Origin of the sequence: Serratia grimesii NBRC 13537 (assembly GCF_001590905.1) — a bacterium.
Lineage (GTDB): Bacteria > Pseudomonadota > Gammaproteobacteria > Enterobacterales > Enterobacteriaceae > Serratia > Serratia grimesii.
The window spans coordinates 398,082-455,311 of the sequence record NZ_BCTT01000006.1; the positions used below are offsets into that span (position 1 = coordinate 398,082).

52 protein-coding genes and 1 pseudogene (1 of these 53 only partly in view) are annotated in these 57,230 nt (G+C 53.0%); 23 read left to right on the plus strand and 30 right to left on the minus strand.

All coding sequences use genetic code 11. From position 1 onward, the window contains the following. Positions 1 to 12 precede the first annotated feature (12 nt). Complete coding sequence (locus tag SGR01S_RS08495) at positions 13 to 1,218, plus strand: serine hydrolase (RefSeq protein WP_061807159.1); 1,206 nt, start codon at positions 13 to 15, stop codon at positions 1,216 to 1,218. 163 nt (positions 1,219 to 1,381) lie between these two features. On the opposite strand, the gene SGR01S_RS08500 is transcribed toward SGR01S_RS08495, so the two are convergent. The 4 genes from SGR01S_RS08500 to deoC all read right to left on the minus strand — a co-directional run bounded on the left by SGR01S_RS08500 (position 1,382) and on the right by deoC (position 6,841). Then, positions 1,382 to 2,749 (minus strand): L-serine ammonia-lyase, encoded by a 1,368-nt coding sequence (locus tag SGR01S_RS08500; RefSeq protein WP_061807160.1) that lies wholly within the window; start codon positions 2,747 to 2,749, stop codon positions 1,382 to 1,384. Between the two features lie 90 nt (positions 2,750 to 2,839). Continuing rightward, positions 2,840 to 4,135 (minus strand): HAAAP family serine/threonine permease, encoded by a 1,296-nt coding sequence (locus SGR01S_RS08505; RefSeq protein ID WP_037420066.1) that lies wholly within the window; start codon positions 4,133 to 4,135, stop codon positions 2,840 to 2,842. Between the two features lie 969 nt (positions 4,136 to 5,104). Next, a complete protein-coding gene (gene deoR, locus SGR01S_RS08510; protein WP_037420063.1) occupies positions 5,105 to 5,869 on the minus strand; it encodes a DNA-binding transcriptional repressor DeoR in 765 nt (254 codons plus the stop codon). Positions 5,870 to 6,160: 291 nt separating this feature from the next. Next, the gene (gene deoC / locus SGR01S_RS08515; protein WP_037420061.1) at positions 6,161 to 6,841 is read right to left on the minus strand and encodes a deoxyribose-phosphate aldolase; all 681 of its coding nucleotides are present in this window, start codon (positions 6,839 to 6,841) and stop codon (positions 6,161 to 6,163) included. A gap of 224 nt (positions 6,842 to 7,065) precedes the next feature. On the opposite strand from deoC, the gene SGR01S_RS08520 reads away from it, so the two are divergent. After that, complete coding sequence (locus SGR01S_RS08520; protein ID WP_082797616.1) at positions 7,066 to 7,899, plus strand: aldose epimerase family protein; 834 nt, start codon at positions 7,066 to 7,068, stop codon at positions 7,897 to 7,899. 40 nt (positions 7,900 to 7,939) lie between these two features. On the opposite strand, the gene ybjG is transcribed toward SGR01S_RS08520, so the two are convergent. Both ybjG and SGR01S_RS08530 read right to left on the minus strand, forming a co-directional pair. Beyond that, the gene (gene ybjG, locus SGR01S_RS08525; protein ID WP_061807163.1) at positions 7,940 to 8,545 is read right to left on the minus strand and encodes an undecaprenyl-diphosphate phosphatase; all 606 of its coding nucleotides are present in this window, start codon (positions 8,543 to 8,545) and stop codon (positions 7,940 to 7,942) included. A 5-nt stretch (positions 8,546 to 8,550) separates the two neighbouring features. Continuing rightward, positions 8,551 to 9,303, minus strand: a complete 753-nt coding sequence (locus SGR01S_RS08530) for a phosphatase PAP2 family protein (RefSeq protein WP_306303638.1) — start codon at positions 9,301 to 9,303, stop codon at positions 8,551 to 8,553. Between the two features lie 137 nt (positions 9,304 to 9,440). On the opposite strand from SGR01S_RS08530, the gene SGR01S_RS08535 reads away from it, so the two are divergent. From SGR01S_RS08535 to SGR01S_RS08545, 3 genes are all read left to right on the plus strand, one after another. Beyond that, positions 9,441 to 10,289 (plus strand): 5'-methylthioadenosine/S-adenosylhomocysteine nucleosidase, encoded by an 849-nt coding sequence (locus SGR01S_RS08535; RefSeq protein ID WP_061807164.1) that lies wholly within the window; start codon positions 9,441 to 9,443, stop codon positions 10,287 to 10,289. 140 nt (positions 10,290 to 10,429) lie between these two features. After that, complete coding sequence (gene eco / locus SGR01S_RS08540) at positions 10,430 to 10,942, plus strand: serine protease inhibitor ecotin (protein WP_061807165.1); 513 nt, start codon at positions 10,430 to 10,432, stop codon at positions 10,940 to 10,942. A 252-nt stretch (positions 10,943 to 11,194) separates the two neighbouring features. Then, on the plus strand, positions 11,195 to 12,163 hold the full coding sequence (locus tag SGR01S_RS08545) for a threonine ammonia-lyase (RefSeq protein WP_061807166.1): 969 nt from the start codon (positions 11,195 to 11,197) through the stop codon (positions 12,161 to 12,163). Between the two features lie 203 nt (positions 12,164 to 12,366). On the opposite strand, the gene SGR01S_RS08550 is transcribed toward SGR01S_RS08545, so the two are convergent. Continuing rightward, positions 12,367 to 14,055: an aspartate:alanine antiporter gene (locus tag SGR01S_RS08550; protein WP_061807167.1), complete on the minus strand. Its 1,689-nt coding sequence runs from the start codon at positions 14,053 to 14,055 to the stop codon at positions 12,367 to 12,369. A gap of 315 nt (positions 14,056 to 14,370) precedes the next feature. On the opposite strand from SGR01S_RS08550, the gene SGR01S_RS08555 reads away from it, so the two are divergent. Continuing rightward, positions 14,371 to 14,760, plus strand: a complete 390-nt coding sequence (locus SGR01S_RS08555; RefSeq protein ID WP_037420044.1) for an inner membrane protein YbjM — start codon at positions 14,371 to 14,373, stop codon at positions 14,758 to 14,760. Positions 14,761 to 14,802: 42 nt separating this feature from the next. On the opposite strand, the gene SGR01S_RS08560 is transcribed toward SGR01S_RS08555, so the two are convergent. Then, positions 14,803 to 15,066, minus strand: coding sequence for a GrxA family glutaredoxin (locus SGR01S_RS08560; RefSeq protein ID WP_012006074.1), 264 nt, complete (start codon positions 15,064 to 15,066; stop codon positions 14,803 to 14,805). A 242-nt stretch (positions 15,067 to 15,308) separates the two neighbouring features. Between SGR01S_RS08560 and SGR01S_RS08565 the strand changes: the two genes are divergently transcribed. The 9 genes and pseudogenes from SGR01S_RS08565 to rlmC all read left to right on the plus strand — a co-directional run bounded on the left by SGR01S_RS08565 (position 15,309) and on the right by rlmC (position 23,727). Continuing rightward, positions 15,309 to 15,623 (plus strand): YbjC family protein, encoded by a 315-nt coding sequence (locus tag SGR01S_RS08565; protein ID WP_037420041.1) that lies wholly within the window; start codon positions 15,309 to 15,311, stop codon positions 15,621 to 15,623. Positions 15,624 to 15,680: 57 nt separating this feature from the next. Beyond that, the gene (gene rimK, locus SGR01S_RS08570) at positions 15,681 to 16,583 is read left to right on the plus strand and encodes a 30S ribosomal protein S6--L-glutamate ligase (RefSeq protein ID WP_061807168.1); all 903 of its coding nucleotides are present in this window, start codon (positions 15,681 to 15,683) and stop codon (positions 16,581 to 16,583) included. 161 nt (positions 16,584 to 16,744) lie between these two features. Continuing rightward, entirely contained in the window at positions 16,745 to 17,224 is a 480-nt protein-coding gene (locus SGR01S_RS08575) for a type III secretion system chaperone family protein (protein ID WP_037420038.1), read from the plus strand. A 408-nt stretch (positions 17,225 to 17,632) separates the two neighbouring features. Beyond that, positions 17,633 to 18,742, plus strand: coding sequence for a spermidine/putrescine ABC transporter substrate-binding protein PotF (gene potF, locus SGR01S_RS08580; RefSeq protein ID WP_037420035.1), 1,110 nt, complete (start codon positions 17,633 to 17,635; stop codon positions 18,740 to 18,742). Between the two features lie 139 nt (positions 18,743 to 18,881). Then, positions 18,882 to 20,014: pseudogene (gene potG, locus SGR01S_RS08585) on the plus strand (putrescine ABC transporter ATP-binding subunit PotG). A 19-nt stretch (positions 20,015 to 20,033) separates the two neighbouring features. Next, positions 20,034 to 20,999: a putrescine ABC transporter permease PotH gene (gene potH, locus SGR01S_RS08590; protein ID WP_082797612.1), complete on the plus strand. Its 966-nt coding sequence runs from the start codon at positions 20,034 to 20,036 to the stop codon at positions 20,997 to 20,999. Next, positions 20,996 to 21,841, plus strand: coding sequence for a putrescine ABC transporter permease PotI (gene potI, locus SGR01S_RS08595; RefSeq protein ID WP_061807170.1), 846 nt, complete (start codon positions 20,996 to 20,998; stop codon positions 21,839 to 21,841). The genes potH and potI overlap by 4 nt, the downstream gene beginning before the upstream one ends. 161 nt (positions 21,842 to 22,002) lie before the next feature. After that, positions 22,003 to 22,473 carry a YbjO family protein gene (locus SGR01S_RS08600; protein ID WP_061807171.1) on the plus strand — a complete coding sequence of 157 codons (471 nt, stop codon included), beginning with the start codon at positions 22,003 to 22,005 and terminating at the stop codon, positions 22,471 to 22,473. Positions 22,474 to 22,599: 126 nt separating this feature from the next. Further along, the gene (gene rlmC / locus SGR01S_RS08605; protein ID WP_061807172.1) at positions 22,600 to 23,727 is read left to right on the plus strand and encodes a 23S rRNA (uracil(747)-C(5))-methyltransferase RlmC; all 1,128 of its coding nucleotides are present in this window, start codon (positions 22,600 to 22,602) and stop codon (positions 23,725 to 23,727) included. 50 nt (positions 23,728 to 23,777) lie between these two features. Here the strand turns inward: rlmC and SGR01S_RS08610 are convergent, their stop codons facing one another. The 6 genes from SGR01S_RS08610 to SGR01S_RS08635 form a co-directional block, all read right to left on the minus strand. Then, the gene (locus tag SGR01S_RS08610; RefSeq protein ID WP_061807174.1) at positions 23,778 to 24,512 is read right to left on the minus strand and encodes an arginine ABC transporter substrate-binding protein; all 735 of its coding nucleotides are present in this window, start codon (positions 24,510 to 24,512) and stop codon (positions 23,778 to 23,780) included. Positions 24,513 to 24,720: 208 nt separating this feature from the next. Continuing rightward, positions 24,721 to 25,389, minus strand: a complete 669-nt coding sequence (gene artM, locus SGR01S_RS08615) for an arginine ABC transporter permease ArtM (protein WP_037426533.1) — start codon at positions 25,387 to 25,389, stop codon at positions 24,721 to 24,723. Continuing rightward, entirely contained in the window at positions 25,389 to 26,105 is a 717-nt protein-coding gene (gene artQ, locus SGR01S_RS08620; RefSeq protein ID WP_061807176.1) for an arginine ABC transporter permease ArtQ, read from the minus strand. The genes artM and artQ overlap by 1 nt, the downstream gene beginning before the upstream one ends. Before the next feature lie 9 nt (positions 26,106 to 26,114). Then, entirely contained in the window at positions 26,115 to 26,846 is a 732-nt protein-coding gene (gene artJ / locus SGR01S_RS08625) for an arginine ABC transporter substrate-binding protein (protein ID WP_037426527.1), read from the minus strand. A 33-nt stretch (positions 26,847 to 26,879) separates the two neighbouring features. Continuing rightward, a complete protein-coding gene (gene artP, locus SGR01S_RS08630) occupies positions 26,880 to 27,608 on the minus strand; it encodes an arginine ABC transporter ATP-binding protein ArtP (RefSeq protein WP_037426524.1) in 729 nt (242 codons plus the stop codon). Between the two features lie 260 nt (positions 27,609 to 27,868). After that, positions 27,869 to 28,417 (minus strand): lipoprotein, encoded by a 549-nt coding sequence (locus SGR01S_RS08635; RefSeq protein ID WP_061807177.1) that lies wholly within the window; start codon positions 28,415 to 28,417, stop codon positions 27,869 to 27,871. A gap of 161 nt (positions 28,418 to 28,578) precedes the next feature. On the opposite strand from SGR01S_RS08635, the gene SGR01S_RS08640 reads away from it, so the two are divergent. Then, positions 28,579 to 28,902, plus strand: a complete 324-nt coding sequence (locus SGR01S_RS08640) for a heavy metal-binding domain-containing protein (protein WP_037426521.1) — start codon at positions 28,579 to 28,581, stop codon at positions 28,900 to 28,902. A gap of 43 nt (positions 28,903 to 28,945) precedes the next feature. On the opposite strand, the gene SGR01S_RS08645 is transcribed toward SGR01S_RS08640, so the two are convergent. Continuing rightward, on the minus strand, positions 28,946 to 30,532 hold the full coding sequence (locus SGR01S_RS08645; RefSeq protein WP_061807178.1) for a DUF3300 domain-containing protein: 1,587 nt from the start codon (positions 30,530 to 30,532) through the stop codon (positions 28,946 to 28,948). A 189-nt stretch (positions 30,533 to 30,721) separates the two neighbouring features. Between SGR01S_RS08645 and SGR01S_RS08650 the strand changes: the two genes are divergently transcribed. Further along, positions 30,722 to 31,558 (plus strand): N-acetylmuramoyl-L-alanine amidase, encoded by an 837-nt coding sequence (locus tag SGR01S_RS08650; protein WP_061807181.1) that lies wholly within the window; start codon positions 30,722 to 30,724, stop codon positions 31,556 to 31,558. Here SGR01S_RS08650 and SGR01S_RS08655 read toward each other — a convergent pair whose 3' ends face one another. Both SGR01S_RS08655 and SGR01S_RS08660 read right to left on the minus strand, forming a co-directional pair. Further along, positions 31,559 to 32,569, minus strand: coding sequence for a 3-beta-hydroxysteroid dehydrogenase (locus SGR01S_RS08655; protein WP_061807182.1), 1,011 nt, complete (start codon positions 32,567 to 32,569; stop codon positions 31,559 to 31,561). It abuts the gene before it with no gap. Between the two features lie 169 nt (positions 32,570 to 32,738). Further along, on the minus strand, positions 32,739 to 34,178 hold the full coding sequence (locus SGR01S_RS08660; RefSeq protein WP_061807183.1) for a DUF2867 domain-containing protein: 1,440 nt from the start codon (positions 34,176 to 34,178) through the stop codon (positions 32,739 to 32,741). Positions 34,179 to 34,324: 146 nt separating this feature from the next. Here SGR01S_RS08660 and SGR01S_RS08665 point away from each other — a divergent pair, with 146 nt between their 5' ends. After that, a complete protein-coding gene (locus tag SGR01S_RS08665) occupies positions 34,325 to 34,672 on the plus strand; it encodes a DUF1294 domain-containing protein (RefSeq protein ID WP_061807185.1) in 348 nt (115 codons plus the stop codon). Positions 34,673 to 34,707: 35 nt separating this feature from the next. Here the strand turns inward: SGR01S_RS08665 and ltaE are convergent, their stop codons facing one another. The 5 genes from ltaE to SGR01S_RS08690 all read right to left on the minus strand — a co-directional run bounded on the left by ltaE (position 34,708) and on the right by SGR01S_RS08690 (position 41,581). Then, positions 34,708 to 35,724, minus strand: coding sequence for a low-specificity L-threonine aldolase (gene ltaE, locus SGR01S_RS08670; RefSeq protein WP_061807186.1), 1,017 nt, complete (start codon positions 35,722 to 35,724; stop codon positions 34,708 to 34,710). A gap of 102 nt (positions 35,725 to 35,826) precedes the next feature. Further along, positions 35,827 to 37,548, minus strand: a complete 1,722-nt coding sequence (gene poxB, locus SGR01S_RS08675; RefSeq protein ID WP_061807302.1) for a ubiquinone-dependent pyruvate dehydrogenase — start codon at positions 37,546 to 37,548, stop codon at positions 35,827 to 35,829. A 180-nt stretch (positions 37,549 to 37,728) separates the two neighbouring features. Beyond that, positions 37,729 to 38,733 (minus strand): NADH oxidoreductase, encoded by a 1,005-nt coding sequence (hcr, locus tag SGR01S_RS08680; RefSeq protein WP_061807187.1) that lies wholly within the window; start codon positions 38,731 to 38,733, stop codon positions 37,729 to 37,731. Between the two features lie 129 nt (positions 38,734 to 38,862). Then, positions 38,863 to 40,512, minus strand: coding sequence for a hydroxylamine reductase (gene hcp / locus SGR01S_RS08685; protein WP_061807189.1), 1,650 nt, complete (start codon positions 40,510 to 40,512; stop codon positions 38,863 to 38,865). 172 nt (positions 40,513 to 40,684) lie between these two features. Beyond that, a complete protein-coding gene (locus tag SGR01S_RS08690) occupies positions 40,685 to 41,581 on the minus strand; it encodes a LysO family transporter (RefSeq protein WP_037421871.1) in 897 nt (298 codons plus the stop codon). A gap of 190 nt (positions 41,582 to 41,771) precedes the next feature. On the opposite strand from SGR01S_RS08690, the gene SGR01S_RS08695 reads away from it, so the two are divergent. Then, the gene (locus tag SGR01S_RS08695) at positions 41,772 to 43,436 is read left to right on the plus strand and encodes an ATP-dependent endonuclease (protein ID WP_037421873.1); all 1,665 of its coding nucleotides are present in this window, start codon (positions 41,772 to 41,774) and stop codon (positions 43,434 to 43,436) included. Here the strand turns inward: SGR01S_RS08695 and SGR01S_RS08700 are convergent. Then, positions 43,433 to 44,401, minus strand: coding sequence for a VirK/YbjX family protein (locus SGR01S_RS08700; protein ID WP_037421874.1), 969 nt, complete (start codon positions 44,399 to 44,401; stop codon positions 43,433 to 43,435). The genes SGR01S_RS08695 and SGR01S_RS08700 overlap by 4 nt on opposite strands. 191 nt (positions 44,402 to 44,592) lie before the next feature. On the opposite strand from SGR01S_RS08700, the gene macA reads away from it, so the two are divergent. Both macA and macB read left to right on the plus strand, forming a co-directional pair. Further along, entirely contained in the window at positions 44,593 to 45,708 is a 1,116-nt protein-coding gene (gene macA / locus SGR01S_RS08705) for a macrolide transporter subunit MacA (protein WP_370452783.1), read from the plus strand. Beyond that, positions 45,705 to 47,651 carry a macrolide ABC transporter ATP-binding protein/permease MacB gene (macB, locus tag SGR01S_RS08710; protein ID WP_061807192.1) on the plus strand — a complete coding sequence of 649 codons (1,947 nt, stop codon included), beginning with the start codon at positions 45,705 to 45,707 and terminating at the stop codon, positions 47,649 to 47,651. The genes macA and macB overlap by 4 nt, the downstream gene beginning before the upstream one ends. A 77-nt stretch (positions 47,652 to 47,728) precedes the next feature. Here the strand turns inward: macB and cspD are convergent, their stop codons facing one another. Continuing rightward, entirely contained in the window at positions 47,729 to 47,950 is a 222-nt protein-coding gene (gene cspD, locus SGR01S_RS08715) for a cold shock-like protein CspD (RefSeq protein ID WP_037421878.1), read from the minus strand. Between the two features lie 359 nt (positions 47,951 to 48,309). On the opposite strand from cspD, the gene clpS reads away from it, so the two are divergent. Both clpS and clpA read left to right on the plus strand, forming a co-directional pair. Next, positions 48,310 to 48,630 (plus strand): ATP-dependent Clp protease adapter ClpS, encoded by a 321-nt coding sequence (clpS, locus tag SGR01S_RS08720; RefSeq protein ID WP_004928347.1) that lies wholly within the window; start codon positions 48,310 to 48,312, stop codon positions 48,628 to 48,630. A 27-nt stretch (positions 48,631 to 48,657) separates the two neighbouring features. Further along, entirely contained in the window at positions 48,658 to 50,937 is a 2,280-nt protein-coding gene (clpA, locus tag SGR01S_RS08725; protein ID WP_037421883.1) for an ATP-dependent Clp protease ATP-binding subunit ClpA, read from the plus strand. 205 nt (positions 50,938 to 51,142) lie between these two features. Here clpA and infA read toward each other — a convergent pair whose 3' ends face one another. The 6 genes from infA to SGR01S_RS08755 all read right to left on the minus strand — a co-directional run. Then, positions 51,143 to 51,361, minus strand: coding sequence for a translation initiation factor IF-1 (gene infA, locus SGR01S_RS08730; RefSeq protein WP_002211347.1), 219 nt, complete (start codon positions 51,359 to 51,361; stop codon positions 51,143 to 51,145). A 106-nt stretch (positions 51,362 to 51,467) separates the two neighbouring features. Then, positions 51,468 to 52,193: a leucyl/phenylalanyl-tRNA--protein transferase gene (gene aat / locus SGR01S_RS08735; RefSeq protein WP_037421886.1), complete on the minus strand. Its 726-nt coding sequence runs from the start codon at positions 52,191 to 52,193 to the stop codon at positions 51,468 to 51,470. 30 nt (positions 52,194 to 52,223) lie between these two features. Further along, positions 52,224 to 53,960: a heme ABC transporter ATP-binding protein/permease CydC gene (gene cydC, locus SGR01S_RS08740; protein ID WP_061807194.1), complete on the minus strand. Its 1,737-nt coding sequence runs from the start codon at positions 53,958 to 53,960 to the stop codon at positions 52,224 to 52,226. 2 nt (positions 53,961 to 53,962) lie between these two features. Next, on the minus strand, positions 53,963 to 55,729 hold the full coding sequence (cydD, locus tag SGR01S_RS08745; RefSeq protein WP_061807303.1) for a heme ABC transporter permease/ATP-binding protein CydD: 1,767 nt from the start codon (positions 55,727 to 55,729) through the stop codon (positions 53,963 to 53,965). Positions 55,730 to 55,905: 176 nt separating this feature from the next. Continuing rightward, positions 55,906 to 56,523, minus strand: coding sequence for a glutathione transferase GstA (gene gstA / locus SGR01S_RS08750; protein ID WP_061807197.1), 618 nt, complete (start codon positions 56,521 to 56,523; stop codon positions 55,906 to 55,908). A gap of 96 nt (positions 56,524 to 56,619) precedes the next feature. Then, positions 56,620 to 57,230 carry the 3' portion of a LysR family transcriptional regulator gene (locus SGR01S_RS08755; RefSeq protein ID WP_061807199.1) on the minus strand. 277 nt of this gene lie beyond the right edge of the window, so 611 of the gene's 888 nt are visible here — the last part of the coding sequence; the start codon falls outside the window, past its right edge; it ends in the stop codon at positions 56,620 to 56,622.

Genomic DNA, 57,230 nt, shown 5'->3' on the forward strand with positions numbered 1-57,230 from the left:
TCTGGCGACGTCATGATGAAAAGAAACTTATCCACCACCCTGAAAAAATTAACGTTTAGCGTCAGCATACTGTTGTTGGCTGCTCCTGTTGTACAGGCGGCCGAAGCGCCGGCTGCTCCGCAGATTGATGCCAAGGCCTACGTGCTGATGGATTACAACAGCGGTAAAATCCTGACGGAGGGCAACGCCGATACTCGTTTAGATCCCGCCAGTCTGACCAAGATCATGTCCAGCTATGTGATTGGACAGGCGATCAAAGCCGGTAAGATCAAGCCGGAAGATATGGTGACAGTAGGCAAAGACGCATGGGCAACCGGTAATCCGGCGTTGCGTGGTTCTTCACTGATGTTTATCAAACCGGGCGATCAGGTGCCGGTGATGGAGCTGAACAAAGGCATTGTCATTCAGTCGGGTAACGACGCCAGTATTGCGCTGGCCGATTATGTCGCGGGTAGCCAGGATTCGTTTGTCGGGTTAATGAACAACTACGCCAAATTGCTGGGTCTTCAGAACACCCATTTCCTGACGGTACACGGACTGGATGCGGAAGGGCAGTACAGTACAGCACGTGACATGGCATTGCTGAGTCAGGCACTGATCCGCGATGTGCCGGATGAGTACGCGCTGCATAAAGAAAAAGAGTTCACCTTCAACAAAATCCGCCAGATTAACCGCAACCGTCTGCTGTGGAGTTCCAATCTGAACGTGGATGGCATTAAAACCGGTTATACCGGTGGTGCCGGTCACAACTTGGTCGCATCGGCTACTGACGGTCCGATGCGTTTGATCTCGGTAGTGCTGGGTGCACCGAGCGATCGTATCCGCTTTAGTGAAAGTGAAAAATTGCTGACCTGGGGTTTCCGCTTCTACGAAACGGCCACGCCGATCAAAACTGACAAGCCGTTTGTTACCCAGAAAGTGTGGTTTGGCGATGTCAGTGAAGTGCCGTTGGGTGTAGCGAAAGATGCAGCAGTGACTATCCCGAAAGGGCAGATGAAAAACCTGAAGGCCAGTTACAAACTGAACCAGGCGACACTGGAAGCACCACTGGCGAAAAACCAGGTCGTTGGCACCATTGATTTCCAGCTCGACGGTAAAACTATTGAGCAATACCCGCTGGTGGCGATGCAGGAAGTGAAAGAAGGTAACTTCTTCAGCCGTATCTGGGACATGGTGATGATGAAACTGACCCAGTGGTTTGGGAGCGTATTCGGTTAACTTCCCGGTTAATACCGGCAAATGAAAAGGGCGCATTTAACTGCGCCCTTTTTGATTTGTTATAGCCAAAATAATTGAATTTGCGGCAAGTGCGTGAGTCCCCAGAAGCTTACTCAGGTAAGTGACTGGGCAATACAGATGCTGCTTCAAGCATGAAGGGCATTCAGTTACAGGCCACCACTTTGATTGCCAACCCGCCTTGCGACGTTTCACGGTATTTGGCATTCATGTCTTTGCCCGTCTCATACATGGTTTCGATGACCTTATCCAGGCACACACGCGGCTCGCTGGTGCGACGCAATGCCATACGTGCGGCATTGACTGCCTTCACAGCAGAAATCGCGTTACGCTCGATACAGGGCACCTGAACCTGACCCGCCAGTGGATCGCAAGTTAGCCCCAGATGGTGTTCCATGGCGATCTCGGCCGCAATACAAACCTGCGCCGGACTAGCGCCCATTAATTCTGCCAATCCCGCTGCTGCCATAGAACAGGCAACGCCCACTTCCCCTTGGCAGCCCACTTCGGCACCGGAAATAGACGCGTTCATCTTATACAACGCGCCGATCACGCCGGATGTCAGGAAGTAACGGCTATATGAATTAGGGTTTACCGGGCGAATAAATTGGTCGTAATAGGCTAACACCGCAGGGATGATGCCGCAGGCACCGTTAGTTGGGGCGGTCACCACGCGGCCGCCGGCGGCGTTTTCTTCGTTAACGGCAAAGGCGAACATGTTGATCCAGTCAACCACATTCATTGGGTCGATATTGTTCTTATCGCCAGTGACCAGCATACGGCGCAGGGCGGCGGCGCGGCGCTGGACCTTCATCGGGCCAGGCAATAGGCCTTCGGTGTTCATGCCACGTTCGATACCGGCGCGCATCACCTGCCAGACGTCGGCGAAATGAGCGTCGATCTCGGCCTTGCTGTGCAATGCCAATTCGTTTTGCATCACCAGGCCGGACAGCGACAGACCGGCATCTTTGCAGTGTTGCTGTAAGTCACGTGCTGAGGTGAATGGGAAGGGGACCTGTACCGGGTTTGTCGCGGCCAGACCGAAATGCTCTTCATCGACGATAAAACCGCCGCCAGTCGAGTAATAGGTTTTACTGTGCAGCAGTTGCTCATCAGCGAATGCGCTGATACGCATGCCGTTTTCATGCAGCGGCAAATTATCGCCGTGGAAGTTCATGCTGGTTTCCAGCGGGAAATCCACTTCGTGGTGGCCATTGGCCAGCAACAGGCGACCACGTTGCCCAACATCGTGAATAAAACCGGCAATACCGTCGATATCCACGTCATGTGGCAGGTTGCCTGCCAACCCCATGATGATGGCGATATCGGTGTGGTGACCTTTGCCGGTTAACGACAATGAACCGTATACGTCCACCACTACGCGAGTGGTATCCATCAACTGCTGGTTGGCGATCAACTCATCGGTAAATAGCTTGCCGGCTTTCATCGGGCCGACGGTATGGGAGCTGGATGGGCCAATACCAATTTTGAAAATATCGAAAACGCTGACCATAGTCTCGCCTCCTTCTTCAGGTGTTAGGCGTTAATACAGGAAAGGGGGTCGTGCAGAGAAGCCGGCGCAGGGGGCGCCGGCTGGTCTTAATTAGAAGCTGTACAGGATTGCGGAGATGGCGATCAGGCCCATCACTACCACGAACACGTTACTGATATGGCCACTGTATTTGCGCATTGCAGGCACTTTACGGATAGCGTACATCGGCATCAGGAACAGCAGCATGGCGATGATTGGACCACCGAGGTTTTCGATCATGCCGAGAATGCTTGGGTTCAGGGTCGCAACAATCCAGGTAGTCACCAGCATAAAGATGGCAGTGATACGGTTCAGTTTGTTGGTGCTGATGGTTTTGCCACGGCTCTTCATCGACTTGGCAATCAGACCGTTAAAGCCTTCACGTGCACCCAGGTAGTGACCGAGGAACGACTTGGTGATGGCGATAAAGGCGATAACCGGCGCGATGTAAGCGATCATCGGGTTATTAAAGTGGTTAGCCAGGTAAGACAGGATAGAGATGTTTTGAGCCTTGGCTTCTGCCAGGTTTTCTGGTGACAGGCTCAGCACGCAGCTGAACACGAAGAACATCACGGTCAACACCATCATGATGTGGGCGAAACCCAGAATGCGGGAGCATTTCTTCTCGGCTTCTTCCTGGCCGTACTCTTCACGTTTGGCGACTGCAAAGGCGGAGATGATAGGTGAATGGTTAAAGGAGAACACCATTACCGGGATTGCCAGCCACAGGGTGATAACCAGGCCATGACCCATTCCAGTGCCCGCGCCAGACAGAGACACGTTGTCGAAGATGGCGGTGCTCCAGTTAGGGATCAGGTACAGTGCCAGCAACATCAGCACACCAACAAACGGGAATACCAGGATACTCATGGTCTTCACGATAGCTTGCTCACCGAAACGCACAATGGTCATCAGGCCGACAATCAGAATCAGCGACAGGATGGCACGTGGCGGCGAAGTCATACCCAATTGGTGGGTAATGAAGCTGTCAACGGTGTTAGTGATGGCGACGCTATACACCAACAGAATTGGGTAGATAGCAAAGAAGTAAAGCAGAGTGATCAGCTTGCCGGCGCTGATACCAAAGTGCTCTTCTACAACTTCGGTGATGTCTTCACCGGCATTTTTGCCTGAGAGAACGAAACGGCACAGGCCACGGTGAGCGAAGAAGGTCATCGGGAAAGCGATGATGGCCATGATGATCAAGGGAATCAGCCCGCCGATACCGGCGTTGATTGGCAGGAACAAAACGCCCGCGCCGATCGCGGTGCCGTACAGGCCCAACATCCACATGGTGTCGGTTTTACGCCAGGTACTGGTAGAGCCAGAAGCCGCAGAGGCAATGGTGCCGGTCTGTGTAGTGTCCATAAATATCTCCGAAGTGAACACGATAATTTAAAATTAAAGGCAAAACTTAAGGTTAAGACCGAATGACGCAATATGAGATCGCGGCATCGGTAAGAATCAGGTGCTGCTTGCGGGGATAACTGGCGTCCCCCTGGTTGTTAATTATGCTAATTACCGTGGACATATATGCCGGATAATTAATCAAATGATATTTAGCCTGTTGAGGGCATCCTATCGGTACCGCTGCCGGAAGGTCGTTGCCTGCCGATTTTCGTTGGCGGCAAGATAACGATTTACAGTAGAAACAACCGTGATCATGCTCTCAAATGCGTAATGTGTGCGGCTAACTGCTTTTTTATTGGTTTTTCATGCATATGTTGCGCGCTTGTGTAAAATTTCATGCTGAAAACGCTCTCATTAATGTTTCAGAGTTTATCTGGTATGGATAATCTGTAACCAGATAAAACACTGCCGTTGTCAGCAAGCCGAGCAATATATTTTAAGCGTGGGTTTGGATCTAGCTAAAAACCCGGATTAAACGGTTTTAGTGACGTAGATCACATTGTTATTTTAAATGAAATCACATTCAATGCATTGTTTTATATGTGTTTATTTAAAATATCCCGTTAATAACGTGGGTGAACTAGTTGAGTGACATTCGGAGGAAAATACGCACGTATTTATCATATAAATACGCTTTGCTGGTTATATTTAAAGCGAATTAGTTACGTAATTGTTGATATTTATCGTGTGGAGGTTATTGCGATTTATCATATAAACGCGTTGTAATGTAGAAGAAAGAAGTAATATTACGTCAGATTTATCTGTGCGTGAGGAATAAGCCTGCTGAACTGTTGCAATTTATTAACCTGATTTAGGTTAGGGATAATAAAACAATTGAATCAATTGCGCATTATTTGCACAGTATATTGCCGAAATAGAGGGGCGAGTGAAGGGCACCGCCGACCGGGGTCGACGGTAGGGTGCAGATTAAAAACGAATGGCTATCGCATTTTCGCTGAAAAATTCCGCAAACTGTGGGTCGGGCTGGCGATCGGTGATGACGCGGTCGAAATGGGTCAATGGGCCGATACAGGCAGGTTTGGTTTTGCCGAATTTGCTGTGATCGGCCACCAGGATCTTTTGTTGCGACATCTCAAGTGCCCGGTGCTTCATTTCTAACTCATCAAAGTTAAAACAAGTTGCACCATGCTGTAGGCTCAGGCCGGCGGCAGAAATGAAGGCGATATTGGGGCAGATATGATCCAGCTCGTTATGGCGACCGACCGCCGTGAAAATGTAGTTGTTCGGCCGAAATTCACCACCGCACAAGATCACTTTACAGTTAGGTTTGTCCTGTAACGCCAGGAAGGTATTCAGCGAGTGGCATACTGCGGTAAAGACCAATTCATCAGCAATGGCATCGATGATCGCTGGGGTGGTGGTGCCGCAGTCGAAAAATACCGTGTCATTCTCGCTGATCAGTGCTGCAGCAAGTAAACCGATGCGGCGTTTTTCGGTAACTTGTTTTGCCTTTTGATCGGAAACAAAGTAGTTAGTCACGCCGTTACTGCGGGGATCGGCCACCACATAGCCACCCAGTAATACCACGGCGGCCGGTTCCGAGCTGAGATCGCGGCGGATGGTCATTTCAGAAACGCCCAACAGCACGGCTGCTTCTTTTAGGTGGATCTTGTCAGAGCGCTTTAACGCTTGTACTAACCGGTTGATACGTTCTTCGCGCCGTGTTTCCATCTGTCTGTCTTCCCACAGGGTTAAGAGCCAATATATTAGGCTGTGTCCCATAATTGCCCGCAGCTCGAAGGATTTGGCCATTTGCAGGCATTTATACGTTTCGAGCGGCTTACTTGGCCATTACGCTTCACACCACGATCAGTACTCACATGCAATGACGGGATACAGCCTCGGTTTTCTCTAGGGCCGAACACACAAATGCGGGGTAATAGGTGACCAGCCATTGGCTGGACATATTACCCCGCATCAGATTATCACGGCGCGCGCCCGAAATTGGGACGCCTCAGGTTATCAGTAGCTGCCGGCGGCAGCCTGATCACCGGAAACGATTGCTACGCCAGAGCTGGTGCCGATACGCGTAGCACCTGCCTTAATCATCTTCTCGGCGGTTGCGCGATCGCGCACGGCGCCGGATGCTTTAACACCCATCTCACTGCCTACTGTCGCGCGCATCAATTTGACGTGCTCTTCACGAGCACCACCGGTGCTGAAGCCAGTAGAGGTTTTAACGAAAGCCACATCGAGTTCGCGACACATTTCACAAACCTGAACGATCTGTTCATCGCTGAGCAGGCAGGTTTCTAATATTACCTTCAACGGGATCGCCGCGCAAACCTCGCGCACTGCGGCGATGTCAGCTTTGACTTCTTCCAGCAAGCCGCTTTTCAACCAACCCACGTTGATCACCATGTCAATTTCCTGCGCGCCAGCTGCAATAGCTGCTTTGGCTTCGAAGACTTTTGCTACGGTCAGGCCGGCACCCAGAGGGAAGCCAATTACTGAGCAGATTTTCACTTCGCTTTCTTGCAGCAGATGTGCAGCCAACGGCACATAGCCTGAGTTTACGCAGACAGCATAGAAGTTGTGCTGTTGAGCTTCTTCACACAGTTTAGCGATTTGCGCTTCCGTGGCATCCATCGCCAGCAGGGTGTGGTCGACATAGCGGGCGTAGTCAATGTTTTCGGTAGTCATCTTGATTCCTTATTGAAGTTTAAACAAAGCATGATGTGAACGATGTTAGAATAGTAACATTGTAATGCCGCTAAACATAGCGGCATTTTAAAATTGAAGCACAAATCATCGTTTTTTGGCTGTTTGGTGTGTAACGTGGGGGGTGTTGAATGTTATTTAAATAACATTTCAATGCCGAGTAGAGGGTTACCCACGAGAAAAACCAGGGGGAAAGAATGAATATAATGATAAATCTGGCGCCAGAGCAGTTTAAGGCGCAACCGGATGAAATTTTCCGCAATGCGGATTTTGTTGTTACAGCGTTCAGCACTGAAGAAACAGGGGAAGTGCTGATGTTGGCCAACAGCCGCGGAGTGCTAAGAGTACTTCCTTTTCGGGACCTGACGATTTGGGATGCTGATTTTGACGGCTACTCATTGAAGTCAGGTCGTCGTAGCGCCAGATTTGTCAGGAGAAAACTGGAGGGCAGTTCTGCCTTTCATTCACCCTGGCCTTATCAGGACGGCTCAGTATTGAGTAAACAGAAAGTATGGCTACAGATAGAAGATAATACGATGTCGCTTTATGCGTCAGGAGAACCCGCTGATCAACGATGTCGGCTGCGTCCGGCCGTGCGCTTAACGGCTGACAGCGCACAGTTCACCCTTGAAATGCATATCACCAACCTTGCGGATGAACCGCTACCGTTACGTTATGTTTGCCAGCTTAACTATGGTTGTATTCCTACGGCGATCTTTCGACAGAATCTGCCTGCATCGGCTCTGGCACCTCTAGGCCATATTGCTGAAAAAGGGATATTGTGTTCAGACGATCTGTCACTGTATGTCGATCAGGCGGAGTTCTTTATGTTGGCTTCAAAAGGGAGGCGGTATGTCACGCGCTTTTCCACAGCGCAGTTCAACTATGGTTTGCGCCCTATAACGCAACAGGGGGGGCTTCACGCATTCAGGTTTATTCAACCGGCCACGTGCAGTCCGCATGGAGAGGGTCAATTGCCGGGAATGATGTTGGCAGCGGGAAAAACGCGTGAGTTTTGTGTAACGACCGGTGTGGTGTGATAGCAGGGGCTGAGTTGCCCCTGCTGTAATGCACAATGACTTACTCTTTCACCCAGCCCTTACGGATAGGGAAGGCGAACAGGAACCGGTACAGGCGTGCCAGTTTGGTGGCGATGACGTCGCCAAACAGATTCCATACCAGCTGGGCAAACAAGCAACCTACCAAGCCAAGCAGGAAGCCACCTACCATGTCCAACGGCCAGTGCACGCCAAGATAAACCCGTGACCAGGCAATGCCACCTGCGACGATCAGCAACAAAATACCCGACCAGACCCGATGCCAGAACAAGAAGGCCAGGGCGAAGGTAAAGATAGCGGTGCCGTGATCGCTAGGGAATGAGCTGTCCGGTGCATGCGCCAGGAAGGTATAGCCAATACCCGCAACGAATGGTCGATCATGTGGCAGCAGCATGCCGATAGTGGCGGCTGCAAGCATGGCAAATAACAGAGCTATCGTCGTTTTGGCAACCACTTCACGTTGTGATACCAGCTGGCTCTGCGGCCCCCATAGCCATAACCCGATGATCAGCGCTGGCACGATAATGATCAGATCGCGTGCCAAAAAAGTGGCAACATCAATTAACCATTCTGGGGACGCCGGGGTCGCATTGATCCAGGCGAAAAGTAGATGATTCAACTGCTCCATAATATTTACCTCGTCTTGCGGCGGATAAGACCGCTTACCGTCCAATAAACAGCCAATTGGCTGAACCAAACCCACCACCCCGCCCACAGGTTATGGGTAAGAAAATGTGCACCGCGCATCACCTGACCAAAGCCCATCAACATGCCGAGCGCAATGCCACCGAACCAGCACCAGTAAGCCAGGCGCGGGCGCTGTGGATAAAACAGGAAAAACAGTGCCATTACGGCAAAGCCACTGGAAGCGTGACCACCGGGGAAGCAGCGACCCGGTCCAGGCTCTACAGGTACTGTGCCGAAGAGCGGGAAGGACATCGCTTTGCCACCGTACTCGATCAAATCCCACGGGCAAGAATGCGCGCTGGTGGCTTTCAGGATCCCAACGACCAATGGCCCTATACCGATCAACACCATAGTGACGATCATGCGCGGGTTACGGCGGTAAATTCCCCAAAATAACGCCAATACTGCACCGGTAATGACACCAATCTTCAGCAAGCGGTGGTTAATCAAATCCAGCCAATGATTGTTCTGCCAAGGGAAATGCCCACTGACTGGGTCGAACCAGTAATTGCTGATTGCCCAGTCAAGTTGTTCGTTGCGTGAAAGCCAAAGGAACAACAACCCGGTGACCATCAATCCTAAAACCTGCCAACGGTAAAAGGATGCTGGTAGGGAGTAAAGGGCGTTAGTCTTAATTTGAGGTGTTGTTGAGGATTGATTTAATGAAGGTTTTGGGTTCACGCGCAGGCTCAGTGACATCAATAGATAGTCGTACTGTAATAATTCTGTCTTAAGAAAACCTTAATGCAGCTAAGCATTGGCGGTCAGAACGCGGTAGGCGGGCTTACGGCTTTACGCTAAGGTAATCGTTTGCTTTTTATTGGGATGATGTAGGGATGACAAGAAAATTAAATTTTGCGCTGTTGGTTGCCTGTAATACGTTTTTTTCACCGTTGGTCATGGCGCAGCAGAGCGTTGCTGCCGGGCCGATTGTGGTACAGGGGGCAATGCCGGTAGAAGCAGAACGCTTTGCCCAGCGCTTGGATAACCCACGTGAAACGCAGATTGGCGGCTGGCGCTTTTGGCACGGAACTGTAGATGGCTATCCTGTAGTGGTGTCAGAAACCCTGAAAGGCACGTCCAATGCCGCGGCGGCTACAGCGATTGCCGCTACTCAGTTTCATCCGGTGGCGATCATCAACCAGGGTACCGCAGGTGGACATGATCCGGCACTGAAGGTGTATGACATTGTATTGGGCAAGTATTCGCTCAGCCTGGGGGCGTTTAAAACACCGAAGAAAGCGGCCGGCGAAGGCAGTGACTCACGACAGTGGCAGCCGATGGATCTGTTGGCGTCGAAAGGTAGCGCGGGTGAAGATAAAAATGCCCACACGATCCGACAATTCCCTGCAGATGCCAAACTGCTGGCCGTCGCAGAGGGTGTTAAAGGCAGCTATACCCAGGGTAAGGTGGTTGAGGGCGTGATTGGGTCCGCTGATGTGTGGAACAGCGAGCTGGACCGGATCGATTATTTCCACACAAATTATCATACCTCGGTTGAAGAAATGGAGACGGCTTCTGCCGCACAGATTGCAGCCGCCTTTAACATCCCGTTTGTTGGTATTCGCGTGCTGTCTAACAATATGACTAATCAGGGTAAATACGACCCGCAGACGGGTCTTGCGTGCCAGGATTACGTCTATCAAGTGGTGAAGGCTTATATTGCCCAAAATGCACCCCGTTAATGATTTATCCTAATTAATGGCTGGTGTCGGGTTTTTGTCACTGATCATTGCTTATTGTAAAGAAGATTAAACTGCTGGCGAGCTAGTCAGTAGTGTATTAGCTTATGGGCGGTGAGTTTAATAAACTGTAGGGATAAAACATGAACAAGGTATCTGTTGTATTTTCCGGCCTGCTGATGGCCGTTTCTGCCAGCGCCATTGCTGCCACCTCTGCCGAAGACACTGATATCAGCAAACAACCGCTGGAGAAGGTCGCGCCATATCCGAAGGCCGAAAAAGGCATGAACCGTCAGGTAATTTACCTGCCGAAGCAGGAACATGAAGAAAATTTCAAAGTGGAATTGCTGATCGGCAAAACGCTGGAAGTGGACTGTAACCGCCATATGATCGGCGGCACGCTGGAAAGCAAAACTCTTTCTGGCTGGGGCTACGACTACCTGGTATTGGACAAGCTGTCTGAGCCGGCTTCTACAATGATGGCTTGCCCAGATAACACCAAGCAGCAGAAATTTATCGCCGCTAACCTCGGTGACGCTGCCATGCAACGTTACAACAGCCGCCTGCCAATCGTGGTCTACGTGCCGAAAGATGTCGAAGTGAAATACCGCGTGTGGAAAGCCGAAGACACCGTGAGCAAAGCTGAGCAGAAGTAATGCCAATGTGTGCTAACCATTAGCACGGTTAAATGATTTTCCGAAAATGAGACCGCCTGGAGAGTGAATTGCGTTGCCGGCAATCCTTCCCAGACGGTTTTTTTTTGCATCACATAATAGCTTTAACCAATAGAAAGCGACGGTGAAAATCTGTATTTTGAGGAGCGAGCAATTACCGATAAAGGCCGCAGGATTAAAAAGTTAGCTTTAATGTCATGCGTGCAATAACGAAATTCACCTGACTGGGCAAAAATGAAAAAATTAATTGAATTTAGCGCCATTACTGAAGCGGCTGAGCGGCTAGCCGGAAAGGTTATTCGAACTCCCACCATTCCTGGATCAAAATTAACGGAAAAGATTCAGAGACCGGTTTTTTTTAAACTTGAAAACACTCAGTTGGGGGGCTCCTTTAAAGCTCGGGGTGTGCTTAACAAGTTTTTGAGCTTGGCGGACGATGTTAAAAATAACCGGTTTGTGGCGGTGAGTGGCGGTAATTTTGGCATTGCGATAGCCGAGGCGGCGAAGATCTTTGGGGCTGAGGTCGCTATTATTATGCCGAAAAGTGCCCCGGCAACCGCCATCGACCGGGTGGGTGAACTGGGTAGCACCGTTATCGTGGAATCTGATGTTCACGCTGCGTTTGAGCGGGCTAAAGCTTTGGCTGAACAGGGATATGTAGTCATTGATGATTGCAACGATTCGCTAATTGCCGAAGGGCATGGAACCCTGGCGCTTGAGTTCATTGCCGACTGCCCAGAGCTTACCGACGTCCTGGTTGCGGTGGGGGGTGGCGGTATGCTGGCCGGTGTGGCTACCGCGCTAAAAGCCATAAAGCCAGAGATTAGAATTTGGGGGGTTGAAACCTCTGGGGCAAGTTCGATGCATCAGGCGTTGCGTGCAGGCAAGCCGGTTAACATTGAGGTCACTTCAATTATCTCTACCCTTGGGGTGCCAGCCATTGATGAAATGATGCTGGCCCATGCTCAAGCTTATATCGAGGAAGTGGTTGTGGTATCGGATAAGTCCGCGATAGAGGGAATGGTGGCCTTTGGCGAAGAGGCAAAATTATGGGTTGAACTGGCTTCCGGAACGCTGATACCTGCGGTTATGGCTATTGCTCCCCAACTGCCCGCTGACGCCGTCATTGGGCTCGTAGTGTGCGGTGGAAATATCTCCCATCAGGACATGTCTAAATGGGTCAGCTACTCGCAAACCTTGTGATTTTGCCCCTGTGGATTTTATTCAGGCAATAAAAAACCCGCTAGTCTTGAACCTAAATAGGCGGGACTAACGGGCTCCACAAAATGGGGACATCAAAGAAAAGCAGTGGCACTAATTCAGACTACCCCCGGAAAGGAAAGTTCTCACCGGGGATAAAAATTTCAAAATATTTTTGCCACTGATTCATCTTTGTTGCTTATCAGTTAGCCGAGGATCCCCGGCCACAACACCACGATCAGCGAGCCCGCGAGGGTTAACAACACGTTAGCGATAGCGTAGGTCCCGGCATAGCCCAGGGCTGGGATATTGCTGCGTGCGGTGTCACTGATGATTTCCATTGCCGGTGCGCAGGTACGGGCCCCCATAATTGCACCGAACAGCAGTGCGCGGTTCATGCGCAGTACATAGGCACCGAACAGGAAGCAGATAATCACTGGCACCAGACTGACGATTAACCCGGCGATCAGCATCTGGCCACCGACGGCACCCAGGCTATTGCCAATACCCGCGCCGGCGCTGAGGCCTACGCCAGCCATAAACACCATCAGGCCAAACTCTTTCACCATGTTCAGCGCACCCTGCGGGATGTAGCCAAAGGTTGGGTGGTTGGCCCGCAGGAAGCCGAGCATGATGCCGGACATCAGCAGACCGGCGGCGTTGCCAATGCCGAACGAGAAATTGCTGAATTGGATGGTAATCTGGCCAATCAAGAGGCCGATGATAAAGAAGGCGCAGAATGCCAACAGGTCGGTCACCTGGCTGTGAATGGAGATAAAGCCAATCTTCTCCGCCACACTTTTTACTCGGCGCGCGTCGCCACTGACTTGCAGTACGTCACCTTTGTTGAGCACGATGCTGTCGTCGATAGGCATTTCAATCTGACTGCGGATCACGCGGTTGAGGAAGCAGCCGTGATCGGTCAGCTTCAACTGACTCAGACGCTTATTTACCGCATTGCTGTTCTTGACCACGATCTCTTCGGTGACGATACGCATGTCCAGCAAATCTCGGTCGAAGACCTCTTTGCCGTTGCGGAAGCTGGGATCCAGCCGCGCATGGGCATCAGGGTAGCCGACCAGTGAAATCTCATCGCCCACTTGTAGCACTGCATCGCCGTCCGGGTTCGCCAAAATGCCGTTACGGCGAATACGTTCGATATAGCAGCCGGTCTGGCGATAGATACCCAGTTCACGCAGGTTTTTGCCGTCGGCCCAGGCGACCAATTCCGGTCCAACGCGATAAGCGCGGATGACCGGCAGATAAACCTTACGTTGGCTGTCCGTGTCCAGGCCACGTTCGCGGGCAATCTGTTGGGCGGAAGTAGAGAGGTCCTGATGCTGCAGCTTAGGCAGGTAACGCGCGCCGAAAATCAGGCTGACCAGACCAATCAAGTAGGTCAGGGCGTAGCCGAGGCTCAGATGATCTTGCGCTGCGAGAAGGGCCGGGCCGTTGGTAATGGTATTGCGTAACGTATCGCCCGCGCCCACCAATACCGGGGTTGAGGTCATCGACCCGGCTAGCATCCCGGCGGTCAGGCCAATATCCCAATGGAACAGTTTGCCGAGCCCAATGGCGATCACCATCGCGGAACCGACCATCACCAGTGCCAGCATCAGATAATTTTTGCCGTCACGGAAAAAAATCGAGAAAAAGTTCGGTCCGGCTTCCACGCCAACGCAGAAAATAAACAGCATAAAGCCGAGATTGAGGGCTTCTGTGTTAATGGCGAAATGTTGTTGGCCCAGCAGTAGTGAAACCACTAAAACGCCAATGGAATTACCGAGTTGAACTGAGCCCAAACGGACTTTACCGAGGCACAGCCCCAGTGCGAGTACCACGAACAGTAACAGGATGTAGTTACCGTTTAACAAACTAGCGACGTTTATGTTCACGTAGGATAACTTATTGTTTACCAGTAAGTGCTTGATATAAATAACTATAAGATATAAATTCAGTCAAAAAGCGACGTCATAAATAACTAACCAGCGGAAGGCGATTCGAACCATCGATCGGCGGCGTTTATTCTAGTCGCAATGGCGCGTGACAGCCAGCATAAAGCTGCGTTCCTGCGCCGCCGTACGCATTTAACCCTCTTTAAGCCAAGGAAAAAGTTCAGTTCAGCGTTGTCGGTTTACGGCAAGGCGTCACGGGTTTTGTGGCACAGCTGATTTTTATGGTGTGGTAATGCGGTTAAACGGGAGGGGCACATGGCGAGTGAACGGTATTGGTGGGGGATTTTAAGCTGTTTTCTGCTGTTCAGCCTGGTGTATCTCGGCCAGCAGAGTGGGGCATTTGGCAGTACGGATCATGAGCATCAGGGTGAAACCGGCCTGCTGTTGTTTGTGATACCTGGCGTGATCGCCAGTTATCTGTCGAGTAAAAAACGTATTCTTTGCCCGCTACTGGGTGCGCTATATGCGTTGCCACTGTGTCTGATCATCCGCCATTTTTGGCTTACGCCGTCCTCTTCGTTCTGGCAGGAACTGGCTTATGCCACCAGCGCGGTGTTCTGGTGTGTATTCGGTGCGCTGCTGGCTTTATTTGTTCGCGGTTTGTTGCAAGCCTATCAGCACTGCCATCCTCGTGAACGGCAATAAAAAAAGGCGCTATAAGCGCCTTTTTGTCGTTCAGTCTGAAGTTTACTGGAACAGGTTCAGGTTTTCTTTAGCATAGGCTTCGAAATCGGTGCAGCCGCCGATGTGTTTCTCATCGAGGAAGATCTGCGGTACGGTTTCTACTGGCTTGCCAACGGTTTTTTCCAGATCAGCCTTGGTGATGCCTTCAGCGTGGATATCAACATAACGGAAGTTGAAATCGTCACGTTCTTCAGTCAGTTTTTCCGCCAATTCTTTCGCACGGACACAATAAGGACAGCCTGGGCGCCCGAAGATAACTGCAAACATGCAACACTCCTTAGATTGATATTTAAATATTTAATCGCAACTGCAATGACATTCTGTCAGTCCAAAAAGACTAAAGCCAAGCATTACCCGCGTTAATGACGGTTACTATGCCCGTTGAGTCGACGAAAAAAAAGCAGGAATTACCTGTTAATCCGATTCATGTAACCGATTAAGCTGCCGGGGCTGTCGCCGCTGGTTGGAATTCACTACACTGAAGGCAGAGCTTTGGGAGAAGAAAAAATATGCGTTCATTCGGTGACTTACCGCGTCCGGTGCTGGTTTTGGAAGGCCTGGGTATGCTGTTGTTGGTGCTGGCTTATCTGAGCATTCACCATCATGTCCAACTGCCGGGTTGGTTGGCGTCGCCACAGGCGGCGGTAGGCATGATCTTTCTCGGTGTAGCACTGATGGTGCCCGCCGCTGCATTTCTGGTCTGGCGCGTGGTGCAAGGTTTTGGCCCACTGATGCGCGGTGGTGAACCGCCGCAAAACGATCGCCGTAAACCCGAAGTGAAACCTATGCCAGATGATAAAAACGATCGTGAGCCGCGCGTCTGAGTGATGGCCGTCGGTGATATGCCTGCCTGACAGGTGTTTGTCTTTTTGGGGTGACGAGTGAAAATTGCCATTCTTTCGCGCGATGGAACGCTGTATTCATGCAAGCGCTTGGTAGAGGCGGCGGAACAGCGTGGCCACTGCATTGATATTATTGACCCACTCTCCTGCTATATGAACATTAATCCGGCTGCGCCCACTATCCATTATCGTGGCCGTCAGTTGGAGCGTTACGACGCCGTAATTCCCCGTATCGGCTCCGCAATCACCTTTTACGGCACTGCGGTGCTACGCCAGTTTGAGCTATTGGGCAGCTATCCGCTGAATGAGTCGGTGGCCATTACGCGTGCGCGCGACAAGCTGCGTTCTTTGCAATTGCTGGCACGCCAGGGCATAGACCTGCCGATCACCGGTTTTGCGCATTCACCGGACGATACCGGTGATTTGATTGAACTGGTCGGCGGCGCTCCGTTAGTGGTCAAACTGGTAGAAGGCACGCAGGGTATCGGTGTGGTGTTGGCGGAAACTCGCCAGGCCGCAGAAAGCGTGATTGATGCCTTCCGCGGCCTTAATGCCCATATTTTGGTGCAAGAATATATCCGCGAGGCTCAGGGCAGTGACGTGCGCTGTTTGGTGGTGGGCGGGAAGGTTGTGGCAGCCATTGAGCGGCAGGCCAAGCCCGGCGAGTTCCGTTCTAACCTGCATCGTGGTGGCACGGCCCGCAAAGTGGTGATCACAGCCAAAGAGAGAGCGATGGCTGTGAAGGCCGCCACCACGCTGGGGTTGGATGTTGCCGGAGTTGATATCTTGCGTGCGGACCGTGGCCCGTTGGTGATGGAGGTCAACGCCTCACCGGGTTTGGAAGGCGTGGAAAGCACCACTGGGTTGGATATTGCGGGCATGATGATCGAGTATATCGAACAGCGTGGCAGACCGGGTTTCCGTCTGAAGTCGGGGGGCTAATGGCCCCGAAGCGAATCTGTTTTTCTGCACGCGGTGATACGACCTTTTCTCTGCCATATTTGCCCTAATAGCGAATTAAGCCGCATTGATCGTGGCATAGCGGGGCAATATTCCGTAAGCTATGCGCCTTTTCGTGTTTTGAATATTGTGAGGCTGGTATTATGGATTCACTCATTGTCCCTGATTTGGCGTTGTTACGACGCTGGCTGGATCAATCGGGCATTTCATTCTTTGAGTGCGATTCCTGTCAGGCGCTGCACCTGCCGCACATGCAAAACTTCGACGGCGTTTTCGATGCCAAGCTTGATCTGGTTGATAACGTGCTTCTGTTCTCCGCACTGGCCGAAGTGAAACCGACTGCGCTGATCCCATTGGTGGCTGATCTCAGCCAAATCAATGCTAGTTCACTGACCATCAAAGCATTTGTTGATATCCAGGATGACAACCTACCGAAGTTGATCGTTTGTCAGGCGCTCAGCATTGCCGTTGGTGTCACGCTGGAGCAGTTCACCCACTTTATGCAGCAGGGTGAAGAACAAATCTCAATGGTCATCCTCGAAGCGCGGGCGAACGATCTGCTGTTTATGGGTGACGAAGAAGAGAACACGGCTGCAGCTGACCGCCATCCAATGCTGCACTGATCCCCACTGTACATTATGTGTGCCGCCCCTCTGGCGGCATGCTGCCATTATTCCCTTCCGCAATAATATATTCTGCGTTTTACCCTCTGTTGCCAGATATTTCTCGCCGTTTATGCCATTAATGGCGTATCACATAGAGAGAAACTGCATAAAAAATCGATAAAAGCCGGTTTTAACCCCGGAGGCTGGTGCGTTCCGGCAACAGCGGTTATGCTGCTGATTCTGCTAAGGGCTTGCGATTCCCCTGGTGACCTTGCGGGCTGGGCAATAGAAAAAGGCACATGCAATCAACTGCATAGCCATTCAATCCGCGGTTGCAACGATTGCGCTCGATCAGGAAAGGTTTTGTATCATTTCGCGATACAAGTTCAATTCTATGATTCACCCCTGTTTTGGAGGTAGTTACGGATGGTCACCCAACGTAAAAAGTGGTTATCGGGTGTTGTTGCCGGCCTGCTGATGGCCGCGTCCGTCACAGCGTCAGCCGAGGAAAAAACGCTGCACGTCTATAACTGGTCCGACTATATTGCGCCGGACACCTTAGCCAAATTCCAAAAAGAAACCGGTATTAAAGTGGTGTATGACGTCTTTGACTCCAACGAAGTGTTGGAAGGCAAACTGATGGCAGGCAGCACCGGTTATGATCTGGTTGTACCATCATCCAATTTCCTTGAGCGTCAGTCGCAGGCCGGCATCTTTGAGCCGCTCGACAAGAGCAAAATACCGAATTACAAAAACCTTGATCCAGAGATGCTGAAGCTGGTGGCTCATAACGACAAGGATAACAAATACGGCATCCCATACATGATGGTGACCACCGGTATCGGCTATAACGTTGATAAGGTGAAAGCCGTATTGGGCAAAGATGCACCGGTCAACAGTTGGGATCTGATCCTTAAACCGGAAAATCTCGAGAAGCTAAAAAGTTGTGGAGTTTCCTTCCTGGATGCGCCAAGCGAAGTTTACGCCACCGTACTGCATTATCTGGGTAAAGATCCTAACAGCACCAACGCTGCGGATTACACCGGTGCGGCAAATGATCTGCTGCTCAAGCTGCGCCCGAACATCCGTTATTTCCATTCTTCACAGTACATCAACGATCTGGCGAATGGTGACATCTGTGTCGCGATCGGCTGGTCCGGTGACGTCATGCAAGCCGCCAACCGTGCCAAAGAGGCGAAGAACGGCGTGAACATTGCTTACGCCATTCCAAAAGAGGGGGCGTTGACTTACTTTGATATGTTTGCCATGCCGGCAGATGCCAAAAGTAAAGATGCCGCTTATCAGTTCCTGAATTTCTTACTGAAGCCGGACATCATGGCTGATATCAGTAACCATGTTTACTATGCTAATGCGGTCAAGGACTCTACACCACTGGTGAACGCCGACGTGCGTGATAACCCGAACGTGTATCCGCCTGCGGATATTCGCGCCAAGCTGTTCACGTTGAATGTACAGTCGCCGAAACTGGACCGCGTCATTACCCGTGCCTGGACTAAAGTTAAAAGCGGGAAGTAATACTCAGGGCTCAGTATACCGGGCCCGGTTTTCCCCGTTGTATTAACCAGCAGGTGGGTCCTCCCCGCCTGCGTTGCCATTTTGGGCCATGGCAATCGCCGTGGTTTTTTGTCCTGTTTTGCACCGGAGAGCACCCCGATTGAACGACGTCATCCCTCGTCCTCAAGCCAAATCGCAGAAGGTTTTCACTCCTCTGCTGGAAATCCGTAACCTCACTAAAACCTTTGATGGCCAAAATGCGGTCGAAGACGTTAGCCTGACCATCTATAAAGGCGAAATATTTGCATTATTGGGCCCTTCGGGCTGCGGCAAGTCGACGTTGTTACGTATGCTGGCCGGCTTTGAACAGCCGACGGAAGGGCAAATAGTGCTCGATGGGCAGGATATGTCGCACGTGCCACCTTACCAGCGGCCGATCAACATGATGTTCCAGTCCTACGCGCTGTTCCCACACATGACGGTAGAGCAAAACATCGCTTTTGGCCTGAAACAGGACAAAATGCCGCGTGCAGAAATCACCGACCGGGTGGCGGAAATGCTGTCACTGGTACATATGCAGGAGTTCGCCAAACGTAAACCTCACCAGCTTTCCGGTGGTCAACGCCAACGTGTGGCGCTGGCACGTAGCTTGGCTAAACGACCGAAATTGCTGTTACTCGATGAACCTATGGGGCGCTGGATAAAAAGCTACGAGATCGGATGCAGCTGGAAGTAACGGACATTCTTGAGCGTGTCGGTGTGACCTGCGTGATGGTAACTCACGATCAAGAAGAAGCGATGACCATGGCAGGTCGCATTGCCATTATGAACCGCGGTAAGTTTGTGCAGATTGGCGAGCCGGAAGAGATCTACGAGCATCCGAACAGCCGCTTTAGCGCGGAGTTTATCGGCTCAGTCAATGTGTTTGATTGTGTGCTGCAAGAGCGCCATGAGGACGCATTGATCCTGCAAAGCCCCGGCTTGCGTCACGCGATCAAAGTAGATTCTGATGCCTCGGTGGTAGACGGCGTGCCGATCCAGGTCGCCCTGAGACCAGAAAAAATCATGTTATGCGAAGACGTGCCGCAAGATGGCTGCAACTTTGCGGTAGGGGAAGTTGCGCATATCGCCTATCTCGGTGACTTGTCTATCTATCACGTGAAATTACTCAGCGGCCAGATGATCAGTGCCCAGTTGCAAAACGGCCATCGTTTCCGCAAAGGGATGCCGACCTGGGGCGATGAAGTGCGTCTGTGCTGGGAAGCCGACAGCTGTGTCGTGTTGACGGTGTAGAAGGTGGGGAAAAATCATTATGACAATGCTTGCTGAACGCACGCCGCCGGAACCGCCGGCTAAAACGTCCGGTCCATTGAAAGCGTTTTTCCAGCGTTTGCAGATGGCCCATGGCCGCAAGCTGGTGATTGCGGTGCCATTGCTGTGGCTGACGTTATTGTTCCTGTTGCCGTTCCTGATTGTGTTCAAGATAAGCCTGGCAGAACTGGCGCTGGCCGTCCCACCTTATACTGACTTGATGAGTTGGGCAGAGGGTAAGCTGGATATTGCACTTAACTTTGCCAACTACCTGCAACTGACCGACGACCCGCTGTATCTGGACGCCTATTTGCAATCGCTGCAAGTTGCAGCGGTGTCGACAGTGTGCTGCCTGATCATTGGGTATCCGTTGGCCTGGGCAGTGGCACACAGCAAGGCGTCGACCCGCAATATTTTGCTGTTGCTGGTGATCTTGCCGTCGTGGACCTCGTTTTTAATCCGGGTTTATGCCTGGATGGGCATTTTGAAAAACAACGGTATTCTTAACAACTTCCTGTTGTGGCTGGGTGTGATTGATCAGCCATTGGTGATTCTGCACACCAATCTGGCAGTGTATATCGGTGTTGTGTATTCCTACCTGCCGTTTATGGTGTTGCCGATTTATACCGCGTTAACACGGTTGGATTACTCGTTGGTGGAGGCCTCACTTGATCTGGGCGCCAAACCGTTGAAAACCTTTTTCAGTGTGATTATGCCGTTGACGCGTGGCGGCATCATTGCTGGATCGATGCTGGTGTTTATCCCGGCGGTCGGCGAATTTGTCATCCCTGAACTATTGGGCGGGCCCGACAGTATTATGATTGGGCGGGTGTTGTGGCAGGAGTTCTTTAATAACCGCGACTGGCCGGTGGCCTCGGCGGTCGCCACCGTCATGCTGTTGCTGTTGATCGTACCGATTCTCTGGTTCCACAAGCACCAGAACAAGGAAATGGGAGGGCAGGGATGAACAACTTGCCGGTAGTACGTTCACCGTGGCGCATCGCTATTTTAGTCATTGGTTTCACGTTTTTGTATGCACCGATGCTGATGCTGGTGGTTTACTCGTTTAACAGTTCCAAGCTGGTGACGGTGTGGGCTGGCTGGTCGACGCGTTGGTATATTGAGTTGTTCCATGATTCGGCGATGATCAGTGCCGTTGGGCTGAGCTTGACGATTGCTGCTGCCTCCGCGACCGCTGCCGTGGTGCTTGGCGCTATAGCGGCAGTTGTTATGGTACGTTTTGGCCGTTTCCGCGGTTCAACTGGTTTTGCCTTTATGCTGACGGCTCCCTTGGTTATGCCGGATGTGATCACCGGCCTGTCGTTGCTGTTGCTGTTTGTGGCGATGGGGCATGCGTTTGGCTGGCCGTCGGAACGTGGCATGTTTACCATTTGGCTGGCCCATGTCACCTTTTGTACTGCTTATGTATCGGTGGTGATCAGTGCGCGTTTGCGTGAATTGGATCGCTCTATCGAAGAAGCCGCCATGGATTTGGGTGCGACACCGCTGAAAGTGTTCTTTGTGATCACTTTGCCAATGATTGCACCCGCGCTGATCGCCGGTTGGATGCTGGCTTTCACCCTGTCGCTGGACGACCTGGTTATCGCCAGCTTTGTTGCCGGGCCGGGCGCTACCACTTTGCCGATGCTGGTGTTCTCCAGTGTACGCATGGGGGTGAACCCAGAAATTAACGCGTTGGCGAGTTTAATTCTGCTGGTGGTTGGGGTTATTGGCTTGATTGCTTGGTGGTTTATGGCGCGCTCGGAAAAACAGCGATCGCGCGAATTACAAAAGGCTGCCCGTAGCTGAGTCTGAGCAAACCTGCTATTTTTGCAATAATTGGTATTGCAATTGATTACCTGACTTTATATACGCCGTTTAAACAGCCCCAATGAAGGTCGAATTGCCGTGTTATTGGCGGTGGTTTGCAAGGGGCTGTGGCGTTTCGTTACGGAACATGGATATGTCACATGCTGAACAGCAGGCAGGGAATGGGAACGACTTCAGATGCGCCAGTACCGGTGATGGTTGCGGGTACAGCGATGGTAGCTATCAAATGCGTCAGCGTGCTGTTGCTGTTGGGTGAGCTGGGCGTTGATGGCGCTCAGGAGTTTGTCAGTACCAGTGCGCAGGCCTGGGATTCTACCTTGATCTTTCTGGCGGGTTTGTTACTGCTGTGTCTGCAAATCAGTTGTGGTTTCGCGGTGATGCGTGGTCGCAATTGGGGGCGTTGGATCTATGTTGTCTGTCAGTGTCTCGTGGTCGGTTATCTGCTGTTGGCTACCATTGGCAGTTTTCTGCCGGAAGTATTTACCGTTGAGGGGGAAAGTAGTGCGCAGATCCTGCACGAACTGATTCTGCAAAAAATCCCTGATGTTGTCATTCTGGCATTACTGTTTATCCCTACGACCAGCCGCCGGTTTTTCGCTGCACATCATTGAGATTTTCTACCCAGTGCTTTTCAGACCGTCACGTTGCGGCTGCAACTTGAAAGCTATAGGGTATAGCGGCGCAGAGTGCTAAACTCTGCGCCCTTAATTCTTCATCCTGAACCTAGAGTACTCTTCATGCATTGCGCTTTGTATACGGCGGGCACTTGCCGTTCCTGTCAGTGGCTGGAAAAGCCTTACCCGCAGCAACTGACAGACAAACAGCACCATCTGCAATCACTGCTGGCCGACCGTGATGTCGCACAGTGGTTGGAGCCGATTGCCGGCGAGCAGAGCGCATTTCGCAATAAAGCAAAAATGGTGGTCAGTGGCAGCGTAGAGCGTCCGTTGCTCGGCATGTTGCATCGTGATGGCACCCCAGTTGATCTCAGCGCCTGTCCGCTCTATCCCGCCAGTTTTGCCCCAATGTTTGATGTGCTGAAAAGCTTTATTGCTCGGGCCGGCCTGACGCCTTACAACGTGGCGCGGAAGCGCGGCGAACTGAAATACCTGTTGTTAACTGAAAGTACCCATAGCGGCGGCGTGATGCTGCGCTTTGTGCTGCGTTCAGAGAGTAAACTGGCGCAGTTACGTGCTGCGCTGCCGTGGTTACAGCAACAGTTGCCGCAGCTCAGGGTGATCTCTGCCAATATTCAGCCGGTGCATATGGCGATTATGGAAGGGGAGCGTGAAATTCCTCTGACCGAGTTGCAGGCACTGGAAGAGCAGTTTAATCAGGTGCCGTTGTATATCCGCCCGCAAAGTTTTTTCCAGACCAATCCGCAGGTGGCTGCCGACCTGTATGCCACCGCCCGTGACTGGGTGCGCGCGTTAGGCATCAATAGCATGTGGGATCTGTTCTGCGGTGTGGGTGGCTTTGGACTGCACTGCGCGCAGCCGGAAACGCGTTTGATGGGGATTGAGATCAGCGCAGAGGCTATTGCCTGTGCACGCCAGTCGGCGAAAGCCTTGGGTTTGCAACATGTTGACTTTCAGGCGCTGGATTCTACGCAGTTCGCCACCGCTGAGGGCAGCGTACCTCAACTGGTGCTGGTCAACCCGCCGCGACGTGGTATTGGTAAGGCATTGTGTGACTATTTAAACCAGATGGCTCCCGGCTATATTTTGTATTCGAGTTGCAACGCCGAGAGTATGGCAAAAGACATTCAAATGTTGCCGGATTACCGCATTGAACGCGTGCAGCTGTTTGATATGTTCCCTCATACTGCCCATTACGAAGTGCTGACGCTGCTGGTGCGTAATTAAAAAGGCCCGATAAATCGGGCCTTGAAAGTGTCAGATTTGATCTCACGTTTTTACTGTGGGAACCACTTGTCACTGATGGCTTTGTAAGTGCCGTCGGCCTTGATGGCATCCAGCGCACTGTTCAGTTTGGCCAACAGCGCTTGGTTATCCGGTCGTACGGCAATGCCCAGGCCGGTTCCGAAGTATTGTGCGTCTGTCACGTGTTCACCGACCGGAGCCAACTGAGGGTTATTCTTCAGCCATTCATTCACTACCGCAGTATCACCGAATACGCCGTCAATGCGGCCATTTTTGAGTTCGAGAATGGCATTCTGATAGCTGTCGTAAGAGACGGTATTAATCTCCGGATGCTTATCCTGCATGTATTTCTGATGGGTAGTGCCATTCTCCATGCCGATTTTTTTGCCTTTCAGATCGGCCAGCGAGCTGAATTTGCCTTTTTGAGCAATCACAATTGCCGAATTGGCGTAATAGGGTTGAGTAAAGGCTACTTGCTTGCTGCGCTCTGGCGTGATGTCCATACCGGAGATTACCGCATCGTATTTTTTGAATTTCAGTGCAGCGATCAGACTGTCGAACGCCTGATTGGTGAAGGTGCATTCGGCCTTCATTTGTTTGCATAATGCGTTAGCCAAGTCGATATCAAAACCCACAATCTTGTTACTGGCATCCAGCGATTCGAACGGTGGGTAGGTGGCTGAAGAGGCAAAGCGAATGGTCTCTGCGGCACTGGCATTAAAGGCTAAAGTCGCGAGTACTGTAGCGGCCAGTATTAGTTTTTTCATGCGTAAAGCTCCTGTCTGTAAGCCTGCGTATTTTTATCTCGTCACCGCTTGATTTTAATGACAATAACCCAAAGGTTTTGGCGACTGTTGGTCGTCATTAACCCTGCCATTTAATGAATTAATATGCAATATAAATGATTAAAAATTATCATGGGACATAAAAAAGCCCTGCACAATGTCAGGGCTTAGAGGCTTTCTTTCAGCGTGCTTAGTTGCGACGCTCAAATGCTAGCGCCCGACGCTCTACCACACGCATCAGTAGTGTCAGCAGGCCATTAACGCACAGGTATACCAGCCCGGCAGCGCCAAACACCATCACGTCGTAGGTACGGCCATACATCAGCTGGCTGTAGCCCATCACTTCCATCAGGGTAATGGTGTAGGCCAGTGAAGTACTCTTGAACACCAGCACGACTTCGTTGGAATAAGAGGACAACGCACGTTTAAAGGCGAAGGGCAGCAGGATACGCAGTGACTGCGTACGCGACATGCCGAGCGCTTCACAGGATTGCCATTGACCCGCTGGGATTGCGCGTACCGCCCCGTAAAACAGCTGGGTGGTGTAAGCCGCGCTGTTCAGCGCCAGTGCGACCATCGCACAGAGCCAGGGTTGCGACAGTAAGTCCCATAACCATGGATATTCGCGGATCGCCGGGAACTGACCTGGACCGTAGTAGATCAGGAATATCTGCACCAGCAATGGCGTACCGGTAAACAGTGTGATGTAGATTTTCACCAATGGCGTCAGGATCGGTGTTTTCAGCGTCAGGATCACCGTCAGCACCAGTGACAGTATGAGTGCCACGATCAGTGCGGTAATGGTCAACGTCAGACTGGTATGCAGCCCTTTGATTATCTCTGGCAAGAACTCAAACATCAGGATGGCCCTCGCTCAAAACGCGTGGTGCGCAGTTCGATGCGTTTAATGATGTACTGGCTGAACAGGGTGACCACCAGATAAATCGCCGCCGCTATCACGTACCAGGTAAAAGGTTCCTGGGTGCGTGTGGCGATGCTTTTGGTTTGCAGCATCAAATCATTAACGCTGATCAACGACACCAGTGCAGTATCTTTCAGCAAAACCAGCCATTGGTTGCCAAGGCCCGGCAGGGCATGGCGCCACATCTGCGGCATGATCAGGCGAAAGAAAATCGCTGCGGTGCTCATCCCCAGTGCCTGACCGGATTCCCATTGCCCTTGTGGAACGGCTTTCAACGCACCACGCAACGTTTGCGACGCATAGGCAGAATAGAGCAGGGCGAGCGCAATAACACCGCACAGGAACGGACTGACTTCGAAGTTATCAATCGCTAACTGGATGGGCAGTTGGAACACACCGAAATTCAGGGTGAAGCCATCGGACAGCATCAATAGCAGCTGCGATGAACCGAAATAGATGAACAGCACCACCAGAATTTCCGGCAGGCCGCGCAGCAGGGTGACCCAGGCAGTGCCGAGCCAACTAACCACTTTCCAGCGTGATGACTCCCAGACGGCAAACAGCATCGCCAGGATCAGCCCAAGGATAAGGGCACAAACGGCAAGGCCGACGGTCATCCCGGCGGCGCTTGCTAAAGGTTGGATTTCATTCATCAGGGTTGATTACTGCTGGAACCATTTTTTGTAGATGGTTTCGTAAGTCCCATCCTGTTTGATCTTGTCCAGAGCAGCGTTGAATTTGCCCTGCAGATCGGTGTTTTTCTGGCGAACGGCAATACCCAACCCAGTACCGAAGTAGTCTTTATCGGTCACTTTGTCGCCCACTGCGGCCAGCGCGGTGTTTTGTTTCAGCCATTCGTTGACGACTGCGGTGTCACCGAATACCGCATCAACACGACCGTTTTTCAGATCCAAAATGGCGTTCTGATAGCTGTCGTAAGGCACGGTGGTGATTTCCGGGTGTTTGTCGGTCAGGTATTTCTGGTGAGTAGTGCCGTTCTGCACGCCCACTTTCTTACCTTTCAGTGCAGCCACGTCGGCAACTTTGCCTTTTTGGGCGACAAACAGTGCGGAGTTATCGTAATACGGCTTGGTAAACAGAACCTGTTTTTCACGCTCTGGCGTGATGTCCATACCGGCCATGACTGCATCAAAACGCTTGAACTTCAGGCTTGGGATTAGGCTGTCAAAGGCTTGATTCGTGAAGGTACACTCAGCCTGGATCTCTTTACACAGCGCATTGGCCAGGTCGACGTCAAAACCCTGGATTTTGTTGCCGGCGTCAATAAATTCAAATGGAGGATAAGACGCTTCAGTAGCGAAACGGATCGTTTCGGCTGCAGAGGCGGAAACGCTGATGCCAGCCAAGACGGCGGCGATTATTAGTTTTTTCATCGCAAACTCCCCAAATTACAGCAAGTAAAATTGTTAGTGTGATAGGTAATTAGCAAACTCGGTGGTCTGTGGATTCTTGAAGTGGCTGGCATCGCCTTGTTCCACTACGTGGCCGTTTTCCATGTACACCACGCGGCTGGCGGTTTTGCGCGCCACTTCCACTTCGTGGGTGACGATCACCTGGGTGATCCCGGTGCCGGCCAATTCACGAATGATGCTGACGATCTGGGCGGTAATTTCAGGATCCAGCGCGGCAGTCGGTTCATCGAATAGCAGTACCTGCGGTTCCATCATTAGCGCCCGGGCGATAGCGACACGCTGCTGCTGCCCGCCGGAAAGGTGCAGTGGGAAACGATCGGCAAAGTCGGTCAGGCGCAAGCGTTTCAGCAGTTTTTCGGCACGCTCCATCGCCTGAGCCTTGGTCAGGCCCAGCACGCGGCATGGCGCTTCGATCAAGTTTTGCACTACGGTGAGGTGAGGCCAGAGATTGTATTGCTGGAAAACCATACCGACGTTTTGACGCAGCTCGCGAATGGCTTTTTCACCAGGAGCCTGCTTGAAGTCGAATTGATTACCGGCGATCTGCAACTGGCCCGAACGTGGCATTTCCAACAGGTTCAACACCCGCAATAACGAGCTTTTCCCTGCGCCGCTTGGACCAAGCAGCACTAAGGTTTCCCCTGCTGGGCAATCCAGCGTGATGTCAAACAGCGCCTGATGTGCGCCGTAATAGCAGTTGATACCGTTAAGTTGAATGCTCATGCGCCAGAATTGAATAGATATTGATGCCGCGAATGTTAACTTCCACAGAATACTTATGCAATCTTTGTGCGTTAAAATTTATTACTGCGCGGCATGATAGTAAAAGAATAGCACAAGATACCGCGTGTCAGGTTCGAAGGGGGGATTTGTCGTGCATGCTGTGAGGTATGTAGCGAAATTTCTTAAATTGAACAAATGTTGAGCGCAATCAACGTATTTTTCTGCCTACCGGCCTTGGCGAGGCCGGTAGGCGAGTGAGTTTACTGGTTTTCCAACACTTGGCGCAGCGTACCGCTGGTGGCATGCGGCGGCACGTTCAGGTAGCGGATATCGTCCACCACCCAACAGGTGCCTTCGCGCACCATCAGCACTTCATCCTGCCAGTTGACTGCGCTGCCACCGTCTTTCTGGTAGCTGAGCTGAACGCGCAACGGGATATTTTTGGCATCGGTATTAGGAATGGTCGACGCGCTGGCGACGGTGGCGCTGGTCGGCCCCTGAGCATTGCCGGTAAACAGATCGCCGGTGACCTGATGTTTGCCCGGATTCTGGTTAGCCGTCACCAGATCTTGGTACAGCACTTTACTCAGGTAAGGTTGCAGTTGCGCCAGACGGTTGCTGTCCGGCAGGGTAGTACCAGCACCTTGCTGCAGGCGCAAATCGTAAAATTTCTGTGCGACCGCATCCGGGCCGCCTTCCACACAACCGCCGGTACGGGTGCCGATATCCTTGAATGCCGGCTCGACGGTGGTACAGGCACTCAGTAACAGCGCTAAGGGCAAAACAGCCGCAATCGTTTTTGTTTTCATCTCATTACCTTATGTGAAAGTCTCTACCATGAAGACCATTAGCCTACAGTATAAATGCGTTTTCAGGCCTTGCATTCGTACTGCGTGCCATTTCATAACAGAACATAATGCCAAACTGATGGTCAGATAAATGCGATGAATCAATCAAGCAAGGAGTTTTGATGCAGCTTTCTACTACCCCGACCCTGGAAGGGTTTACCATTACCGAATATTGCGGCGTTGTCACCGGTGAGGCCATTTTGGGGGCCAATATTTTTCGTGATTTCTTTGCCGGCGTGCGTGACATCGTGGGCGGGCGTTCCGGTGCCTATGAGAAAGAGCTGCGTAAAGCGCGTCTGATCGCCTTCAAGGAACTGGAAGAGCAGGCACAGGAGTTGGGCGCAAATGCGGTCGTCGGTATCGATATTGATTACGAAACCGTCGGGAAAGACAGCAGTATGCTCATGGTGACCGTCAGTGGCACCGCAGTGAAAGTCAGTCGTTAATCCTTTTCTCTGATGCCCCGGCGTTTGCCGGGGCATTCTCTTCTTATTCTGTTTTGCGTTCTTCAATTTTGACTGGACGGTGTTCCTGCGGCCTGACCGCGGGGGCAGGGCGATGTTGCACCTGTTGAACTTGCTGCGGATGGAATGGGCGCGGCGCGTTATTGTTAGGTGGTGTCAGGGTATTAGGACGTTGTTGAACGGGTTGTGGGCGAAAAACGTTGGCTGCGGGCGCCGTATGGACTACCGGTTTAGGTGCCGGTATATGGGCTGCCTGCTGTACAGCCTGCGGCGCAGGTGTCCGTTGCTCTGGTTGGCGTATTGGCCGATTATCAGTCTGATGAGCGGGAACTGGCGCTGCCTGTACTCTTGGCGCTGCCTGAATTTTTGGCGGTTGTTTCACTGTTGCAGGGGCAGTATGGCTAAAATTAGGCATGGTCATGGGTTGCTGACTGTGCGCTGAAGGTGTCGTTACATGTGGTGCAGTAACTGTGCCCGTATGGGTAAAGTTCGGGGCAACCATTGGCTGACGGCCTGCTGCTGCCACCGGTGCCTGCGTAGCAAAGTGAGGCTGTTGCATAGTCGCGACATTAGGCGCCGGATGAGCAACTGGGGCGGCAAAACGCGGTGCCTGATTCACCGGTGCGTTGTTGAAGTTGTTTACAGTGTTGCTGCGGTTCACATTGTTTACAGTGCTACTGCGGTTCACATTATTGTATTGGTTAATATTGGTCACACGGTTAACCACCGTGGTGGAATGCGAAATATAGGGGGCATTGTTGTAGACCACCGGTTGCCGCCGATTATTCCAGTGCACATCCCAGCTATGCCAGTCGTCATGATGATTCTGATTAATTAATGCCCCGACCACGATACCTACACCAAAACTGATAACGCCGGTTGCGAGCATATCGCCGCTGCTATAGCTGGACGCGCTTTGATAGTTGTAATTGGGGTAGGCGGGGATGGGTTCGCCATAGGCTACCCAAGGGTCGTAACGCGGGACGTAAACCACATCCGGCTGGCTGGGTTCAATAACAATGGTCTGAGCTGGGGCCGTCACTATACTTTGCGGGTAAGGTTGTTGCTCAACGTATTGTGTAGTCGGTGCCACAATCACTCTTTGCTGAGGTGATGTTTTGAGCGTGCCTTTAGCCGATGCACGTTGACGTAACACCTGAATGGCATTCATCACATCAGTGGGATCGTTGAGATAAGCACTGCCCAACGCCGTGGTCCAGGGGATATTTTTCGCCATCTGGTCTAATACATCAGGAAATTGAACCAAACTACGTACGCTGGGATCCCAGGGCTGGGTGTCTGCAGCCGTGGTGAGTGCCGCCGGTTGCAGGCCGCGGTTTTGCCCCAGCCAGTTATCCGCAGCACTGATTTGATCAGGATAACCCGCACCGGCGAGGACCTGAGCCAACAGCTTGTCAGGGAAAAGTGCCACCGGGCTAACTAATTGATACAGTTGATCGGCGCTCAACGGCGTATAGGCCGGAGGAGGGGCAGGCGATGCTGCGGTTGGGGAACCTCCGCCCATGGTGTTGGCCACTGTTTTTTGATCACATCCACTGAGCGGCAGCATGGCGATACAAATCAGCCATGTTAAATAGCTTGGCTTGAACATGAGTGACTCACTTTTATCAGCGCAGGTAATATTATGAGCCTAACAGCTGCTGTGCACTCTGCTAGCCAGGCGTAACACTCGCTTGCACATCTGGCTGATCTGTCATCATTTATTGATTAACTTGATTATTGGATACAGGTTAATCAACCTGAGTTACAAATTCGGGCATCAAAAACGCAGGAGGGAGTCTTGAAAATTTGGCCTGGGATATGTGTTGCGGTGCTGCTCGCAGGTTGCCAAAGTGAGCAGCAGGGTACGACGGTTGATCGCGGCGATTACCAGCTTGAAACTCTGCATCAGGCGCAGGGCGCGGACCAACGTATTCGTTTTTTGGTGATGCATTACACTGCAGAGGATTTCCATTCTTCGTTAAAAACCCTGACGGATGAGCACGTCAGTGCACATTATCTGTTACCTGCGCACCCGCCGTTGGTGGAGGGCAAACCGGTTGCTTTCCAACTGGTGCCGGAAGCTCTGCGTGCCTGGCATGCTGGGGCCAGCAGTTGGCGTGGCAGAACCAACCTGAATGATACGTCGATCGGCATCGAAATTGTCAATCGCGGATTCAACCGCACGCTGCTGTTTACCCATTGGCAACCGTATACGCCGCAACAAATCGCGCTGCTGGTCTCACTGAGCCGCGATATTATTCAGCGCTACGGTATTCAACCGATGGACGTGGTGGGCCACAGCGATATCGCGCCGCAGCGCAAGCAGGATCCAGGCCCGCTATTCCCCTGGCAACAACTGGCTCAGGCAGGCATAGGTGCCTGGCCGGATGAGGATCAGGTGCATAAACTGTTGGCCGGGCGGGATAAGCATGCCGAAGTGCCGCTGGCACCGTTGATGGCCAAGCTGGCGCGTTACGGTTATGGCATGGATGCGCAGTGGGATGTTCGGCAGCAGAAAAACGTACTGGCGGCGTTTCAGATGCATTTCCGGCCCAGCGATTATCGTGGTGAGCCGGATGCGGAGAGTGAGGCGATTGTCGACGCGCTGTTGCTGAAATACGGAGCTGCCCGTTAATTACAGACCGTGCAGCTTGCCGTGTTCTTTTAGCCAGCGGGCGGTGCGGGAAATGCCTTCATCCAACGAAACAATGGGGTGATAGTCCAGCTCTTGTTGGGCGCGTGTGATGTCCAGCGTCAGATCAAAATTTAGCTTGGCGACACCATAGTGTGTCAGTACCGGCTCTTTTTCGCTTTTGCTGCCGAGTTTTTCCATTCCACGGGCCATCATATCGAGCATGGGATAGGGCACAGAACGGATCCGGCACTTCATGCCAAGCTCGTCGATCAATTGCTGTACGACGCTGCGTAACTGGCGTGGTTGCTGATTGGTAATGTTATAAGCGCGACCGGATGGCGTATTTTCTTTCTGGGTGGCCAGCCACATGGCATGGACCGCATTCTCCAGATAAGTCATGTCCACCAGTGCTGCACCGCCGCGCGGCAACAGCAGATTGCCATAGCGTTTTATCATTTGCAGCAGACGCGGCAGCATCACTTTGTCGTGCGGTCCGAATAACCCCTGAGGACGCAGGATAGTGAAGTGTGTTTGCGGGTTGGATAGCGCCAACTGCTGGATCACGTGTTCACCGGCGGCCTTGCTGCGAGCGAACTCATTCGCATAACGCACGGGGCGGAAGTCTTCGGTAATGTTGCGGTGGTGGTGATAATCGAAGTAAACCGCCGGCGAGGAGATATGGATAAACTGCGACACACCGTAGGCTGCCGCCCATTCTCCCAAGCGGCGGGTTGCGCGCACATTGGCCAGTTCGAACGCTTCTTCAGTGCCCCAAGGAGAGGTAAAACTGGAGCAGTGCCACAGAACGTCCACGTCGGCCAGCATAGCTTTGGCCTGCGATGAGATCAGATTGGTGAGATCGGCATGAATGAATTCCGCGCCCATTTTTTCCAGCAAACTGCCCATGGCCAGGTTGCGGCCGGTGGCGCGCACTTTTATGCCCTGACGACGGAGATATTCAACGGCGTTACGGCCTAATCCACTGGTTGCACCGGTGACCAATACCTTCATAACGAACTCTATTCTCACCAAAAATCAGAATGCTGACGGCCTTCAGCGGCGCTACAGCAAATAAGATGCCATTCTTCCGTTATTTCGTGCTCTATGCAATCGGAAAGGGCCTAACCGCAGCAGCAAACTGTGCGGTTGATCGACAATTAAGCACCGGGATACGACTTAATTATGGCAAAGTACGCTGATGCTCTTCAGCCAACCGGGCGATACGTCGCGCCATACCGCGAAAAATAAATAGATGAGCCGGCATCATAGCGAACCAATACAGCAGCCCACTGAATCCCGCCGGGTGCCACCAGGCGCGCACATCCAGGGTGCGGTAATCACCGTGGTCCTTGATTGTGAAGGCGAGGCGGCCTAATCCGGGGGCTTTCATACCGAACAATAACGCCAGTAACCGCTGTGGTTTGATGGTGATGACTTTCCAGCCGTCGACCAAATCGCCAACGGCCAGCGTGTCGCGCTCTGGTCGGCCATAAACCACACGGTTGCCGATCATATCGTCCATACGGGCGCGGATCTGCCACAGGATGTTGGCATAAAAATAGCCCTCTTTACCGCCCAGTTGTTGCACCGTATGCCACAGTGCCTGGCTGGATGCCGAGGTTTCCAGCGAACAACCCGCTTGTTTCGGGTAGAAGCCATAGCCCGGTCGCCAACGAGCCCTCGCTTCTGGGTCGTAACCCCAATCGGCGGAATCAACCACGTCTTCCTCACGTTTCAGCGTCGCGGTCACCGCCTGATCAAAGGTTTGCAGTCTTTGCGGGATCAGCGCTTGTATGGGTTTACCGTCGGCGGGCAGGTCGTGATTCAACCCCTGGATTAGCGCACTGGCAATAGAAGTCGGCACCGAGGTAATCATGCTGATGAACCACACCGAGATAAAGCGCGTCGGCAGCGGGATAGGGATCAGCCAACGTTTTTTACCACTGATGGCGATGAAGCGTTCAAACATGGTCTGGTAACTGATGTACTCCGGGCCAGCGACATCAAAAATACGATTTTCTTCTGCCGGATGTTCTAGCAGATCGGCCAGATAGACCAGCAGGTTTTCTAACGCGACCGGCGACGATTTGGAGCGCACCCAGCGCGGTGGCGTCAGTATCGGTAGGTTGTAGACCATATCACGCATGATTTCGAAGGCGGCGGAGCCGGGGCCGACGATGATACTGGCGCGCAGCTCGGTGATCGGGATGCCGCTTTGGCGCAAGATCTCACCGGTCAGCTTGCGCGCGACCAGATGCGGCGAACTTTCTCCGGCCGGTTGCAGTGCGCCAAGAAAAATAACCTGTTTGACGTTGGAGCTGCGCAACGCATCACGCAGGTTTTCCGCTGCCTGACGCTCTTTTTCAATAAAGTCATCGCCGTCACCCATACCGTGGATCAGGTAATAAACGGCATCTATGTCCCACAGTGCGGCGGCCAGCGTGTCCGGCTGGTAGACGTCGACATACTGGCAGTTAACGTGTGGCCAGTGCTGTTCTTGCAGCCATTCGATACGACGCGCGGCAGCGGTAATGTCATGCCCCTGCTCAATCAGGTGGGGGATCAGGTTTTGGCCGATGTAGCCGCTGGCTCCAAGAACCAGAATGCGTTGGGGTGTCATTAGCGCCGCCTTATGCGGTGAAGTTCATGGTCACAGGATGCCAAATTCACAGTTTAAATGCACTTTTTGTGTGGTTATGAGGGCGTTGCATCCGCTGTCGAGCGGCGTCACACTACGCACCGTTTGTCTGTGCTAAGCCGGAATATATGAAACTCAATGCTGTTTGTTATGCCCTGTTGGGACTGGCGCTGATCGCCAGTTTATTTTTCCTGCATCCGATCTGGATGTGGTGGTTGTTGGCTAACCTGCTGACGTTAGCTGTATACGGTGCGGATAAGTTTGCTGCACGCAAAGGGTGGCAACGGGTACCAGAAAGCACACTGCTGGTATTCGGTTTGGTAGGTGGTTGGGTTGGGGCGATAGCTGGCCAGCAATTGTTTCGCCACAAAACCCAGAAACAGCCGTTTAAAAGCTGGTTTATCGTCAGCGTGATACTGAATGTCGTGGCGACCTTGGCAATTTGGTATTGGGTCTATGGCCGTTGGATACTCTGAGGATGGGGGCGTTGGCGCCCCATCCAAACAAGGGCTCAGGCATGCTGTTTGAGGAATTGCTGCCACAAGTCGACTACGCGTTGCAAATCCTGACGGCTGACGTCAAGGTGTGTCAAAATGCGCGTCAACGGCCCGCTGCTGATCAATACGCCATGTTCACGCATCCAGGGGCCCAGCTTAGCTGCCAGTTCAGGCGATTGACGTAGGTACAACACGTTGGTTTGTGCCCCCGGTTCAGCGATCTCCACGCCAATCCCTTGCAGTTGTTGCTCCAGCCACTTGGCGTTGTCGTGATCTTCACGCAACCGTTCTACATTGTGCTCCAGCGCATAGAGACCTGCTGCGGCCAGGATACCAGCCTGGCGCAGGCCACCACCGGTCATTTTACGCCAGCGTAAGGCTTGCTGGATAAAGGCTTTACTGCCGCACAGCAACGATCCTACCGGTGCGCCTAGCCCTTTCGACAGGCAAATAGTGAAGGTATCGCAGTACTGCACAATCTCTTTCAATGGCACGTTCAGCGCGACGGCCGCGTTGAAAATGCGTGCGCCGTCGATGTGTAACGCCAGTTGATGTTCACGACTAAACTGCCAAGCTTGTTGCAGGTACGTCAGTGGCAACACGCGGCCGCTGATGGTGTTTTCCAGGCTCAGCAAACGCGTCTTGGCGAAATGAATATCATCGGGTTTGATCGCGGCGGCGACCTTATCGAGTGGCAAAGTGCCGTCTGGGTTTGCTTCAATCGGCTGTGGCTGAATACTGCCGAGCACTGCCGCGCCGCCAGCTTCATATTTATAGTTATGTGCCTGTTGGCCGACAACATATTCGTCACCGCGTTGACAATGGCTGAGTAGCGCCACCAGATTGGCCTGAGTGCCGCTTGGCAAGAACAGTGCAGCCTCTTTACCAGACAGACGGACGGCTTCTGCCTCCAGAGCGTTTACCGTGGGGTCATCCCCGTAAACGTCATCACCCACTTCAGCACGTACCATGGCGTCGCGCATCGCGGCGCTGGGGCGGGTCACGGTATCACTGCGTAAATCGATAAGCATACAACTCCTTTATCCCCTTCATCTTTCAAGCTGCAGCGTTGTTGGCTGCAGCTTGAAATCGATTAGGGATAGCGATAACTGATGGAAAAGAGGGTACGATTATTAACGCAACCAGTTGGTTTTTGCTAGCTCGACCACTTCGTCACCGCGGCCGTTGATAATGGCGCGCAGCATATACAGGCTAAAGCCTTTGGCCTGTTCGAATTTGATCTGCGGCGGCATTGCCAGTTCTTGTTTTGCAGTGACAACGTCCAACAACGCCGGGCCGGGGTGCGCCAGCATTTCCTGTAACGCGGCGTCCAGATCCGACGCTTTTTCCACGCGAATGCCTTTCACGCCAGCGGCGTTGGCAATCGCTGCAAAATCTGGGTTGTGCAGATCGGTTCCATCGGTCAAATAGCCACCAGCTTTCATTTCCATCGCCACAAAGCCCAGCACGCTGTTGTTGAATATCACAATCTTGACCGGCAGTTTCAACTGCGCCAATGAAAGGAAATCCCCCATCAACATGGTGAAACCACCGTCACCGCACATGGCGATCACCTGTTTGTTCGGTTCGGTGGCCTGTGCACCTATCGCCTGTGGCATAGCATTGGCCATCGAACCGTGGTTGAACGACCCCAGTAAGCGGCGTTTGCCGTTCATCTTCAAATAGCGGGCTGCCCACACGGTGGGCGTGCCGACGTCACAGGTGAAAATGGCGTCGTCGCTGGCATATTGGCTGAGTTGTTGTGCCAGATACTGTGGGTGAATGGGTTGATCGTCATTGGCGGTCGCCAGTCCGTCCAGATCTTTACGCGCGTTGCGGTAGTGTTCCAATGCCTTATCGAGAAATGCGTGGTCACTCTTAGGTTCCAACTGCGGCAGCAGTGCGGTAAGGGTCGTATTGATATCGCCTACCAGCGCCATATTGACTGGGCAGTGTGAGCCGATACTACCGGGGTTGATGTCGATCTGAATGATATTGGCATTGGTTGGATAGAACGCGCGGTACGGGAATTGGGTACCAAGCAACACCAAGGTATCGGCATTCATCATCGCGTGGTAGCCGGAAGAAAAACCGATCAAGCCGGTCATACCGACGCTATAAGGGTTATCCCACTCGATATGTTCTTTTCCACGCAGTGCGTGTACGACCGGTGCTTGCAGCAGTTCTGCCAGTTTGACCACTTCGTCATGCGAACCGGCGCACCCGCTGCCGCACATCAATGTAATGTTTTTCGCCTTATTCAAGGTTGTCGCGAGTTTGTTCAGTTCGCTCATTGGTGGCTGCACCAGTGGCAGCGCCGGGGTATGCCATACCATGCTGGCATCTTCCGGGGCCATACGCAGCGCCACATCGCCTGGCAGTACGATCACTGAGACGCCGCGATTGAGGATCGCTTTGCGCATGGCGATTTCCAGTACCCGTGGTAGCTGTTCCGGGTTGGAAACGAGTTCACAGTAATGGCTGCATTCGCGGAACAGTTCTTGTGGGTGAGTTTCTTGAAAATAACCACTGCCGATTTCGCTGGAGGGAATATGTGCGGCAATCGCCAATACGGGTACATGGTTACGGTGGCAATCGAACAGACCGTTAATCAGATGTAGGTTACCGGGGCCGCAAGAGCCGGCGCAGACTGCCAGCTCACCGGTCAGTTGGGCTTCCGCACCGGCAGCGAAGGCGGCGACCTCCTCGTGGCGTGTGCCCAGCCATTCGATGGTGCCCATGCGATGCAGGCTGTCGCTGAGACCGTTGAGAGAATCGCCGGTGACGCCCCAAATGCGTTTCACACCGGCCTGTTCCAGAGTTTTGGCGATCAGTGTGGCTACGGTTTGCTTCATAGTTCCCCCAAATATGATAGAAATACCCTGTTTTTTCAAATAATTGAAATCCATTGGGTACAGCTTTTTAGATATTGAGCAGATGAGCCTGATAAAAGCTTGGAACCGGGAAAGTGTAGAAGGGGAAGGTAAAGCTTGCTTGCCGATAAATGCCCCATCCTGACCGACGGGGCGCAAATATCAGGCGAGGGTGACGTCACCTTGCAGTTGGCAACTGCAGGCCAGCACATAACCTTGGGCGATTTCAGCCGCAGTCAGAGTCATGCTGCTGGTGGTGGTGTAATCGCCTTCGAGGATACGGGTTTTGCATGAACCACATACTCCCGCCCGGCAGGCGGCGTTGACTGGCAACGCATGGGTTTCCATTGCAGCCAGTAATGTACTGCCGACCGGTACGCGGAACTCACGCAGAGGGCGGGCGGTGCGTAAGGTTAATCCTTCGCTCTGTTCGCCATCGGTGGCTGCCGGGGTATGGAACTGCTCTTTATGGAAACGCGCCGCCGGAACGCCGAGTTGCAGGCACAGTTGTTCTACCTGGGCCATATAAGGGGCAGGACCGCAGGTCATCACCGTACGATTGATGAGATCAGGTACGGTTTGGCGCAGCACTTCAGCATTGATGCGTCCGTTGAGATAACCGGGTTGAATATCCTGCTCAGCCATCAGCGTTAACTGCAATTGAGGATGTTTGGCGCATAACGCATGCCATTGCTTGGCGAAAATGGTGTCGGCCGGAGTACGAACGTTAAAGATTACAGCGATATCACAGGTTGGGCGGTTTGCTACCAGCCAGCGGCACATAGAGATAATTGGCGTTACGCCGCAGCCGGCTGCCAACATCAGGTAACGATCGGACGGGTGTTGTTCACAGCTGAATTCACCCTGAGCATCAGACAGCCACAACGTATTGCCGGGTTTAACCTCGTGCGTTAACCAACGAGAGCCAATGCCATCCGGCAGACAGCGCACGCTGATGCTGAGGAAACGGCTTTGGCCTGGCGAAGAGGATAGTGTATAGGCGCGCAGTGTTTCTTCGCTGTTGCGAATGCTGACCAGTGCAAACTGACCGGGTTGATAAGGGTAAAAAACGTCGCAGATCAGGTTTAACGTCCAAACGTCGGCCGTTTCCTGTTGGATTGAATGTACCTGCATGCGGTTGGGGCAAAGCGGACTAGGTTGGGTCATCGGGCACCTCAAAGCAAAGGGGCCGGCATCTACGGCCCCAAAAAAAACGTTATGTCCGTTATGCGCCGTGTTGCAGCTGTGTGGGCTACCTTTGTTCCCCGAGCTGCCACTCGACGCATTTAGGCGATATCAACCGAGAAGGGCGTTCAGATCCTGCTCAACCGTGGTAATCGGGCGCATGCCAAATTTATCGTTCAGGACAGCCATCAGGTTGTCGGTCAAGAAGCCTGGCGCGGTGGGGCCGGTGACAATGTTTTTTACCCCCAGTGACAGTAGCGTCAGCAGAATAACGATCGCCTTTTGCTCAAACCATGACAGTACCAGGCTCAGTGGCAGTTCGTTGACCGAGCAGCCAAGGGTATCGGCCAGTTTGACTGCCAACATAATGGCAGAATAGGCATCGTTACATTGACCGACATCCAGCAGGCGCGGTAGCCCTTCCAGGGTGCCGAAATCCAGCTTGTTGAAGCGGTATTTACCGCAGGCTAGCGTCATGATCAGGCAGTCTTGCGGAACGCTGCGAGCGAAGTCAGTGAAGTAGCTACGTTCGTCACGGCTACCGTCACAACCGCCGACCAAAAATACGTGGCGCAGTTTCTTTTGTGCGACTAAATCAATCACTGTATCAGCCGCGTTGAGCAGCGTCTGGCGGCCAAAACCGACGGTGATCATATGTTCGATTTCGGTATACGGAAAACCGTTCATTCCCTGTGCCTGCGTGATCACTTGGGTAAAATCGTCCCCTTCCAAATGGTTCACACCCGGCCAACCGACAATGCTACGCGTCCAAATACGATCGCCGTAGTTACCAACGTTTGGATCGATAATACAGTTAGAGGTCATCACTATCGGCCCCGGGAATTTGGCGAACTCAATCTGCTGGTTCTGCCAACCACTGCCGTAATTGCCCACCAGATGTTTGAATTTTTTCAGTTCCGGGTAACCGTGTGCCGGCAACATTTCGCCGTGGGTGTAGATGTTCACGCCCTGGCCCTCGGTTTGTTCCAGCAGCATGCGCAGATCTTTCAGATCATGGCCGGAGATCAGAATAGCTTTACCGGCCACTGGACGCACATTCACCGCGCTAGGCAGTGGGTCACCGTAGGCTTGAGTTTCGCCGTGATCGAGGATCGCCATTACATTGAAGTTCATTTTGCCAATGCCCATGGCGTTATTTAGCAGGGTATCGACGTCGCGTGGCTGGGTGCCGAGCCAGGCCATAAAAGCATGGTAATTGGCATAAATCTGGATGTCGGACTGGCCCAGTACATGGGCGTGTTCCATATAGGCTGCGGCACCTTTCAGGCCATACAGACACAGCATGCGAAGACCGTGCACGTCGTCGCCGACCTCGGCCTTGTCGGTATTCAAGGCAAACTGAGCGGCTTGTTGCAACAATGTCGCTATGTCGTCACCGGCCAATTGCAGCGTAGCCAACGGATGGTCGACGCGGACGTCAGCATCCAGTAACCGGCAGCGAGCGGCCAGCGATTCACGCAGGGCGATGGTTTCGCGTGTATAACCGATGATGCGATCTGAATCGAAGTTGACGTTGGTCAGAGTAGAGAAGAAGGCGCGTGGGGCAAAACTGTCGATATCGTGATCGACGATGCCGAGTGCTCTGGCCTGCAACGCCCAGGCGGATAGGCCTTGTAACGCAGCGACCAGTAGATCTTGCAGATCGGAGGTTTCTGCCGTTTTGCCACACATACCTTGGGCATAAGAGCAGCCGTTACCAGCAGGGGTACGGATGGTTTGTTCACATTGCACACAGAACATAATCGCTTCCTTTTTAAAGTTGCATTTATAATGCTTGTTTAAAAGCATAGATCGGCAACCGAGGCTTAAAAAGGCTTTTGTGATGCAACCAAGAGCAAGTTTGATTTAGCGCAATTTTGCTGTGAGGATGGGAATTATTCCGGTTTCCGGGGGCAATGCCCCCGGAGAGAGATCAAGAGAACAGGGCGATAAGTATCGGTGCCAGTAGGCTTAACAGAAAGCCATGCACGATGGCCGGTGGCACTATCTCCATACCCCCGCTGCGTTGCAGCACCGGCAGGGTAAAGTCCATGGAGGTGGCGCCACACAGACCCAGCGCTGAGGAGCGGCTACGACGTACCAGTGTTGGGATCAGCACTATTGCTATCAGTTCACGCGCCAGATCGTTAAAGAAGGCCGCGCTCCCCAGTACCGGGCCGTAAGCGTCGGTGATTAAAATGCCGGAAAGCGAATACCAACCAAAACCGGACGCCATTGCCAGCCCGGCCTTAATCGGCAACCCGAGCAGTTGTGCTGCCAGCGCACCCCCGGCCAGCGAACTGACCACTACCACCACGGCTACCATCATGCCGCGTCGGTTAAGCACGATTTGGCGTAATGTCATACCGCTGTTGCGCAGTTGAATACCCACCAACAGCAGCAAGAAAATCAATGCATATTCGCTACCTTTGTTGGCAAATTGCAGCCATTGCCACTGTGTGAGGCCAAGCAGGAAGCCACCGAGCACGACGCCGCATAACTTGAGTGATTCCAGTGCCATATGCAGGCGTGAAGGCAATTTTTCCTGTTTATGGTTGTTGTGCCACGGCATTTTGCGTTCCAGCAACATCAGCATCAGCAAACTGGCGGCAAGAATGCACAGGAAAAACACGGAGGCATACTGGAATATCAGCACCAAATTACTGCTCAGATCCTCCAGGAACGCCAGGCTGATGCCCATGAAAAACAGGATCACGTACACCATCCAACTCAGCAGACGGTTGATGGTTTGCAGTAACGTTCGACTGCGCAACGGAACGAGGTAACCGGCAATCAGCGGTAACAGAATAATCAGCAGTCCTGAATACATGGTGAAGCTTGCGTCCTTTGTTCGGAGGGGCGCCTGGATGAACGGCGAGGCCCCACACGCTAACCAAAACAGCGGCTAGAGTAAAGCGGCAGATTTGACGTTGTCCGCTTGACCTGCAAGGGGTTTTTTGACCATGCTCTGAGGAGGTCACCCCATTAAGGACGGTGGCAGTGCGCACGGGAGGCGACAGATGTTCTTAGAGCGTATCGAGATTGTAGGTTTCCGCGGCATTAACCGGCTGTCATTGATGCTGGACGACAACACGCTGCTGCTCGGCGAAAATGCCTGGGGCAAATCCAGTCTGCTGGACGCACTGACGCTGCTGTTGGCACCAGAGCCAAAGCTGTACCGTTTTGAAGCGCATGATTTTCACTTTCCACCTGGTGAAGAGGACGCCAAAGATCGGCATTTACAGGTGGTATTTACCTTCTGTGAAAAAGACATCGGCCATGCGCATTTGCCCCGTTACCGCCATCTGTCACCACTCTGGGTCAAGGGTGACGATAACCTGAACCGCATTTATTACCGTTGTGAAGGTGAACTGGCCGACGACGGTACGGTGTGTACCTGGCGCGGTTTTCTGGACGCCGACGGTAACGCGATGCCGTTACATCATATTGAACAGCTGGCACACGCTATTATTCGTATCCATCCAGTGTTACGTCTGCGCGATGCGCGGTTTATCCGTCGCCTACGGCCCAGCACGTTGAATGACGAGCATCCGGCCGACAACCAGGCACTGGCTCAGCAGTTGGATCAACTGACGCGTGAGCTGGTGCGTAACCCACAAAAATTAACTAATTCCGAACTTCGCCAGGGGCTGGCGGCAATGCAGCAATTGCTGGAACACTACTTTGCCGAGCAGGGCTCGCAGGTGACGCGCCCGCGCAGGAAGCGGCTGGGTCAAGATCAGGATCAACAGGCATGGCGCTCGTTGGACAGCATCAACCGCATGGTGGCTGAACCAAATAGTCGCAGTATGCGACTGATTCTGCTGGGGATGTTTTCTACGTTATTGCAGGCCAAAGGCAGCATCAAGTTGGATCCTCATGCGAGACCGCTGTTGCTGGTAGAGGATCCGGAAACCCGCTTGCATCCGATCATGTTGTCGGTGGCCTGGGGGTTGCTCAACCAACTGCCGTTACAACGCATCACCACCACCAACTCCAGCGAACTGGTGTCGCTGGTACCGGTAGAGCACGTTTGTCGGTTGGTACGTGAATCAGGCCGGGTTGCCACTTACCGGCTTGGGCCGCGTGGGCTAAGCCCGGAGGACGGGCGGCGTATTTCTTTTCATATTCGTTTTAACCGACCCTCATCACTGTTTGCCCGTTGTTGGTTGCTGGTGGAAGGGGAAACAGAAGTCTGGTTGCTGAACGAACTGGCTCGCCAGTGTGGTTATCACTTTGAGGCGGAAGGCGTGCGGGTGATTGAGTTTGCCCAGTGCGGCTTGAAGCCACTGTTGAGGTTTGCCCGACGTATGGGTATTGAGTGGCATGCGTTGGTGGACGGCGATGAAGCGGGGCGAAAATACGCCGCCACCGTACGCGGCATGCTGGATAACCATGAAGACAACGAGCGTGATCGGCTAACCGCGTTACCGGCGCCGGACATGGAACATTTCATGTTCCGGGAAGGTTTCAGCGCAGTTTATTATCGGGTGGCGTCAGTGCCGAGTAATGCCCAAATGCCAATGCGTAAAGTGATTCTGAAGGCGGTACATCATTCATCAAAACCTGATCTGGCGATCGAGGTGGCGATGCAAGCCGGTGAGCGTGGCACCGACTCGGTGCCGCCACTGCTCAAGAAAATGTTCTCACGCGTGATTTGGCTGGCGCGCGGCCGGGCCGACTAGGCCCCGGCAAAGCGGGATTGGGTACTGAAATGTGTAGCCATTCCTTGTTCCAGTTCGTCCAACAGTTGATAGCGCCGACGGTATTCGGCGCGTTTTTTACTGGCCACGTCATCGATCGGTTTACGGGCCACGTGTTCCGGCAACAGGAAATAGCCGCTTTCCAGCATCTTGCCGCCCATTGATGTCCAGAATTGGTCATAATCGGCATGAAGCTTGTCTTTCTTTTTACTGCGATAGCGCCAGTTTTGGTAGATATGTGTGGCATTGCCGACTGCCACAATTTGCTGAATGCCCAAGTGGCGTGCCAGAGTACAAAGCCCTTCCAGTACCAGCCGTTTCGGGAACAACCCGTGACACTCTTTGGTGGTCGACTGGATTTCAGCGTGCGGCACCTGATGATTGGCTCCCTGCAACCCACCGATAAAGAGCGTAGGCTGTTGCTGATAGTGCATCAGTGCAAACGTGATTTCTGCCAACATAATGCCACTGGCGTTACGCAGCAACAGGGTTGCTTCCCCTTCTTTATTCAGATTATCTATGGCCGCCAATTCCAGTGAAACGGTTGTACCGCTCTTGCCGCTAGCACTGGCGAGTACAAAAGGTTTGTTCAGATGACCGAGCAACATCTTCATGGGCATGCGTTGCAGGCTGAGATCGTAGTGATCGCGCAGGGCGAACAAGCATTCGATTTTGCTCATGTTCGCCGCCAGATACGGGCGGTGTAACTTGCACGGTAGATTGGGTTGCGCGTTCAGGATCTCATCCAACAGGGGATTTGATGCCAGCGTGCTGAGCAAACCGCTGGTGGTGCGCCAGCAAAATAATGAACGGGCGATAAACTTCAGGCGGAATGATGTTTTTTTCCACGCTTTGCTCGGTGCCTTGTCGCCATTGGCCAGCGCCGTCATCAATTGCAAGCCATTAAGCGGGCGTGCAGATACGAGTGGATAGCTGAGCTGAGACATGATGAAATCCTTGGCTGTATTGAATAACGCTATTTCACCAAGCCTTCACTAAACGGGAGTTCAATGTTGAATGTAACAAAGGGTGTCTCCACATTGTGTTGAGCTAAGGTTTAGTTATTCATTACTGTGCGTGATAATTTAGCCTCGCTGCCGCTATTGGCAGTATGAATTGCAACAGGCAGGAACCTATTTTGACGTGGTTTAAAGGATATAAGCGACGCTGGGTCATGGTGCTGATTGTGGTGGTAGCGCTCGCCGCAATGGTGGCCTGGCACTTTGGTCATCCGGCGCCAACGCAGTTTAAAACAGTGAAGGTCGTCAAGGGCGATCTGCAACAGAACGTGCTTGCGACTGGGCAGCTTGATGCAGTGCGCAAGGTTGACGTGGGTGCGCAGGTTAGCGGGCAGTTAGAAAGCTTGTTTGTTGAGATTGGCGACCGGGTGAAAAAGGGCCAGTTGCTGGGCGTGATTGATCCACAACAAGCGAAGAACAGCATCCGCGAGGGTGAGGCAACGCTGCGAGAATTGCATGCCCAGTTACAGCAGGCACAGGCAGAGCAACAGTTGGCCGCGGTAACGCTGCAACGCAACCAGGCGTTGGCGAAGTTGCAAGCAGTATCGCGCCAGGACTTGGATCAAGCCGCCACGCAGTTAGCGGTGAAGAAAGCGCAGGTGGGCACTATCCATGCGCAAATCGCCAAGAATCAGGCTAGCCTGGACACGGCAAAGATTAATCTGGCATTTACCCGCATTGAAGCACCGATGGACGGTGATGTGGTACAGATCACCACGCTGCAGGGCCAGACGGTGATTGCTGCTCAGCAGGCACCGAACATTCTGACCTTGGCAGATCTCAGCACCATGCTGGTAAAGGCTCAGGTCTCGGAGGCAGACATTATCAGCCTCAAACCGGGCCAAAAAGCGTGGTTTACTGTACTGGGCGATCCTAACCGACGCTTTGACGGCGTGCTGAAAGACATTCAACCTACTCCCGAGAAGGTCAATAACGCTATCTTCTATTATGCGCGTTTTGAAGTGCCGAATCCGGAAGGGTTATTGCGGCTGCAAATGACCGCACAGGTGCATATTCAGCTGGCAGGTGTTAACCAGGCGCTGGTGATCCCGTTGGCAGCCTTGGGCGATCAAATTGCCGATAACCGCTACCATGTTTCGATCGTGAAGCAAGGTAAGGAAGAAAAGCGCGAGGTTACTATTGGCCTGCGTAATAACATTGACGTACAAATTCTCAGTGGGCTGAATATCGGCGATGAGGTGATTGTCAGCCGTGGCGGCGTGGAGGCCATCTGATGGCGCTGTTAGAACTGAGCGGCATTAGCCGTAGCTATCAGTCGGGCGATCAGACAGTGGCGGTGCTGAAGAACGTGAGTCTACGCATCGACGCCGGTGAAATGGTAGCCATTATGGGCGCTTCTGGTTCCGGTAAATCGACGCTGATGAATATTTTGGGTTGCCTGGATAAACCCAGCGCCGGCGTGTATCGGGTGGCGGGGCAAGACGTGGCAACACTCAATGGTGACGCGCTGGCCCGGCTGCGGCGTGAGCATTTTGGCTTTATCTTCCAGCGTTATCATTTATTACCCCATTTAAGTGCAGCACATAACGTCGAGGTACCGGCTGTGTACGCCGGGCTGGGTAAGGCGGCGCGTCGCGAAAGAGCCGTGGCATTGCTGCAACGTCTTGGACTGAGTGAACGCGTTGGTTATCGTCCGAGCCAGCTTTCAGGCGGTCAACAACAGCGAGTCAGTATTGCTCGTGCGTTGATGAACGGCGGCCAGGTGATTTTGGCAGATGAACCTACCGGTGCACTTGATAGCCATTCCGGTGAAGAGGTAATGACGATCCTCAAGCAACTGCGCGAACAGGGGCACACGGTGATTATCGTAACCCACGATCCGGCTGTGGCGCAGCAGGCTGAACGAGTGATTGAAATCCGTGACGGGGAGATCATTGCTGATTCGTGTCCGGATCAACGGAGCAATCCAAACGCCAAGCCATTGGAAATGGCTGCGCCAGCACCGTCCTGGCAGCAAACAGCCGGTCGTTTTCGCGAGGCATTGGTGATGGCTTGGCGAGCGATGGCTGCGAGTAAAATGCGTACTGCGTTGACCATGCTGGGCATTATTATCGGTATTGCCTCTGTGGTATCGATCCTGGTGATCGGTGATGCTGCCAAACAGATGGTACTGGCGGATATCAAATCTATCGGCACCAATACGGTCGACATTTATCCCGGCAAGGATTTTGGGGATGACGACCCGACCTTCCGACAAGCGCTGAAGTACGACGATCTTGCTGCACTGCGTGAGCAACCTTACGTCAGTGCGCTGTCACCCACTATTGCCAGCAGTATGCGGCTGCGGTTGGGCAACGTCGATGTGGCAGCCAATGTCACCGGGGTCAGTGAACAGTTTTTCCGCGTGTATGGCATGACCTTTACCCAAGGCACCGGCATTGATCAACTGCAGGTGCAATCGCATTCACAAACGGTCGTGATAGATGCCAATACCCAGCGCCGATTATTCCCACACCAGAAGGATGTGGTAGGGAAGGTGATTTTGGTGGGTAATATGCCGGCGACGGTCGTCGGGGTGGCGAAAGAGAAACAGTCGATGTTTGGCAGCAGCAAGACGCTGAACGTTTGGGTGCCCTACAGCACTATGGCCAACCGGCTGATGGGCAACGCCTATTTTGATTCGATCACCGTGCGTATTCGCGAGGGCTACAATAGCCAGGAAGCGGAACAGCAGTTGACGCGTTTGCTGACGTTGCGCCATGGCAAGAAAGACATTTTCACCTATAACATGGACAGTCTGGTGCAGACCGCGGAGAAGACCACGCGCACGCTTCAACTGTTCCTGACGTTGGTGGCGGTGATTTCACTGGTGGTTGGCGGGATCGGCGTAATGAACATCATGTTGGTGTCGGTGACAGAGCGCACGCGCGAAATCGGGATTCGTATGGCAGTGGGTGCCCGTTCCGGTGATGTGTTGCAGCAATTTTTGATTGAAGCTGTGTTGGTGTGCCTGGTCGGCGGTGCGCTGGGGATTACGTTGTCCTTCGCCATTGGCCTGTTGGTTCAGGTGGTATTGCCAGGGTGGCAAATCAGTTTCCCACCAGCGGCGTTACTGAGCGCGTTTGTGTGTTCCACCGCAATTGGTGTGGTATTCGGTTATCTGCCCGCACGCAGTGCTGCACGGCTTAATCCGATTGACGCGCTGGCCCGCGAATAGCATGATAATAAAAAATGCCAGTCATACAGCGGCTGGCATTTTTAGCGGAGTATTTCGGACTGACTCTGTGGACGCGTTTAAACCAACGCCTCGTTTTCCACTGGCACAATGAGACTCGCATGGTTCCCTTTTGGCCCTTGGTGCACGTCAAAACTGACCTGCTGGCCAGCCTTCAGCGTCCGGTACCCATCCATCTTAATCGTAGAATAATGGGCGAAAATGTCTTCGCCGCCGCCTTCAGGGCAGATAAACCCAAACCCTTTGGCGTTGTTGAACCATTTAACAGTACCCGTCTCCATGCTTTTACATCCCTCGCAACGCTATTTTTAGGTGAGATGAATAACTGAATTCGTACCCGCCAACGGCAGGTAGCAGATGAGCCTGAAAGTGGTTAAAACACCACCAGGTCACGAATTTACACTCTAGAGCAAATGATCATCACGTCAAGGGATCGGCTTTTGTCGGCGAGGAGCAGTTCATCAAAGTTTGAAGCAGGTAACGATATTGACATTGTTTGGTAACAATTTGTCAGAGATTTTAGCGCACGTTCCAGTGCGGCGGGATGATGGCGAAGATGGTAAAATAGTAATGATACCCCACTTTGAATAACCGGAACCTGTCCCCATATTAAAGGACAGAGCAGAGAAGATGAGCAGCGATGGGCAATAACAACGATTGGCTAAATTTTGAACACTTAGCCGAAGAAAAACAAATCGATGCGGTAAAACCGCCGTCTATGTATAAAGTTATACTTAACAACGACGATTACACACCGATGGAATTTGTGATTGACGTTCTGCAAAAGTTCTTTTCTTATGATATTGAACGCGCAACGCAACTGATGCTCACGGTCCACTATCAAGGCAAGGCGATTTGTGGTGTTTTTACCGCCGAGGTGGCGGAAACCAAAGTCGTACATGTGAACCGTTATGCAAGGGAGAACGAGCATCCGTTGCTTTGTACGCTGGAAAAAGCCTGATTAAGGCAATCTATTGGGGAGGTGCTTATGCTCAATCAAGAACTGGAACTCAGTCTCAACATGGCTTTCGCCAGAGCGCGTGAGCACAGACACGAGTTTATGACCGTGGAGCACCTGTTGCTGGCGTTACTCAGCAACCCTGCCGCGAGGGAAGCGCTTGAGGCATGCACAGTGGATCTGGCCGCACTGCGCCAGGAGCTGGAAGCCTTTATCGAACAAACCACGCCAACGCTGCCCGCCAGCGAAGAAGAGCGCGACACACAGCCGACGCTCAGCTTCCAGCGCGTGTTACAGCGTGCGGTATTTCATGTGCAATCCTCCGGCCGCAGCGAAGTTAGCGGCGCCAACGTGCTGGTGGCAATTTTCAGCGAGCAGGAGTCGCAAGCGGCCTACCTGCTGCGCAAACACGACGTCAGCCGTCTTGACGTAGTGAATTTCATTTCACATGGCACACGTAAAGACGAGCCGGGCCAAGCGCCAAATGCGGAAAACCCGGTGAATGAAGAGCAGTCCGGAGGGGAAGACCGTATGGAAAACTTCACCACCAACCTCAATCAACTGGCCCGGGTGGGCGGCATTGATCCATTGATTGGCCGTGATCCTGAGCTGGAACGTGCTATCCAGGTGCTGTGCCGTCGTCGCAAGAACAACCCGCTGTTGGTTGGGGAGTCCGGCGTGGGCAAAACCGCGATTGCTGAAGGGCTGGCTTGGCGCATTGTGCAGGGTGACGTCCCGGAAGTGATGGCGGATTGCACACTGTATTCACTGGACATCGGTTCGCTGCTGGCGGGTACGAAATACCGCGGCGACTTTGAGAAACGCTTTAAAGCGTTACTGAAACAGCTGGAGCAGGATAAGAACAGTATTCTGTTTATCGATGAAATTCACACCATCATCGGTGCCGGTGCGGCTTCCGGTGGGCAGGTCGATGCCGCCAATTTGATCAAACCGCTGCTGTCCAGCGGCAAGATCCGTGTCATCGGTTCGACCACCTACCAAGAATTCAGCAACATCTTTGAAAAAGACCGTGCGTTGGCCCGTCGCTTCCAGAAGATCGACATTACTGAACCGACGCCGGAAGAAACCATCCAGATCATCAATGGCCTGAAAACCAAGTACGAAGCACATCATGACGTGCGTTATACCGCGAAAGCGGTGCGTGCTGCGGTTGAGCTGTCGGTGAAATATATCAACGACCGTCATTTGCCGGATAAGGCCATTGACGTGATCGACGAGGCGGGTGCTCGCAGCCGCTTAATGCCGATCAGCAAGCGCAAGAAAACCGTCAACGTTGCCGATATTGAATCGGTAGTAGCACGTATAGCGCGCATCCCGGAAAAAACCGTGTCGGCGAGCGATCGTGATGTATTGAGAAGTCTGGGCGACCGTCTGAAAATGCTTGTGTTCGGGCAGGATCAAGCGATTGAAGCACTGACCGAAGCGATCAAAATGAGCCGGGCAGGTCTGGGCCACGATCGCAAACCTGTCGGTTCATTCCTGTTTGCCGGGCCAACAGGCGTCGGGAAAACCGAGGTGACGGTTCAGTTGGCGAAGGCGATGGATATCAAGCTGCTGCGTTTTGATATGTCCGAGTATATGGAACGTCATACCGTTAGCCGCCTGATTGGTGCTCCTCCGGGCTATGTCGGTTACGATCAGGGTGGTTTGCTGACTGACGCGGTGCTTAAGCATCCGCACTCGGTCGTGCTGCTGGACGAAATCGAGAAGGCACACCCGGATGTGTTCAACCTGCTGTTGCAGGTCATGGACAACGGGACCCTGACCGACAACAACGGCCGTAAAGCGGATTTCCGCAACGTGATCCTGGTGATGACCACTAACGCCGGTGTGCGTGAAACAGAGCGTAAATCGATTGGTCTGGTTCAGCAGGACAACAGCACCGATGCGATGGAAGAGATCAAAAAAGTGTTCACGCCGGAATTCCGTAACCGTCTGGACAACATTCTCTGGTTCAACCATCTGTCGACTGAGGTGATTCAGCAGGTTGTCGACAAGTTTATCGTCGAACTGCAAGCGCAGCTGGATGCGAAGGGTGTGTCACTGGAAGTGAGCGACGAAGCGCGTGACTGGCTGTCAGTGAAAGGCTATGACCGTGCGATGGGCGCGCGTCCGATGGCGCGTGTCATGCAGGAAAACCTGAAGAAACCACTGGCTAACGAACTGCTGTTCGGCTCGCTGGTGGACGGTGGTTCAGTCAAGGTTGAGCTGGACAAGGACAACCAGAAACTGACGTACCACTTCCTCAGCGCATCGATGCGCAAAGCAGATGAAGGTGCAGTGCACTAAGCCTGGGCCAGATAACGAAAAAGCGATGCTTCGGCATCGCTTTTTTTATGGGTGGCAATCATCACCACAACAGAAATGATTGAGCCCTCTCAGTTTACCTGCGCTCCTGCAACTCGATGTTGAACGTTGCTACGGGGGTAAACGGAAAGGGCTCCGGAGGCATTACATCCTCGGTGCCGCCATCGGCTGGCGACGAGTGAGCCGATTAACGGCTACGGAAGACAATGCGGCCTTTGCTCAGGTCGTACGGGGTCAGCTCTACAGTGACTTTGTCGCCCGTCAGGATGCGGATGTAGTTCTTACGCATTTTACCGGAGATATGTGCGGTTACCACGTGCCCGTTTTCTAATTCAACGCGGAACATGGTGTTCGGCAGCGTATCAAGAACGGTGCCCTGCATTTCAATATTGTCTTCTTTGGCCATCGAATCCTCTAGGTCTAACTACCTTAGTTTTTAACCGGCAAGATAATGCCGAAAAACCCACATTATGTAAAGAAGTGTCGGTGAACATTGCACCGTTTCCGCAAAATTAGTTTGTTGGGGAGGGTGGTTCAACCTGCTGTGGGGGTAACACTTGCGGTGCCCAGCACTCTGGCGCTAATGGCTTGCGCTGAAGTTGACTGAGCTGCTGCAAAAATTGTCGTCGGGGGATCTCTTTCGCTCCCAGCGTGGCAGTGTGAGCGTTAAGCACCTGACAGTCAATCAATTCTCCGCCATAAGCGGCAAAATGCTGACAAAAAGCCATCAGGGCACACTTGGATGCGTTGGTTGTACGGCTGAACATCGATTCACCGCAAAACAGCGCGCCCTGAGCCACGCCGTACATGCCGCCTACCAGCACGTCATCCTGCCAGACTTCGATAGAATGAGCGAAACCGAGGCGATGCAGGTGCAGATAAGCACGCTGAACCTCTGGGCCAATCCAGGTGCCTTCCTGCGGACGATCGGCGCAGGCGGCGATGACTGCCGCAAAGTCGTGATTGAGCGTAACGCGGAAAGGATCACTGCGCAGAAAGCGTTTCAGACTACGGCTGATATGGCGTTCGGCAGGGAACAACACCGCGCGTGGGTCAGGTGACCACCACAGAATGGCTTCCCCCGGCGAAAACCAGGGGAAGATGCCGCGTTCATAGGCGGCCAGCAACCGCGGCGCGGTCAGGTCACCGCCAATGGCCAACAGACCGTTAGGATCGCGCAGAGCGCCCTCAGGAGAGGGAAATACCAGTGACTGCGGTGACAGCTTAACAATACGCATATAAGGTCTCAGCGTGCTCTACAGGCCATTTTACAGAGGTATATCACTGATACGCTGGCGGAAGCGAGCATAACGCCCTTGCAAACCCATCAGCGTGGCATGATCACCTTGCTCGACAATTCGGCCACCATCCATCACGCAGATACGGTCAAGATGTTCTAAGCCGTAGAGACGGTGAGTAACCAGAATCAGCGTTTTACCCTGACAGTGTTGGCGCAGCAGCGCCAGGATCTGCTGTTCGGTCTCGGCATCCAAACCTTCGGTGGGTTCATCGAGCAACAGTAACGGTGCCTGATGCAACAGCGCGCGGGCAATCCCCAGACGGCGCTGCTCACCACCAGACAGTTGACGACCCCCATCCCCAAGCCAGGCGTTCAACCCCTCGTTTTCCAGCAACTTGTCCAATCCCACCTGCTGTAGTACTTCGCGCAACTGTTCATCGGTTGCAGCAGGCGAAGCAATACGCAGGTTTTCACGCAGTGTATCGCTGAAGATATGCACGCGCTGGCTGACTACGGTTGTCATCTGACGTAGCGTCGTTTCATCGTACGTGCACAATGGTTGTCCGTTGAGCAGCATTTGCCCGCTATTGGCATCCCAGGCGCGAGTCAGCAATTGCAACAAGGTCGATTTACCGCATCCAGTACGCCCAAGCAGTGCAATGTGTTCACCGGCGGCAATCTCCAGCGTGACGTTCTGCAACACCGGTAGCGGTTGGTCGGGGTAGGTAAACGTGAGTTGTTGCAGGCTCAGTGTCGCACCGCTTTCAGCTGCTGGTCCATGGGCTGGGAACGTGATTTCTGGTTTTCGGTCGATCACCTGTTTCACGCGTGTGGCGGAAGCGATCACTTGCCCCAGATGCTGGAAGGCACCCGCGACCGGCATCAGTGCTTCAAACGAGGCCAGTGCGGCAAAAACAAACAACGCAATCAATGCGCCGGGCTGGCTGTCACCACCGACACCTGCGGCCGTAAGCCACAGCAACAGCGTGACCGTTAAACCGCTGGCCAGGATCATTAACGCCTGTGCCATGCCGCCTAGCGAAGCCTGCTGCCATTGGCGACGCTGCCAGTGTTGTTCTGTGGTATCCAGGGCAGCGCGGAAGCTATCAACTGCACCGAACACCACCAGTTCAGCCTGGCCTTGCAGCCACGCGGTCAGATCGGTGCGATATTGACCACGCAAGGCAGTTAACTGGCCGCCAATGGGTTTGCCGGCGCGGTAAAATACCGGGGGTACCAGTAACAGCAGCAGCAGCAGAATACCGCCCAGCGTCAGTGCCAGAGTCGTATCTAACCAGCTCAGACCGTATGTAACGACGGCAATCACCACGGCGGCACTGACCAGTGGCGAGATGACCCGCAGATATAAATGATCCAGCGTATCGACATCGGCGACCAGTCGGTTAAGCAGATCGGCCTGACGGAAACGGGCAATACCGCCCGGTGACAGCGGCAGGATCTTTTTAAAGGTAAACACCCGTAGATGGGACAGCACGCGGAAGGTCGCGTCATGGCTGACAACACGCTCGGCGTAGCGCCCGGCCGTGCGGAAAATTGCGGCACCGCGTACGCCGGCAGCCGGCAGCATGTAGTTGAAGGTAAATAGACCCGCCAACCCAGCCAGGGCTGACGCGGCAAGGAACCAGCCAGATAGCGCCAGTAGACCGATGCTGGCTAGCAGGGTGACGATGGCTAAAACAATGCCCAGGCAGATCAACAGGCTGTGGCGACGGTATAGTGCCAGGAACGGCAGCAAAACACGCATGATTAGAGATCCCCGCGGCGGTGTGCGATCAGGTTGGCAAACAGGCCCGGCTGAGCGCTCAGCGTGGCGTAATCGCCTTGCTGGACAATTTGCCCGCCTTCCATGACCCAAATCTGGTCGTAATCTTCGGTATCTTCCAACTGGTGAGTAACCAGCAGGGTGGTTTGCTGATGCGAGGCGGCATTCAGAGCCTGCATAACTCGCCGCTCGCTGTGAGCATCAAGGCTGGCGGCCGGCTCATCCAGCAGCAGTAAACGACGTGGGCTGATGAGTGCCCTGGCAACCGCGACACGTTGAGCCTGGCCGACGGACAAACGTGCCGCATTATCGCCGACCTCTGTCTCTAATCCCTGTGGCAGATGTGGCAGAATTTCACCGACGTAGGCTTGTTCTACGGCCTGCTGCAACTGCGCCTCGCTGGCCTGCGGGTTCCCTAACAGGATATTGGCTCGCAATGTCAGCGCTGGAAGGTGCGGGTTCTGTCCTACCCAGCCAAGCTGTTGGCGCCAGCCTTCGGCAGCCAGTTCGCGCAACTCGATACCGTTGACCGTCAGTGAGCCGCGATAGGGCAGGAAGCCAAGCAGTAGGTTCAACAACGAACTTTTACCGGCACCGCTCAGGCCGACCAACGCAATGCGCTGGTGGGCGCCAAGCGTAAAGCTCAGCGGGCCAGCCAGTAATACGCCATTCGGTGACAGGATTTCCAGATTCTGTGCTTGCAGTTCCAGTGGAGTATCCGTATTTAGCGTTTGCGTGCCGTTGCCCATTTGTTCGCCTTCTGCACTGAGGAAGGTTTCCAGGGCTTCAGCCGCGCCCACGGCTTGCGCTTTGGCATGGTAGAAGGCCCCCAGGTCACGCAGAGGTTGGAAAAACTCTGGCGCCAGGATCAGCACCAGGAAGCCGGCAAACAGCGTGACACCGGTGCCGTAACTACCGAAATTAAGTTCACCAAGGAAGGAAAAACCAAAATAGACCGCGACCACCGCGATGGAGATGGAGGCAAAGAACTCCAATACTGCCGAAGACAGGAATGCCAACCGCAACACTTCCATGGTGCGGCTGCGGAAATCCTCCGACGATTTGGCGATATGTGCAGTTTCTGCTTCAGCGCGGTTAAACAGGCGCAGCGTATCCAGCCCGCGCAGGCGGTCGAGGAAATTGCCGCTCAGTCGTGCCAGTGCGACAAAGTTGCGGCGGTTGGCGTCGGCGGCACCCATACCAACCAACGCCATAAACATCGGGATCAGTGGCGCGGTGGTTAGCAGAATCAGGCCCGCGGCCCAGTTAATTGGAAAGACGGTAATCAGGATCAATAATGGGATAAACACTGCCAGATACATCTGTGGCAGATAGCGGGAGTAATAATCCTGCATGTCTTCAATCTGTTCGACGATGATGCTGGCCCAGCTACCGGCCGGTTTTCCCTGGATCCAGGCAGGACCGAGTTGTTGCAGCTTATCCAGTACCTGACGACGCATCCGTTGGCGGATCACCTGTCCGCAGATAAACCCAACACGCTCCCGCAACCAGCTCAATATTGCCCGCAATGCGAAGGTGGCGGCAAGCCAGATAAACGAGGGGATCAACTGCTCACGCGGGGTGTGTTCGATAATCAGGGCGTGGAGCAGGGCGGCTAACAGCCACGCCTGTGCGACAATCAGCATGCCGCTTATCAGCCCTAATACCATGGAAAGACGCAGCCAACGCTGCGCCAGGGTGCTCTGAGTTTTGAGCCAACGGGTTAACTGTTGCTGTCTGGTTTTTTTCATCAGATAAGAGTCTGCGTCGCCGGCGCCTGTTGTTACAGACAAGGTTAACGTACTGTTAAAAAAAGTGTTTGCCCCAATCTGAAGCGAACAAGTGAAGGCCAATGTTACCTCTTCACCCGGCAGACTGAAAATAATAAAGCGGTCAAATATCGGTATAACAGACAGCGGCAACCGGGTTATTTCACTTCTTGGCTGGCTGTTTCCGCAGCCAGGGCGGTTTGTACGGATTTACGTTGGGCGATCAGCGCCATATATCGGGTTAATGATGGCCAGTCTGTTAAATCGACAGAAAATTGGGCCATCCAGCGCAAAACCGTGAACAGATAGGCATCGGCCACGCCGAAACGCTCTCCCTGTAGGAATGTCTGCTCGTCCAAAACCTGAGCGACATAATCGAGGCGGCGGCGCAGCTTATCGCGAAACAGTGTTTTAACCTCTTCCGGGAGGCGTGTATTGAATAGCGGACTGGAGCCTGAGTGAATCTCACTGGTAATAAAATTCAGCCATTCTTGTAATCGTACACGGTCGAATGACCCATTTGGGGGCGCCAGTGCGGCTTCAGGGCGCAGATCCGCCAGATATTGCACGATAGCGGCACCTTCGGTGATTACCTGTTCGTCATCCAGCATCAGGGCGGCAACATAACCTTTGGGATTCACGTGATAGAAGTCTTTTCCGTCAGCGCTGCGTTTAGTGCGGTTATTCACGCGGATCAGTTCGAACGTCAGACCCAGCTCGCGCAGAACAATGTGCGGGGAAAGTGAGCAGGTATTGGGTGCAAAGTAGAGTTTCATGACAGTTCCTGAGACAAGAAGCACGATTGCTTAGCCATCAGAATGTCGTCAGCACCGCCGAGAGAAAAATTAGAATGTCAGAAACCCGCTATTAGTTCAGCTACTGACGGGCAGGGGGAGATGATCCTGCAGATACTGTAATAAGGTCTGTACCGGCGCGGAGCTTGCACCGCTGAACGAACAGACCAAGCCAAAATGACGGTAAAGCGGTGAACGCAGTGGAAGAGTACAAATGCCTGGCGCATCAGGCGGTATCACTGATGCGGGCATGAGCGATACACCGGTCCCTTCGCGAACCAGCGTTATCGCGGTGCTCCAGTCACTGACCGTCACGCGCACATTTGATAGTTCAAAACCGGACATTTGTGCCAGCCGCTGTGCATTAAGTTGGCAGCCGCCGGTAGCCAGCACAAAGGGGTATTCAGCCAGTGCGCTGAAATCTACGGGGTGCCGTCCCCTGGCTAATGGATGCCCGTTGGTGGTCACCGCCAGCCACAGATCTTGCCCCAGTGGGTAGCTTTGCCTGCCTTTTCCCGGATTCAATACGACGCCAACGTCGACGGTTTCCAGAGCCAACCAGTTTTCGACTTCCTGATCGGTGCCTTCCAACTGAACTAACTCTATGGCGGGATAGCGTCGTTTGAATTTACGCAATAACGGTGGCAGCAACAGGGAAAATGCAGAGGGGAAGCTGGCCAGACGTATTT

What these genes read in the sequence shown, in the direction of transcription:
- artM (WP_037426533.1), bottom strand. Translation starts at nt 25,389, where the DNA reads ATGTTTGAGTTCTTGCCAGAGATAATCAAAGGGCTGCATACCAGTCTG.
- poxB (WP_061807302.1), bottom strand. Translation starts at nt 37,548, where the DNA reads ATGAAGCAAACCGTAGCCACACTGATCGCCAAAACTCTGGAACAGGCC.
- SGR01S_RS08600 (WP_061807171.1), top strand. Translation starts at nt 22,003, where the DNA reads ATGCTGAACAGCAGGCAGGGAATGGGAACGACTTCAGATGCGCCAGTA.
- potF (WP_037420035.1), top strand. Translation starts at nt 17,633, where the DNA reads ATGGTCACCCAACGTAAAAAGTGGTTATCGGGTGTTGTTGCCGGCCTG.
- gstA (WP_061807197.1), bottom strand. Translation starts at nt 56,523, where the DNA reads ATGAAACTCTACTTTGCACCCAATACCTGCTCACTTTCCCCGCACATT.
- SGR01S_RS08530 (WP_306303638.1), bottom strand. Translation starts at nt 9,303, where the DNA reads ATGTCACTGAGCCTGCGCGTGAACCCAAAACCTTCATTAAATCAATCC.
- SGR01S_RS08665 (WP_061807185.1), top strand. Translation starts at nt 34,325, where the DNA reads ATGAAACTCAATGCTGTTTGTTATGCCCTGTTGGGACTGGCGCTGATC.
- potI (WP_061807170.1), top strand. Translation starts at nt 20,996, where the DNA reads ATGAACAACTTGCCGGTAGTACGTTCACCGTGGCGCATCGCTATTTTA.
- SGR01S_RS08520 (WP_082797616.1), top strand. Translation starts at nt 7,066, where the DNA reads ATGATAAATCTGGCGCCAGAGCAGTTTAAGGCGCAACCGGATGAAATT.
- SGR01S_RS08505 (WP_037420066.1), bottom strand. Translation starts at nt 4,135, where the DNA reads ATGGACACTACACAGACCGGCACCATTGCCTCTGCGGCTTCTGGCTCT.
- SGR01S_RS08660 (WP_061807183.1), bottom strand. Translation starts at nt 34,178, where the DNA reads ATGACACCCCAACGCATTCTGGTTCTTGGAGCCAGCGGCTACATCGGC.
- SGR01S_RS08495 (WP_061807159.1), top strand. Translation starts at nt 13, where the DNA reads ATGATGAAAAGAAACTTATCCACCACCCTGAAAAAATTAACGTTTAGC.
- SGR01S_RS08565 (WP_037420041.1), top strand. Translation starts at nt 15,309, where the DNA reads ATGCGTTCATTCGGTGACTTACCGCGTCCGGTGCTGGTTTTGGAAGGC.
- artQ (WP_061807176.1), bottom strand. Translation starts at nt 26,105, where the DNA reads ATGAATGAAATCCAACCTTTAGCAAGCGCCGCCGGGATGACCGTCGGC.
- artJ (WP_037426527.1), bottom strand. Translation starts at nt 26,846, where the DNA reads ATGAAAAAACTAATAATCGCCGCCGTCTTGGCTGGCATCAGCGTTTCC.
- hcp (WP_061807189.1), bottom strand. Translation starts at nt 40,512, where the DNA reads ATGTTCTGTGTGCAATGTGAACAAACCATCCGTACCCCTGCTGGTAAC.
- SGR01S_RS08545 (WP_061807166.1), top strand. Translation starts at nt 11,195, where the DNA reads ATGAAAAAATTAATTGAATTTAGCGCCATTACTGAAGCGGCTGAGCGG.
- SGR01S_RS08535 (WP_061807164.1), top strand. Translation starts at nt 9,441, where the DNA reads ATGACAAGAAAATTAAATTTTGCGCTGTTGGTTGCCTGTAATACGTTT.
- SGR01S_RS08500 (WP_061807160.1), bottom strand. Translation starts at nt 2,749, where the DNA reads ATGGTCAGCGTTTTCGATATTTTCAAAATTGGTATTGGCCCATCCAGC.
- deoR (WP_037420063.1), bottom strand. Translation starts at nt 5,869, where the DNA reads ATGGAAACACGGCGCGAAGAACGTATCAACCGGTTAGTACAAGCGTTA.
- SGR01S_RS08555 (WP_037420044.1), top strand. Translation starts at nt 14,371, where the DNA reads ATGGCGAGTGAACGGTATTGGTGGGGGATTTTAAGCTGTTTTCTGCTG.
- SGR01S_RS08610 (WP_061807174.1), bottom strand. Translation starts at nt 24,512, where the DNA reads ATGAAAAAACTAATACTGGCCGCTACAGTACTCGCGACTTTAGCCTTT.
- SGR01S_RS08640 (WP_037426521.1), top strand. Translation starts at nt 28,579, where the DNA reads ATGCAGCTTTCTACTACCCCGACCCTGGAAGGGTTTACCATTACCGAA.
- SGR01S_RS08655 (WP_061807182.1), bottom strand. Translation starts at nt 32,569, where the DNA reads ATGAAGGTATTGGTCACCGGTGCAACCAGTGGATTAGGCCGTAACGCC.
- artP (WP_037426524.1), bottom strand. Translation starts at nt 27,608, where the DNA reads ATGAGCATTCAACTTAACGGTATCAACTGCTATTACGGCGCACATCAG.
- aat (WP_037421886.1), bottom strand. Translation starts at nt 52,193, where the DNA reads ATGCGTATTGTTAAGCTGTCACCGCAGTCACTGGTATTTCCCTCTCCT.
- ltaE (WP_061807186.1), bottom strand. Translation starts at nt 35,724, where the DNA reads ATGCTTATCGATTTACGCAGTGATACCGTGACCCGCCCCAGCGCCGCG.
- ybjG (WP_061807163.1), bottom strand. Translation starts at nt 8,545, where the DNA reads ATGGAGCAGTTGAATCATCTACTTTTCGCCTGGATCAATGCGACCCCG.
- deoC (WP_037420061.1), bottom strand. Translation starts at nt 6,841, where the DNA reads ATGACTACCGAAAACATTGACTACGCCCGCTATGTCGACCACACCCTG.
- SGR01S_RS08645 (WP_061807178.1), bottom strand. Translation starts at nt 30,532, where the DNA reads ATGTTCAAGCCAAGCTATTTAACATGGCTGATTTGTATCGCCATGCTG.
- SGR01S_RS08635 (WP_061807177.1), bottom strand. Translation starts at nt 28,417, where the DNA reads ATGAAAACAAAAACGATTGCGGCTGTTTTGCCCTTAGCGCTGTTACTG.
- clpA (WP_037421883.1), top strand. Translation starts at nt 48,658, where the DNA reads ATGCTCAATCAAGAACTGGAACTCAGTCTCAACATGGCTTTCGCCAGA.
- clpS (WP_004928347.1), top strand. Translation starts at nt 48,310, where the DNA reads ATGGGCAATAACAACGATTGGCTAAATTTTGAACACTTAGCCGAAGAA.
- SGR01S_RS08560 (WP_012006074.1), bottom strand. Translation starts at nt 15,066, where the DNA reads ATGTTTGCAGTTATCTTCGGGCGCCCAGGCTGTCCTTATTGTGTCCGT.
- rlmC (WP_061807172.1), top strand. Translation starts at nt 22,600, where the DNA reads ATGCATTGCGCTTTGTATACGGCGGGCACTTGCCGTTCCTGTCAGTGG.
- SGR01S_RS08700 (WP_037421874.1), bottom strand. Translation starts at nt 44,401, where the DNA reads ATGTCTCAGCTCAGCTATCCACTCGTATCTGCACGCCCGCTTAATGGC.
- potH (WP_082797612.1), top strand. Translation starts at nt 20,034, where the DNA reads ATGACAATGCTTGCTGAACGCACGCCGCCGGAACCGCCGGCTAAAACG.
- SGR01S_RS08575 (WP_037420038.1), top strand. Translation starts at nt 16,745, where the DNA reads ATGGATTCACTCATTGTCCCTGATTTGGCGTTGTTACGACGCTGGCTG.
- infA (WP_002211347.1), bottom strand. Translation starts at nt 51,361, where the DNA reads ATGGCCAAAGAAGACAATATTGAAATGCAGGGCACCGTTCTTGATACG.
- eco (WP_061807165.1), top strand. Translation starts at nt 10,430, where the DNA reads ATGAACAAGGTATCTGTTGTATTTTCCGGCCTGCTGATGGCCGTTTCT.
- hcr (WP_061807187.1), bottom strand. Translation starts at nt 38,733, where the DNA reads ATGACCCAACCTAGTCCGCTTTGCCCCAACCGCATGCAGGTACATTCA.
- cydC (WP_061807194.1), bottom strand. Translation starts at nt 53,960, where the DNA reads ATGCGTGTTTTGCTGCCGTTCCTGGCACTATACCGTCGCCACAGCCTG.
- cydD (WP_061807303.1), bottom strand. Translation starts at nt 55,729, where the DNA reads ATGAAAAAAACCAGACAGCAACAGTTAACCCGTTGGCTCAAAACTCAG.
- cspD (WP_037421878.1), bottom strand. Translation starts at nt 47,950, where the DNA reads ATGGAGACGGGTACTGTTAAATGGTTCAACAACGCCAAAGGGTTTGGG.
- SGR01S_RS08690 (WP_037421871.1), bottom strand. Translation starts at nt 41,581, where the DNA reads ATGTATTCAGGACTGCTGATTATTCTGTTACCGCTGATTGCCGGTTAC.
- SGR01S_RS08695 (WP_037421873.1), top strand. Translation starts at nt 41,772, where the DNA reads ATGTTCTTAGAGCGTATCGAGATTGTAGGTTTCCGCGGCATTAACCGG.